Genomic DNA, 57,671 nt, shown 5'->3' on the forward strand with positions numbered 1-57,671 from the left:
ACTCAACTCAACTGCACGTTCTTTAAAGGTGCGATCATATTTTTTACGGATTTTAGTCATCGTTTCAAAATTAAGATATTTATTGTTCTTAACTTACACTGCCGACTAAGTTAGCAACTCCAAACACCTTAATCTCGATTTAGTATTTTTTTTACATAAAAAAATGATCTCATTAAAAACAATACAAAAATAACCGTAAGTTCGCAATTCTAATATTTTTCTTTAATTTATTAACACTAAAGAATAGTTAGATATGATTGTTAAAATCAAAATACATATATAATCTAAAAAATTACCCTTTATAGCTATTCAACCAGTAATAATCTGATCATAGTAATATAATCCTGAATGAAAATAAAAAAAAGAATTTATAGCATCCAAAAAAAAGCTTTAAAAAAGAGGAGGAAAAGAAAAGCATATACAATATCAAGAAATAAAAGAAAAAACTCTCCTTCTGGAAGAATAAGAAAATTTAAATATTCAAAACAAAACTATAGATCAATTGATTGGTCTCCCGTTGAAAGAAGAGTTAAATTAATAGTTCCACAAGATTTTTCTTTAATATCAAATCTAGATAGTGTACTTAAATTTTTTGAAAATTGTAAAAAATACAATTCTTCAATATGCAATGTTGTATTCTTTGATTTTCATGAAGTTCAAAATATTGGAAGTGGAGCAATTACAATATTATTATCAATCTGTGGATGGTTAAATGATCAAAAAATTTACATTGAAGGGAATTACCCTGAAGATCACACCGTTAGAACTAGATTTGAAAAATTAGGATTCTTAAAATATTTCCGGGCAAATTATCTATCTAAATTAAATAGTAAATCTAGATCTGAAATAGTTCAAAGAGGGATTAATACGACTAACCCGATTCTAACTGCTCGTAAAATAAGAGATGCAATGGAAACTGTCACAGGCCAACAAACTAAAAACACAAAAATTCAAGGAATGTTGATTGAATTAATGGCAAACACTGTAAATCATGCATATGAAAAGCACCAGAAGGGATGGTATTTATCATTGGATCATAACGAAATTGAAAACAAAGTACATTTCTGTTTTGTTGATAATGGTGGAGGTATATTAAATACTATCAAAATAAGATCTAAAGAAAGAATAATAAAATTCCTTGGTTTAACAGACGACGGAAATTTATTAAAAATGGCTTTTGATGGCAAATTCGGGTCAAGAACAAAATTAACGTACAGAGGAAGGGGCCTACCTTTAGTCAAAAATAATTTTGAAGATGGCTATATAAAAAATTTGATAGTAATTTCAAATGGTGTATATTACAATTTTGAAAAACAATCTTATCAAATTTTAGACACAGAATTTGAAGGAACTTTTTATTTTTGGGAATTAAATAATGATTGTAAATTAATTAAATATGGAAATTAGAATTTCTGTTGCAAAAGATTTTAGTGAAACCCCTGGTGCGAGATATAAATCTGATGGTTCATTTTCTGGACAAGAGTTTTATGAACAAATATTAAATAGCAAATTTGCTCAGGCTTTAGCTGAAAATGAAATATTAATCATTGATTTGGATGGAACTGAAGGTTATGCCACTTCTTTTTTGGATGAAGCTTTTAGAAGACTTGGTGAGGATTTTGGCCAAGAGATAGTTTGGAAAAACATTTCTATTATTTCTAATGATGAGCCAGATTGGATAGATGAAATTAGGTCGTACATATACCAAAGTTAAATCTCAAAATTTACATTTATGAATAAATTGAAATGGAACCATTTCAAATACCCTTTCTGTATAATTGGAGGGATTTTGCTTGGCTTTTTATTTTGTAACTATACATTTTTTGAATTTGATGAGAAAATAAATCTAATTGAATTATTTAATGTATTAATAACTGCTATTGTTGCATTGTTTTTAACAATGTATATTCAAGATAAACAAAGCAAAACTCAAAAAGAAAAAGAATTTGTTATTAACGAAATTAATGAATTACACTGTTTCGTAAAGGAAATAAAAGGATGCTCAAGGAAAAACATCTATCCTTTTGAAGATATCAAATCAACATTTAAGGATTTCAACGTTCAGCATAAATTTATTTCAGATATAATCTCCGTAAATGGTCAAAGTGAAATTCAAACTATTTCGGTTTTATTAAGAAGTCTGAGAAGAACCATTACTACAGAAAGCCCTATAGATGGTAACATAACTCTTAATAGTGTCTCTAAGAGAAACACTGTAGACAAAAAATTATATGAGCTAAAATTGTCTATCTTCAATCTTTTGAAAGTTGTAAACAACAATCACAAATAAAGCTAAAGGAAATAAGGCATTCCTCGTCCTCCTTCAGCAAAGAATGACGCCAATCCAAAGAGGCACTATATGATTCAGCCAGATATTAAAAAGGCATCATATAGAGCCTCTTTGCCCTTCGGGTGCTAACGCAGATTGTCACCATCCTTGCAGTTCAGTCCTCCTCCTCATAGGCGACTACCCTGTCTGTCACAGCGCATACTCTCCTGCTCTTTACATTTCGACAAGCTCCATTCCATTCACAATCAAGTATGCACTGCTTCATCCACCGTCGCCTCGAGTTTGGCTCGCCTGCAGATCGGTCGGGCTTCGGTTGCCATAGGCTGGCCAATAGTTTCACAGCCCCATATATGCCTAGACACCCTTGTGTAGGCGAGCTTTCGGCTGTCACCATTTTTGAAAACCCTTTCTCAAAACCCCAAATAATCAAAAATACCGCCAGCCACGCTCACCGACATATGCTGTCCCCCAGTACTACGTACCTCTTGGTCCACCACCCTTCCTCAACTCGCAGACGGCGAGCAAGTGCATTGCTATCGTGCGCAACCCGCTGCGCTCATTGCACAAAATAGCAACAACAAAGTTATTCTAAACTCGAACGGAAATTATCAACCCTTGCGGTACATGGCCAGTCCTCCTTCGTCATACTATCCATACACCTCAGTCCAAAAAGCAAGAGGTATATCGCCTCCGGCTTATACCACTTGCGAAAAATGGAGGGACTGCAAATAAGAAAGTTAAAAAAAGGACGTAAAATTAATTGGAGCGGGCTAAACAGCAAGATCTAGCCAAGGTTTTAAGGAAAATCTCCATCCGCCTACGGCAGGATAGTATTTTCCTCAAAAAACTTGCTTTATTAGCCCGCACCAATTCAAACAAAGACTTTCTTTTTTTTCCTTTTTTCTTTTGGAGGTAAGCTATAAAAAGATGTTTTCACGAAATGCTAAATAACCACTATCACCTAGCTTTTGTTTTAATCTATATGTGACCCTGAAATCAGTAGTAACTTGAAAAAACTGATATAATCTTTCAAATTCACGAATATACTTCTGAAGAAAACGATTAACATCTAGATTGATGCCAGAATCATAATACTTATAAATAGCCATTAAACATTCTTCGACGTTGTCCATCAAGCTCCAAACCTCATTAAATGTAGGAAACATAGCATCAGTCATCCTTTCCATATCAGCATCAGAATGAGCATAAAACTTATCACGTAAGATTTTTAATCTATTTACGACAGAATCTGGATTTTTATCTTCAATAATTTGCATAACTTCTCTAAAGCAGTCTAATGGAATATTATCCATAAATTCTTTATAAAGTAATTTGTTATAAAATTTACCAATTGAAAATTTATCCCCCTTCCCTTTTGAAAGAATTTTAGTTATTTCCAAAACAAAAAGAATCCAACTCTTTCTTGATAATTCATTATATCCAGGTGATTCCCCACGAACTAAATAATCCAAAATTTCTAAATTATAATTAGTCGTTTCTTCTAATTCAAATTTTTTTAAATAATTTTTGGGACTTCTGCAAAGATGTGTTTCTGCTAATGCAATTTTCGCTTTAATATACAAAATATAAATACTGCCTAATAATTCACGACAAGGGTCTTTTTCTTCCATAATATCTAAAAATACCAAAAGCTCGACATAATGCCGAGCTTTTAATTTGAATAAAGCCACCACAACTCTATTTTTTCCTTTTGGTCAGTGATCCAAGTACTAAAGATACGCAAAAACTAACGACCGCACCAAGGGTAGCCAGCAAAATTGTTTTCAACACATCACCCATTATCAATGCAGGATAAATACCCATCAATAAACCGCCAAAAGTACCATGACCAACTGCCGATCTATTCATCATTCACCCCCTCTGCTCCTTTATCGACCCTTTTATCATCAACAGTAATCTGACTGATAGCTGATATCACACCACCTGCAACAGTCAAATAACCACCAATACTAATAAGTGTAGCCGGCAATGAAATAGGAGCTGTGAGAATAGCCCCACCTATTGTAGCAACAATAATTCCTACACTCCTTAATACCTTGAAAAATTTCGGTGTAGGAGCCTGAGCTCGTTCCAGTACATTCATCATTTCCCCTTTTTTAGAACCTCCAATAAAACCTGTTCACCTTTATCAATCGAAGCATAAACCATATCCTTCAATTTATTAAAAGCAACTACTGACTGAACACCTCGCCCTATTCCACAAATTCGACTAACCGGAGCAATACACCCTCTCAATTCAGTCTTCGCATCATTAGCAGGATGAAACAAGATTTCATTACGATTAACCACTTCTTTCACCAACAAATGCCACTTAAACTTTTTGCTATATCGCTTGGACAGTACATAAGTCCCTTCTGGAATACAAGAATTATTGCGAACATTATCCAACCACGGCAACTCAATAGCATAACACACAAATTCACCTCCGATCCAAATCTCACCATGAGTACCCTGACTATGATAAGTCCGCAATAAATGCACAATCATTACACACCAGTATCAACTGCAACCAAATTCAATGCGTTGAATGCGCCGTTATTCAGCGAATAGAAAGAACCATTCACTTGCTGAAGGAACTCAATACCAAACACTAGAAATAATGGCTTAGTAGATCCGGGTACTCCTAGATCATTGCTCAGCATCGTTAAAGTTGTATTTGCGTTGTCATAGGGTAATTCAGCCGTACTAGATTGAGCCAAAACAAAAGTCTCATTCTCAAAATCAACTTCCACACCAGCAGAAATAAATCGAAAATGCGTCGTGCCCCCAGGTGCAACAATTTGGCTGTTCGGATTAAAGCTTGGCACATTCACATCCATTACTCCACCCAGCCGATCAATTTCAAATGAAGCCGGAGCATATACAGTGGCAGATAGTCTAGCGTTTCCATTGAAATCAAATCCCTGCAAAAGAATTAACTCCCCATCCAGCACATTTCGCTTACCACGATCGCTTACTTGATCCGCTTTGATGACCTTCATCATCAGTTTGACTAATCTCGAAATCATTCGAGAATCCTGTGTCTTGTTTAATACTGGACGGATTGCCGTACATAGTGCCTTACTTGCTTTACCAGACCTTCCAAACTCCGCCGCGTTCTCTCTAGTACGCTGAAATTTGGGATCGTTTAAAAAGCGGTCCTTATCAACCCCACCCTTTTGTCTGGCTAAATAGCCATCCTGACTTTTGTAAAAAGTAATATCCCCGATAGTACCTTTCAATTTAATAATACCTGATTGTCTTGCCATCTCACTTAATTTTTAATCTCACCTCCGCTGCAGCTATTAGTGACTATAGGGCAAAACTTGAAAAAACTTCCTTCAAATTAAAGGCACACCGTACCGAATGGCACTATTAGACAATCAATTACTTAAATAGAACATAAAGAATCAGTAAATTGCAACCAGAAATAGCCACCAATACAACTCACAAGTTGTTAACAACTTGGTAGAATTAAATATCAGTCAGCTACCCTTGATTTAAAGCCAACTAACAGCATATATAAAGTGTACATAAAGTATTAGTTTATGAAAAGAATTTGTATTTACCCGAAGGATATTTCCAGAATCACAGGTAAGAGCTACCGGCAAAGTCTACGCATTTATAACAAAATTAAAGAGATTCACAATAAGCAATCCCATCAATTAATTACAATTAAAGAGCTTTGTAACTACCTTAAATTAAATCCCGATGAAATCCCAAACAGTTTATAGCTTTAAATACTGGAAAATTATATAAAAAAGTATTTGATACAAAGTGATGCTCAAAAGAATATGAAAAAATGAACATAATTATTGGAAAAACTCATTACATTGGTCCTATTAATTAATATTGATTCAAATTTTAACTCATATATGGAAGATATTCTACAACAAATCGAAGAAAGACGAACAAGTTTTAAAACTGACAATTATTCAATGTCTATTGGAGAACTTGTAAATTTGTATGAAAACGATGAAATAATAATTAGGCCCGAATATCAAAGGTTATTTAGATGGACTCATACGCAAAAAGTTAAATTAATTGAATCCATCATTTTAGGAATTCCAATTCCTTCAATCTTTGTATATCAAAATGATGATGGAATTTGGGAATTAGTAGACGGTTTACAAAGAGTTTCATCTATACTACAGTTTTTTGGAGTATTAAAGGGCGAATCTCCTTTAATTTTAGAAGCAACCAAACATATACCTGCATTAGAAGGAATTAAATGGGAGAATGAAGTTAATCCAGAAAAGGAATTACCATCAGGCTTAAAGTTAGCACTAAAAAGAGCAAAAATCCAACTAACTATTATCTTAAATGAATCAGATAAAAGGGCAAAATTCGAAGTCTTTCAAAGACTCAACACGGGTGGATCTAATGCTTCTAATCAAGAAATTAGAAATAATATTATGATTATGATAAATCCAACTAAATTTGATTGGTTTAACTCTTTAACTTCTGACACTAATTTTTTAGAAACATTATCGTTATCAGATAGATTACTAGATGAACAATATCATATGGAACTTGGTCTAAGATTTATTGCGTTATCATTTTTTGATTTTAATATTAAAAAAGATGTATCTGATTATTTAGATGATATTAATGAACAAATACTAGAATTAGAGGATGCTAAGCTTACAGATATTCAATTAAACTTTACCAAAACTTTTGAAAAGCTTAATTCATTGCTAGGAGAAAAGTCATTTAAAAAATATAATGGCGCAGATTTTAAAGGAAAGTTTTTAGAGTCATCATTTGAAGCAATTTCTACAGGATTATCAAAAAATATCATAAAATATTCTGATTCTGCCAATGATCAAGACCTATTTGATAAAATTAAAAATCTATATCATCAAGAAATGTATAATAATACATCTGGATCAGGATCAAACGCTAAATCTAGAATTCCAAAATTAGTTCCATTTGCAATTGAATATTTCAGATAATGGGGAAAAGGTTATATAATTTCGCGGAATTGTCAAAATATCTAGATGAAGAAATTGCTTGGAGACGAAAAGAATTACATATTGTAAAAGCCTATATTCCCACTCATTCTAATTCAAAACAAAATGCCGCACTAAGATTTAATGTACCTATTCTTTATGCTCATTTTGAGGGTTTTGTTAAAAAATCAACTGAATTATATTTGGAATATGTTGCGGGTAAATATTTAAAACATTCCCAGTTACAATCACAATTTGTTTCTTTATCATTATCAAAAAAAATTGGACTACTTGAAGTGAAAAATATTGAAGATAAAACAAAGATTATTGAGTTCATTTTAAGCGAAGGTGAATCAAAGTCCAACATTTTAACAAAGAATGTAATACAAACAAAGTCTAATTTAAAATATAATGTATTTAAGGAGATCTTATTCACTATTGGTATAGAAGAAAAAAAATTTTCTCAGTTTGAATCATTAATAAATGATTTAGTTGAAGCTCGTAATTATATTGCACATGGAGATTATTTAAAAGTCGATTTAGCAACTTTTGAAACAATGTATGACGATATTCAACAAATAATGTTAGATCTCAAAACCGAAATTGAAAATGCAGCTTCACTGGAATCATTTAAAAAGACAATTACAACACCATAATTTAAACATCACATTGAAGCACATAATTTGGTATATCTAGGTAATCATTATATTATAGCTTCAAAAGATTCAATATCAGAAAAGACGTGATTGTAATATAGACATCTAAAAGTAAAGTTATATGTATTTTTTGTATATTAGAATAAGAAATCAGAAGTAGGAAAAACGAAATTGGCTTTAGCGAGACCTTTTAGAGACCCGCAAAAACTAAACGTTATAAAAGATACAAAATCAAGGAGTTATAAACAAGGTTCGAATCCCTCGCTCTCCGCTAAAACCTTCATCATTTGATGAAGGTTTTTTTATGCAATGACTTTTCATTTTAAATGCATAAAATAGCAATTTCAGATTAAAACAAAAAACCCATTTAGACATCATAATAACATCAAAATGGGTATTATTTATTTTAATTTCGTAATCAAATTTGCTTACAGAAGTGGCTATGCTTTCTTTGGAGGAAGATCAAAGGCAATAGCCTCATGTTCAAAATGACCATTGTGAGCACCATCGCAAAAAGGTTTATTTTTGGATAATCCACAACGACAAATCGAAAGTACTGTTCTTCCCTGCAAACCATAAGTGTCACCATTTCTATCAACGATTTCAAAATCGCCTTCAATTTTTACTGATCCGTTATTATTAATTGTAAGTTTCGTCTTCGACATATCTATTTTATTAATGTGTTTTCTATACAAAACTAGAGATAATGAACTAACTTTACGCAATCTCACTTCTATTTAGAAGCGTTCCGTTTAACGAAATTGAATTCTCTAAAAAACAACAAATACAAGCAAGCTAATAAAAACAGATTACTAGAATATCATCCCCCTTTTAGGTGAAAAAAATATTCCTAAAATATAATCTCTTAAAACTCCCAATCTCAAATAAAAATCTTGATCCTCGTAATGGATTGGCAGCAAATTTGTAAACTTTGTAAACAAAGCTTACTGAGGGTACAAAAAGAGCGCATAAAAAACAATAAACAGTAGGTAAAGAATTAAATAACGGTATAACTGATTTTTTAAAAGGGAAATAGGTCTATGAATTCTATTTGAGCATTGTTCGTAAAACTTTCGGGACTTGAACGTATATGATTCAACATTTGCTCGAGATGCTTTTGACTATAGTTTAGCTCCCTACCTAAACAAAGTTGAATATACAGCGAAGAAATAACAAATTATTTCCAAAACACTGCCCTAGGAATATACTATCTTTAACGAGTCAATGTCAAATGGTGTCTGCACTTTCACGGACAAGTACGGAGTTTCACGGACTAGTACGGACTTTGATATCATCATCGTAACAATTATTTGTTTATTGAAACATAGTTTCAAGTGGTGGTAGTAAAACTACTGAAAATTGTAATTGAATATTATTTATATACGCAATAAAAAAGAGGGCATAAATAATCATATTTAAACCCTCTCCTTGACGAAAACTATTAAAAGTTATATTTGATCACTAAATAATACCGTGTAATGATCCCCCCTTTGCTCCCATTGCGTCTACTCTTTTTTCAACAGCAGGATCTTTAATTAAGTCAGGAGCATGGTGCGGCTTACGTCTTGCATCGATAATAACCGGTCCATAACAACCCCAATGTTTATATTTTGTAAAGCTATTGACACCATAAATATCATATGCTGGATTCGATCTTGTAAAGGTTACCCATACAAAATTGTTTTCATTTGCAGCAGTAAAAGATGCGTCATCAGCTAAAACAACCATCTGTATCCCCGTAAAATCAACGTCTTTCATTCCATCACACCAATCCTTCAAAATCACTTCCTCTTGCTCATAAGATGTAAATGCAGCACCATCGACAACAAGGATACCCGGCATCGCCATCTTAACATGATTGAAAGGACGAGGAACCGATAATCCCAAAGGAATTTCATTACTCAATATTCTTTTCTTTGAACCTGCGGCTGCAAAAATAACTTTAGAGCCGGCATTAAGTCCATCACCAGAATAATCGAGAGTATCTATAGTCGTATTAGTATGAAAATGTAAATCTCTTGAAAGATCGATTCTTTCTAACATATGACGCAAAAAACCTGCAACATCATAAATATTAAGATCAGGATCATCTTCAATCGCTGCAATAAATAAGTACTTCGCTAAACTCAGTTGATTTTTACCCAATGCCTGGCTGGCTATCGTCAAGATCTCCTGCGGTCTATCCACTTTTTGATACGGCGTGTAGCTTTCTCTTCCTATAGCAAACAATAAAGGATGCACACCAGCGGCATCAACAGCATGAACAGCCTGCAGACCATTAATTTCCTTAGGAATTGCGGCACCTGTAATTTCGTGAATCAAATTACCAAAACTTGTATCTTCCTGTGGAGGGCGACCAACAACGGTAAAAGACCAAATCGGATCTTTTTTATGATACACATTATGAACTTTCATTAAAGGAAAAGGATGGGTTAAACTATAATAACCGATATGATCACCAAAAGGACCTTCAGGCTTATTTTCATTAGGATACACAGTTCCTGTTATCACAAAATCAGCATCTGCTGAAATACAAAATCCCTCATGATCATAAAAATAACGAAATCGACGATTTCCTAGAGCCCCGGCAAAAATCATTTCTGACAACCCTTCAGGTAAGGGCATTACTGCTGAGAGAGGATGTGAAGGTGGCCCTCCGATAAAAATACTAACTTTCAAAGGTTTCCCTAATTGATTTGCTTTTTGTTGATGAATACCAATACCTCTATGTAATTGATAATGAAGTCCTATTTCTTTATCTTGAATATAATCATTACCAGAGAGTTGTATACGATACATCCCTAGATTTGCCTGCATGATACCCGGCTTAGTAATATCCTCTGTATAAACTTGAGGCATGGTTACAAATGCACCACCGTCCATAGGCCAATTTACCACTTGAGGCAATTTGCTAATTTCAGTTTTACCATACAAAATAGGCGCATTAGATTTCTTTTTCCAAGGAAGAGCTCCTAATGCAACAGCCGAAGAGCTTAAATATTTAAACGGATTTTTTAAAACTGCGGTAGGGTCCATCTTGACATCAACCAGCTTTTTAATATGATCTAATGTATCCCTAAACATAAATTTAGAACGGTCTAAAGTCCCAAATAAATTAGAAACTGCAGGAAAATCTGTGCCTTTTATATTTTCAAAATACAAAGCCGGTCCCTCTACGTCGAAAACACGCATGTGAATGGCTGCCATTTCTAAATAAGGATCTACCTCTTCCTTAATTCGGATCAAATGTCCATGTTGCTCTAAATCGCTAACACACTCCGCTAAACTTCTATATCCCATATAGCTCCATTCTATTGTTCTATTACAAAATTAACAGAATAATTGGGAGGAAAAAGTTTTAAAAATACTTACCTTGATTTATTGATCAAGCAAAAAGCAACGATTAATTGTGGTGAAAGTGAAGTGCACTTTTCTAGACCAGCTGGTATTATCAACTTCAGCTTCATATTTCATCACTCTCCTAAATTCATCAAAATTCTCTTCATGAATTCGATAAAAACGAGTGTATACCAATTTTACCAACCATTTCTTGATCGAAAATGTTTTATACTCACGATCAGGATGGTAAACTTCCATGTATTGATTAAAAAGCTGTTTATAGTTTAAAGACTCCTCCCCGCCCAAATAAATTACCTCACCAATAAAATTATCTTCCCAGGGAATTGTCCTAATCCAACGATAAACATCCAATAGCGGGATAGGCTTAAATTTTAAATCGCCGATAAGCTTCCAGTAAGGAATAAATTTACTCTTGGCCAAGCGACCGAATATATCACTAATAATAGTCCCCTTCCCTACTGCACTACATTTAAGGACAACCGTATATTTAACTCGATGTTCCTCAAATAAACTCTGAATGGCGTCAATGTAGAACGAATCCATCAACTGTGCAACATAAACAATTCTATTGCACATGTTTTCCTTGCAAACTTGAATAAAATTTCGAAGTGAAATAAGCTCCATTTGCATATTTAATTGGTCATTCAAACCCGGAACCTGAGTAAAGTAAATCCCTAACTGCAAATTTCCTAGAGAGAAATTTTTACTCAAAGTATTTGTTTTAAATAAATCAATTTCAATTAAATCTGCGGTTACAGGTTCATTTAATCGTTTATTAAAAAGTTCCAAATTACGAACCAATCCAGTGACTCTAAATTCCTCAGAATTTAGATGACTGACAGCCCTTCTACCCAAATACGTGTTTAAACCAGTAATTAATACTTCCATGAATGAACCATTCAAATTTCTTTAATTAGAGATTAAACAAATAAAAAACACTAAGGTTTAATTACCACCATTTTTTTACACTTACAATTATTGTCCTTTTATTGTCAATATGTAAATAATGTCCATAAAACAAACAATAACCTTATATATTTGTACTTCCTATAAGCTTTTTCGAGGAAAATAATACAAAAAAATTATATCTGTATGGAAAAAAGGGCCGCGTTGATCTGGTTTAGAAATGATTTGAGGCTTCATGACAATGAAGTGTTTTTAGAAGCATCCTCAAAAAGTTCCTTTATCATCCCTATCTTTTGTTTTGATCCCAGATATTATGCTAAAAACCAATACGACTTCTTAAATACAAATGTTATAAGAGCTGCTTTCCAACTAGAAACAGTTAAAGCCCTCAAAGAAAAATTACAGTCCTTAGGAAGTGATTTGATTACTTTTGTCGGCTATCCTGAAGATATTATTCCTCGCATTGCACAAAAATATGAGGTCGATGAAGTCTATCATCATCGTGAAGTTGCTAACAGAGAAACTACAATATCCGAAAAAGTAGAAGAAGAACTCTGGAAAAGTAAAATTAATTTAAAGCATATCATCGGTCACACCCTCTATCATAAGGAAGATTTACCTTTTCCAATCCGTGATATACCAAATTCATTTGCAACATTCAAAAAGAAAATAGAACGGGAAAGTTTTGTAAGAAGATCAGCAGATTACCCTACTAATTTTGTAACAGCCCCTCATCTCGAAAAAACAGCTCTACCTACTTTGGAAGAGTTAGGTTATAGCAAAGAAGAAATAGAACTTGTTAAAAACAAATTCATCGAAGGTGGAGAAGATCTAGCACTTGAGATGATGCAGGCTGTACTGGATGATCCTAGAGGGTCAGAACATGACTATACATTACTATCTCCTTTTATAGCTCTTGGCTCATTATCGCCGATAAACCTATATCATGAAATTAAGAAAAGGGAAAACGGTAAGAAAAACAAACGTTTTGACAAAATCATAGATATGTTACTCTGGAGAGACTATTTCAGATTCATGTTAAAAAAATATCCAAATGTTTTCTTTAAGGAGAAAGGATTTAAAAAAGAACAAATAATGAGTAAAAATGATCAATTACTCTTTGATAAATGGAGATTTGGAGAAACAGAAAATGATTTTGTTAATCAAAGCATGATCTTACTCCAAAAAACTGGATACCTCCCTTACTTTGCTAGAATTATTGTATCGAGCTTTCTTGTGCAAGAATATAATATTAATTGGCTAAAAGGCGCATATTGGTTTGAACAAAATATATTCGATTACAGTCCCGCAACCAACTATGGCAATTGGTCGCATATAGCAGGGGTCGGCACAAGTGAAAAAGATAATACACCAATAGATTGGCAAAAGTTAATTAATACACATTATCCAAAAGGTATTCAAGAACCAGAGGATTATTGGGGTTAATAACAAAATGGCTTATTTGAATAATTAAATAACAAATCATCATATAGAGTCAAATTTTTATTCACAATAAAAACAAGATTAAAATTGAAATTCGTTACTAAAATAATCAATCACAGTACCTAAAACTCTATTTTTATTCCTAACTTTGACACATTCATATTTTTTCAAATAGATGGACAAACTTACATATTTGAGTAACGCTGATTCGAGCTATATCGACGGCTTATATCAAGCGTACAAACAAGATCCAGAATCCGTAGATTTTGGATGGCAAAAATTTTTTGAAGGTTTTGACTTTGGTCAAAATGCTGGCGAAAGTGTTGGTGTTTCTGGAGATGCAACACCAGATCATGTTTTAAAAGAGATTAATGTCTTGAACATGATTAATGGCTACAGAGACCGTGGTCATTTATTTACGCAAACAAATCCGGTACGTGAACGTCGCAAATATTATCCTGGAAAAGAATTAGAGACATTTGGTCTTTCTGAAGCTGACATGAGCACAATCTTTAATGCTGGTGTAGAAGTTGGCTTAGGTCCTGCCAAATTAAAAGATATTAGACAATTAATTGAAGATACTTATTGTCGCTCAATTGGTGCAGAATTCAAATACATCCGTAACCCGGAAAAAATTAAATGGCTACAAGATCGTATGGAGGCTGATCGTAACAAGCCTACCTATTCTTTAGACATCAAAAAAAGAATCTTAGACAAATTAAACCATGCAGTTGCTTTTGAAAGTTTCTTAGGAACAAAATTCTTAGGTCAAAAACGTTTCTCTTTAGAAGGTGCAGAAAGTTTAATTCCAGCTTTAGATGCTGTTATCGAAAAAGGTTCTGAATTAGGTATCCAAGAATTTGTAATCGGAATGGCTCACCGTGGCCGTTTAAATGTATTAACAAATATCATGGGTAAGCCTTACAAAACTGTTTTTTCAGAATTTGAAGGTAAAACTTATGCCGAAGACCCTGAAATTAACTTTGGTGGTGACGTAAAATATCACTTAGGCTATTCAACAGATGTTAAAACAGATGACGGTAAAACAATCCATTTGAGTTTAGCTCCAAACCCATCTCACTTAGAAACCGTAGATCCAATTGTTGAAGGTTTAGTTCGTTCAAAAATTGACATGAAATATGAAGGCGATTCTTCTAAAATCGCTCCTATTGCTATTCATGGTGATGCTGCTATCGCTGGTCAAGGTGTTGTATATGAAGTAACACAGATGTCCAAATTGGATGGTTATAAAACAGGTGGTACAATCCACATTGTCATTAACAACCAAATTGGTTTCACAACAAATTATAAAGACGCCCGTTCAGGTACATACTGTACAGATGTTGCAAAAATTACTTCTTCACCTGTGTTCCACGTGAATGGTGATGATGCTGAAGCTTTAGTATATGCCATTAAATTGGCAGTTGAATACCGTCAAAAATATAAAACTGACGTTTTCATTGATTTATTATGTTACAGAAGATTTGGTCATAATGAGGCTGATGAACCTAAGTTCACGCAACCATTACTCTACAAATTGATCGAAAAACATCCTAATCCAAAGGAAGTTTATGCTAAAAAATTAATCGAAGAAGGTAGTATAGATGAAGCTTATTCTAAAAAAATAGAAAAAGACTTCAAAGCAATTCTACAAGAGAAATTAGAAGAATCAAAAGAAGTTGTTAACTTAACAGAAGAAACTCCAATGTTCTCAGGCGCTTGGAAAGGTCTTCGTCCTGCTAAAAAAGGTGAGTCTTTTAAACCTGTTAAAACTAATGTATCGGATAAAACATTCTTACAGTTAGCAAAAGAAATTACAACACTTCCTAAAGATAAAAGCTTCTTCCGTAAAATCTCTCGCTTATTCGAAGATCGTGCAAAGATGATTGAAAAAGATTCTTACGATTGGGCAATGGGCGAATTAATGGCTTATGCTACATTATTAAATGAAGGAAGCCGCGTACGTATTTCTGGTCAAGATGTACAACGTGGTACATTCTCTCACAGACATGCTGTATTAACATTAGAAAATTCAGAAGAAACTTACACACCATTAGCAAATATCAATGGTGGAGATAAATTCTCAATCTACAACTCCCTACTTTCTGAGTATGCAGTATTAGGTTTCGAATATGGTTATGCTTCAGCTAACCCACATGCATTAACAATTTGGGAAGCACAATTTGGAGATTTCTACAATGGTGCACAGATTATTGTGGATCAGTATTTATCATCTGCAGAAACGAAATGGAAACGTTCTAATGGTTTAGTAATGTTATTACCTCACGGTATGGAAGGTCAAGGTCCTGAGCACTCTTCAGCTCGTATCGAAAGATTCTTAGAGCTTTGTGCGGACGAAAACTTGATCTTAGCAAACTGTACAACACCTGCAAACTACTTCCATTTATTACGCCGTCAACAAGTTCGTGAATTCCGCAAACCATTAGTAGCGTTTACTCCAAAATCGTTGTTGCGCCACCCTAAAGTTGTTTCTTCATTGAAAGATTTTACGACCAGCACTTTCCAAGAGGTAATTGACGATGCAAATGTAAATGCAAAAGATGTAAAACGTGTGTTGTTCTGCTCTGGTAAAGTATACTACGATTTATTAGAAAAACAAGAAGCTGATAAACGTAAAGATATTGCAATTGTGAGGTTAGAACAATTATTCCCTATTCCTGAGGAACAATTGAAAGCTATCCGTAAAAAATACAACAAAGCAAAAGAATTTATTTGGGTTCAAGAAGAAAACGAAAACATGGGAGCTTGGTCTTACTACTGTCGTAAACTAATGAATACTGAAATTGCATTCACTGGATTTGTTGCACGTAAGGAAAGCGGTAGTACTGCTACTGGCTATATGAAACAGCACGTAGCACAACAAGCTAGCATTTTAAATAAATCATTCGAATAAAAACAATTTTTATCCAATTGCGTCTTTTATCAAAAAGACGCAATTGTCTGTAAAGAACATTATATATGAGCTTAGAAATTAAAGTACCAACCGTAGGTGAATCCATTACTGAGGTAACCTTGTCACAATGGTTGAAACAAGATGGCGATTACGTCGAAATGGACGAAAACATCGCTGAATTGGAATCTGATAAAGCAACTTTTGAATTACCAGCAGAAAAAGCAGGTATTTTAAGAATCATTGCTCAAGAAGGTGATACTTTAGAAATTGGTGCTGTAGTATGTACTATCGAAGAAGGTGGTGCTCCTGCTGGTGATGCAAAACCTGCAGCTGCTGCTTCTGAAGAAAAAGCTAGCACTCCTGCTGCAACAGCTAATGTTGCTGATGAGAATCCTGATTCTTATGCTGCTGGAACTGCTTCCCCTGCTGCCGCTAAAATTTTAAGAGAAAAAGGAATTGATCCTGCTACTATTAAGGGTACAGGTAAAGAAGGCCGTATTACAAAAGAAGATGCTGAAAAAGCACAAGTAGCTCCTAAAGCAGCTGCTCCTGCTAAAGAAGCACCAAAGGCTGCTGCTCCAGTTGCTGTAGCTGGTTCACGTAACGAACGTCGTGAAAAAATGACTTCATTGCGTAAAACAATTGCGAAACGCTTAGTTTCTGTTAAAAATGAAACAGCAATGTTAACAACTTTCAATGAAGTTAACATGCAACCGATCATGGATCTACGTGCTAAATACAAAGATACCTTCAAAGAAAAGCATGGTGTAGGTCTAGGCTTCATGTCATTCTTCACTAAGGCTGTTACAACAGCATTAAAAGAATGGCCTGCAGTAAACGCTAGAATTGAAGAAAATGAATTAGTATATTCCGATTTTGCAGATATTTCAATCGCAGTTTCTGCTCCTAAAGGATTAGTAGTTCCTGTTCTTAGAAATGCAGAGTCAATGTCATTACATGAAATCGAAAAAGGAATTGGCGCATTAGCTGTAAAAGCACGTGACAACAAATTAACGATCGACGAAATGACTGGTGGTACATTTACAATTACGAACGGTGGCGTATTTGGTTCAATGATGTCAACTCCGATTATCAATGCTCCACAATCTGCTATCCTAGGTATGCACAACATCATCCAACGTCCAGTTGCAGAGAATGGTCAAGTCGTTATCCGTCCAATGATGTATATCGCACTTTCATATGATCACCGCGTGATTGATGGTCGTGAGTCTGTAAGCTTCTTAGTACGTGTAAAACAGTTATTAGAGGATCCTGCTCGTTTGTTATTAGAAGTTTAATAACAAATAAAAGCTATTAAATAGAAAATCCCGATGAGAATAATTCTCATCGGGATTTTTTTATTTAATAAAACTTAAACCCTTAACCTAATAGTGTTCTAATTTATTTACGCTCTTGCCTGCAAAGCCAAGGCGTACAATTTCATTTGTTTCACCATGGATAGCAATCCATTGGCACGAGTCGGCGAAAGATGTTCATTAAGACCGATCTGATTAATAAAATATAAATCAGCATCCACAATTTCTTTTGCTGTATGACCAGACAAAACCTTTACCATCAAACTCACCAAGCCTTTTGTAATGATTGCATCACTATCAGCAGTGAAATAAACTTTTCCATCTTTCACTTCAGGAAATAACCAAACTTTCGATTGGCATCCTTTAATGATGTAATCATCTTTTTTATGTTCTTCACTTATTAATGGAACTTCCTTTCCTAATTGAATGATATATTCATATTTCTCCATCCAATCTGTAAAAAAAGAAAAATCCTCAATTAACTCATCTTGTATTTCGTTAATAGTCATTACTATTTATATTTTTTAAACTAACATATTTGCAGCCCTCTTTAGACCAGCAACTAAAGTATCCACCTCTTGTTTCGTATTGTACAAGGCAAATGAAGCCCTTATTGTACCTGGAATACCGAATTTGTCCATAACCGGCTGCGCACAATGATGTCCTGTACGAACTGCAATTCCTAACTTATCTAAAATAACCCCAACATCATAAGGGTGAGTACCATCAATCAGAAAAGAGATTACCGAACTCTTATGAGCCGCTGTACCAATAAAACGGATTCCTGGTACAGTTTCCAATTGCTCTTGTGCGTAAGTCAATAATTCTTCCTCATAAGAAGCAATCTCATCAATACCGATAGCATTAATGTACTCAATAGCAGCATTTAAACAAATACCTGCTTCAATATTTGGTGTCCCCGCCTCAAACTTAAATGGTAATTCATTATACGTTGTCTTCTCAAAAGTCACTTCTTTAATCATATCTCCCCCACCCTGGTAAGGAGGGATAGCATTCAAAGCATCCTCTTTTCCATATAAAACTCCAATACCCGTAGGGCCATACATTTTATGTCCAGAAAAAGCAAGAAAATCGACATCTAGATCTTGTACATCAATTTTTATATGTTGAATAGCTTGAGCTGCATCTAATAAAACAGGAACATGATGTTCATGTGCTATAGCAATCATCTCTTTAATAGGATTGATCGTACCTAATGAATTTGAAACATAAGTAAAAGAAGCAATCTTAGTTTTTTCAGAGAACAACCCTTTATAAGCTTCGATATCCAGTTCCCCCTGCTCATTCATAGGAATAACCTTTAAAATAGCACCTTTCTCTTCACAGATCATCTGCCAAGGAACTATGTTCGAATGATGCTCCATTGCAGAAATAATGATCTCATCACCAGAACCAATATTCGCTTTACCAAAACAAGTCGCAATTATATTAATACTATGGGTAGTACCTGTAGTGATAATGACTTCATGCTCATGCTTAGCATTTATAAAAGACTGAATATTCCTTCTAGTCACTTCAAAAGCGTCCGTGGAAATTTGACTTAAATAATGAACTCCTCGGTGAACATTACTATTCATATCTGAATAATAATGAGTTATTGCGTCAATAACAGACTGCGGCTTTTGAGTCGTCGCTCCATTATCTAAATAAACTAAAGGCTTTCCATTGACTTCCCTTTTAAGTATTGGAAAGTCTGCTCTTATCTTACTTACATCGAAATCTTTCAATTTGTTTTGCTCCATGATATGAGCAAAGTTAACAGTATTTTAGCGAAAAAATGTCTTCGTTATCTACTTTTTAAATATAGCGGTACATTTGTCACAATTTTTTAATCCACCTCTATACTTGATTTTTATCACATAAACGTATAATCTTTTTTCTAATACAATTAATATTGAACCTATTTAATTATCTTTGTATTGATATGCAAGAATTACCTCTAAATTTACCCGAAGGCTCACGAAAAGAAGTTATGAGCTATTTGGAACCGTTCATGCTTAACGAGATGAGCGATTATTTAAAGCCTGTAGACGAAATGTGGCAACCTGCAGATTTTCTACCAGATGCTTCTAGAGATACATTTTTTGAAGAAATTAGAGATTTACAAGAGAGTGCAAGAGAACTTCCATATGATTTAGTTGCTGTATTAGTTGGTGATACGATTACAGAAGAAGCGTTACCTACATACGAATCGTGGTTAACCATGGTTGAGGATGTAGAGAAAAATGAACAAGGTGGCTGGATGAGATGGGTACGTGCTTGGACTGCTGAAGAAAATCGTCATGGTGATCTTCTGAACAAGTATCTATATTTATCAGGAAGAATTGATATGCGTCAATTCGAGATCTCAACACAATATTTAATAAAAGATGGTTTTGATATTGGTACCGGGGCAGACCCTTACCGTAACTTTATTTACACATCTTTCCAAGAATTAGCAACCAATGTTTCTCACCGCCGCGTCGCAGGTCTCTCCAAAAAAAGCGGTGATAAATTATTAGCAAAAATGTGCGGTGTTATTGCTTCAGATGAAGCACGTCATGCCAAAGCATATATGTCATTTATATCCCATGCATTAGTCGTTGACCCTAGTGAAGTAATGATTGCTTTTGAAGATATGATGCGTAAGAAAATTGTTATGCCTGCTCAATTCTTAAGAGAGTCTGGAGAACCACAAGGGGAAGCATTTGCGCACTTTTCTGATGCAGCACAACGTCTCAATATCTATACAGCAATTGATTATGTTGATATATTAAAAGAATTAAATGCTGATTGGAAAATTGATCAAGTGACCGGTTTAAATGAAAAAGGAGAAAAAGCGAGAGATTATCTAATGAGATTACCAGATCGCTTACTTAGATTAGCAGACAGAATGAAGGTTCCAGAAACGGAATATAAGTTTAAATGGATCTACGATCAGAAATAATAAAAAAGCTCGATAATAAATTATCGAGCTTTTTTATTATTTCACAAAATTATGGAGAAGTAGATTATTTCACTCCCCCCATTAATTTCTTCACCAATGGTGATAAAGCAATTAAAACCACCCCGGCTATTAATGAATAAACCCCCAGTTGCTTATAGCTATCCGTATATGTGATTAATTTATCCGCCAAAGAATCACCTTCTCGAGCTTCAGCCATACTAGCTCCTATTAAACCCGCTACATATTGACCATAAGCACTAGCTAAAAACCACATCCCCATCATAATGCCCTGCAGCTTCCCTGGCGACAGTTTAGTCATAATAGATAAACCAATAGGCGATAAACACAATTCACCAACAGTGATCACTAAAAGCGCTAACGTAAAGATATCTAAAGATGCGATTCCATCCTGTGCGAAAAATTTAGTTCCAAATAATACGTAATAACCTAAACCTAGAAAAATAAATCCTAAACCAAATTTAATAATGGTATTCGGTTCCATCTTTCTTTTCGACAGCCAAATCCATAATAGTCCAAAAATTGGAGCCAAAATAATAATGAAAAATGCTCCTCCCGAATTATTAACGCCATTAGGATCTAAATGAAATAATCCACCTAACATGGAGTCATTCAAATTCTTTGCTGCAAAAATGCTCAATGAACCACCACTCTGTTCGTAAATTCCCCAAAAAATGATAGAAAATAAGATAAAGACCAAAGCGGCAATCAATTTATTTCTTTCGACCCTATTCAATTTTGTCATTTCATAGAACAAGTATATTAATGTCAATGGACCGATTAGGTACATAAAAATATCCGTATACTCCGTTTTAGAAACCATCACCTGCACTAACGGTATTAATAATAAAGTCGCTAGATAAACAGCATATTCTGCCCACTTAGGTAATGCCTTAACTTTAACAATAGCATCTGGATGTCCTGGCTTTAAACCGATAGGTCCTAAGTGAAACTTGGTAAAATGAAAATTAATGAGACTGATCAGCATACCGATAGCAGCTAGACCAAAAGCAACATTCCAACGATGTGCCTCATCAATTACTGAAGCTAGCATATACCCCTTTCCAATTGCAACACAAATGTACCCACCTAGGAATGCACCTAAGTTAATCCCAGCATAGAATAATGAAAATCCCGCATCTCTTCGATTATCATCCGAGCGATATAATTCACCAACCATTGTTGAAATATTTGGCTTAAAAAAACCCGTCCCGATAATGATAAATGCTAATCCGAAGAAGAAAAATTGATGTGGATCTGTTGCTAATAATGCACTACCTACAATCATCAAAGTACCACCCCAAAAAAGAGATTTTCTAAATCCTAATATTTTATCAGCAAATAAACCACCGATAAAAGTAAAAGCATATACAAAAGCCTGAGTCGCTCCGTATTGCAAATTTGCTTCCTTTTCTGCAAAATTAAGCTGCGTGATCATAAAGAAAACCAGCATACCCCGCATACCGTAAAAGCAAAAGCGTTCCCACATTTCCGAGAAAAATAAACTCCAAATCTGTTTTGGATATTTTCCTTCAAAATGTTGAACCTGTTCTAATGTTTGTTGTCCTTGTTTTGACATTTCGATTATTATTAAAAAGAGCTTCCTTTTTAGGAAGCTCTATCAGATTTCATTATTTAACACCGTGCATCAATTTTTTAATAATGGGATTAAATACCATTACTAACAAACCTGCTGCTGCTGGAATAGCAGTAAACAAAAAGAAGAAGTGACTTAAGGAATATTCCTGCTGAATAGTCTCCACTTGTCCACCTAATACGGCAGCAACTTTTTGCGCAATCGCAATAGCTAAATACCAGATACCAAACATAAAAGCCAGCATACGGCCCGGTACAAGTTTCGAAACATAAGAAAGACCTACCGGAGAGATAAATAACTCACCCAAAGTGTGGAATAAATAAGTAAGAATTAGAAAAATCATGGAGATTTTAACACCTTCACCAATTCCCCATGAGCCTAAACCAATGACCAAAAATCCAATCGCTACTAAAATTAAACCGTAACCATATTTCATCGCGGCAGAAGGATTATACTTAGACTCCCATAGTTTAGAAACCGTTGAAGCTAAAGCAATAATAAAAAAGGAATTTAATGTTGAGAACCAAGAAACAGTAATCTCCGAAGCTTCTTTAGAAAACTCATTTTTCAACATCCAGATTGCTGCACCCCAAATAAGTACAAAACAAATAATCAAAATGATATTAGATAAAGCAATTTTATTCCATGTCGCTTTTGCTAACTTGATTAATACCCAAGATATAAGTCCCAAAGGAACAATCGTTAATAACGCATTTACAATATTAAAAGTAGTCAAAGCAGCACCAGTTAAACTTCTATCGATATAATCCCGAGCAACTATAACCAATGAAGTAGCTCCCTGCTCAAAACTCATAAAGAAGAATATTAAAAAGAATGCTAGAAATACCACAGCTATCATTCTATCCCTTACAACTTTATCATATCGTCCTATACGAGATGCAATTAAATAGATGAAAAGAACTAAAGCAATAAAGATCATCAGGTATTGACCTCTCAGGAAAGGTAAGTCCAATGCACTAAACATATCTATAATACCATTTTTAGACAATGGATCATTAAAAGCATATAAAAATCCTATGATCGAGATAATAGCTATTAAGATGTAATCAAGAGAAGTAAAAGGATTTCTTTTGTCAGCATCTTCTAACAATTTATCTTCAGCACTTAAGTCTTTCGCTTTACCTAATATCCCTAGATTACCCATCAAAGGTTTAGCAAACACAAATTGTAATGTCCCTAAAAGCATAAAAATTCCGGCTAAACCAAAACCCCAGTGCCATCCTTGTGTTTCAGCAATATAACCACAAAGCATCATACCAAAAAATGCCCCTGCATTGACCCCCATATAAAAGATCGTATAAGCGCCATCTTTCTTTTCAGGTAGATCCTTATACATTTCACCTAATATAGATGGCATATTAGGCTTAAAGAAACCTGTACCGATCACCAAACAGGCTAAACCAATAAAAAACATCATCTGTGTATCAAATGCCATTGAAGCATGACCGATTGTCATGATAATAGATCCAATAATTACAGCTTTACGTGATCCAATATATTTGTCGGCAATAATACCACCCAAAATTGGAGTTAAATACAGCATCATCGCATATGTACCGTATAATGCACCGGCTTGTTCTGCACTCCATGCCCAGCCTCCTTTTAGAACTGCAGCAGTCAAAAACTGGATCAACAATACCCGCATACCGTAGAACGAAAATCGTTCCCACATTTCGGTAAAGAATAGGACAAATAATCCCGATCGTTGTCCTAAAACATTTGATTTATAAAAATCAGAAGTCGTCCCTCCTGAAAATGAAGCCTTAGATGCTTGACTCATATCAATAATTTAAATCTATTTATGCGTATTAAAAAAATGTATTAACAGTCTACAAAGAAACAAAAAACAATCGCATTTTTTACTGAATAATTGTATTATCTCTATTATAAGGCATCATTTAAAAACAAAAAGAGACGTCTCTACTGAAACGCCTCTTCTAAATATTATATAATGAGCACAGATTAATTGATACCGTGCATCATTTTCTTTAACACTGGGTTTAGAATTAATAAAATTAAAGCTGTAGCTGCTGGAACAATGGCAAAAATCATAAAGAAGTATGACATAGAATGTTCAGCAGTAATTTTATCAATATATGAACCTAAGTAACCACCTATAAAATTAGCGATTGCAGATGCACAGAACCAAAATCCAAACAATAGACCTAATAATTTCTTAGGAGATAGCTTACTTACATAAGATAGACCAACTGGCGATAAGCATAATTCTCCTGTAGAGTGAAAGAAATAAGCAATAATCAACCAGATCATACTCACAGTTGCAGTCTTAGCTCCCTGAGGTATTTCACTCGCTCCGTAAGCTAAAGCGGCAAAACCGACACCTACCAAAGCAAGTCCTAACGCAAATTTCACTGGACCTGATGGATTCCATACCTTTTCCCAAAACTTACTAAATGAATTTGCTAATGAAATGATAAAAAAAGCATTCAAGATTTGGAACCATGAAGCAGCTACTTCTGTTTCTGTAGCGCCAAATTCTCTAAAAACTTTCCATAAACCTAAACACCAGATAACTGCAAATGAAATTCCTGTAAATATAATAGTTAATGGGTATTGCTTATAGATACGTTTTGCTAATGCAAACAAGACAACACTAACAATAACCATCGGTGCAATGGTTAAAATGGTATCTATCCATTTAAAAGTAGTAGCTGTGTTTCCCGAAAGAACACGTTGTGTATAATCCTTAGCAAAAATAGACATTGATCCACCCGCTTGTTCAAATGCTAAAAAGAAAACGATACTCGCAATCATTAATATAGCAATTACGATCAATCGGTCTCTTACAACATGAGCAGGAATCACTTCTTCAGGTTCTTCTTCGTGATTTTTTATCTTTTGGTCATGAAAAGCTTTGGTAGCTTTTGGAGACTCACCAATGACACCAAAAATCTTCTGGGCAAAGTAGAATTGCAACATTCCAAAAAACATAAAAACACCAGCTAAACCAAATCCGTAGTGCCAGCCAACCTTCTCTCCAATATAACCACAGAGTAACATACCAAGAAAAGATCCCGCATTAATACCCATATAGAATATCGTGTATCCCGCATCTTTCTTAGCACTAGCATCTGGATAAAGATTTCCAACCATGGAGGAAATATTTGGTTTGAACATACCATTACCAAGAATCATTAAACCAAGGCCAACGTAAAAGAAATTTTGGTTTATCCCTTCAAAAGCCATAGATAAATGGCCCATGGTCATAATCAATGCACCAATTAAAATTGCTTTTTTAAATCCAGTCAACTTATCAGCTATCATTCCACCAATTAATGGTGTCAAATAAACCAAACCAGTATAAAGTCCATAAAGCTTCATGGCTTCCTCATTACTCCATCCCCATCCTTCATCAGCAAGAGAACTGATTAAGAATAATGTCAGTAAAGCACGCATGCCATAATAACTAAAACGTTCCCACATTTCGGTAAAAAATAGGACAAATAATCCCGCAGGATGTCCAATTACCATCTTATCGTCCACACCTTGTTTTTTCAAATGGATAACAAGAGCTTCATCTCTTTCTTGATACATATAATATATTAATAGGGTTATCTAAGTTTAAAATTTTAGCAAATTAACAAAAAGTTATGGATTAATGAATACCGTGCATCATTTTCTTAATCCCCGAACTACACAAAACCAATATTAAGGCAAATATAAAAGAAACAACGGTAAACATACCAAAGAAATAAGACATAGAGTGTGTTGCCGTAATATCATCTATGTAAGAACCTATAAAACCTCCTATAAAATTGGCAATCGCATTTCCGCAATACCAGATACCAAATAGAAGACCAATGACTTTCTGAGGCGATAATTTACTTACATAAGAAAGACCAACTGGTGATAAACAGAGCTCTCCAACTGTCTGAAGAAAATAAGCCAATACCAACCAGATCATACTCACTGAAGCTGTTTTAGCCCCTTGAGGGATAGCTAAACTGCCATAGGCCAACGCTGCAAAACTTAAACCAACAATTGCTAAACCTAAAGCAAGCTTTATAGGCCCCGAAGGATTCCAAACTCTTTCCCAGATACGACTAAAAGAGGTCGCTAAAGTGATGATAAAAAACGAGTTTAGCATTGGAAACCAAGAGACAGTAACTTCAGAACTCAACGAATTGAATTCCCTAAATAATTTCCAACCGCAAAGTATCCAGATAATTAAAAATGAAAGTGCCGAACATATGACAATAAGTGGATACTTGGACCAGATCTTTTTTGCTAAAGCAAATAAAACGGCGGAAACGACGAGTATTGGAAATACCGTCAAAGCCGCATCGACCCATTTAAAAATAACCGCAGTATTTCCCTCGAGAACACGTTGAGTGTAATTCTTTGCAAAAATTGTCATTGATCCTCCAGCTTGCTCGAAAGCTAAATGAAAAATAATACTCGCAAACATAAAAATACCGATAACAATTAATCGGTCACGGGTTACATGTGCAGGTGTTTTTAACTCATTAGGATCATCTATTTCTTTTACCTGATCAACTTGTTGCAATTGGGGCGAATCGCCTATAATTCCAAATATCTTTTGAGCAAAATAAAATTGCAACATACCCAAGAACATGAAAACACCTGCTAAGCCAAAACCAAAGTGCCAACCAACTTTCTCCCCGATATAACCGCATAACATCATACCCAAAAATGCACCACCGTTGATACCCATATAAAAAATAGTGTAACCGGCATCTTTCTTACTACTAGAACCGGGATATAATTTTCCAACCATCGAAGCAATATTGGGTTTAAACATTCCATTACCTAAAATCATAAGTACTAATCCTAGAAAGAAAAAATTAGAATTTATTCCTTCCAACGCCATGGAAGCGTGACCTATGGTCATCGTTAAGGCACCAATTAAAATTGCATTTTTATATCCAAGCAGGCGATCAGCAATTACTCCTCCGATGAGCGGAGTTAAAAACACAAAACCAGTATAAAGACCATACAGCTTCATCGCTTCAGCATTCGTCCATCCCCATCCCCCACTTGAAATTTCACTAATTAAGAAAATTGTCAGCAAAGCGCGCATACCGTAATAACTGAAACGTTCCCACATTTCAGTAAAAAATAAAACAAATAAACCCGCTGGATGACCTTTTACTAAAATGTCTTCTACTTGCAGCTGATGCAAATGCGTGGCAAGAGCATCATCTTTTACCTGACTCATATTTTTGGTTTGTTTTAATATTTGTTTTTCTTTAAATAAGGAGTTGCAAAATACTAATTTAATTCAGTTGCCGTATAAACAATCGAATTTTTCATAAAACTGTTTTTGCCTTATCTTAAGCATTTAAAAGTCATACTTCAACATGCTAGCGACATGAGACAGGTACTAAATGGTCTTAAAGTAATACAATGACACGCAGTTTCTTCACAGCTTAGAAAAATAATCATTCCCACAGATAAGTCTAATAGAGATTTAAATTCAACAAAAAAACCTTTATTTATGCATTTGCATAAATAAAGGGTTTCAGCTATCTAAAAGTTTTGTACGCTATTATACTTAAGTATTAAATTGTTGGACGTAAACGCTCCAATAATTTTTTTGAAGCAAAAATACCTGCTTCTTCACTGATATTGCTTCCTTCGTATTCGATACCGATATAACCTTTAAATTTAGCATCTTTTACTATTTTAAGCATGCGTGCGTAATCAATTTGAGTTTCATTACCATTTGCATCAAAATCATGTGTTTTAGCACTCACCCCTTTGGCATACGGCATTAAATCCTGAACACCTTGATAACGATCATACTCATAAAAATTACCCAAATCAGGTAAACTTCCACAATTCTTTTTACCTACAGTTTTTAAAGTATCTGCTAACCAATCGCCATGTGATGAAATACCACCATGATTTTCAACGATAACACTTATTTTTGATTTTTTACGATAATCAGCCAAAGTAGATAAACTTTCTACTACAGCTTTTTTAACTTCTTCTGGAGTACCTTTACCAGCGGCATTTACACGTACTGCGTGACATCCCAAAAAGTTTGCCGCATCAATCCATTTATAGTGATTCTCAACAGCTTGCTTACGTTTAGTAGCATCTTCATCCCCTAAATTACCCTCGCCATCGATCATAATCAAAACGTTACGAACACCATTGTCTTTAGCGCGATTATTAAGATCTTTCAAATACGTCATATCTTGTGCTTTATCCTTAAAAAAAGCATTCACGTATTCAACTCCATAAATTCCGAATTTTTTTGCCGCTAATTCAGGAAAATCGATATTTTTAAGATCTCCCTTAAATAATGTTTTGTGCAATGACCACTCAGCTAATGAAATATCGAACCAGTTTTTAGGTGCTGCCAGCAAATCTAAGCTCGGCATTAAGGCCACTCCGGCAGCCGTTAAACCCAAATTTTTGAGAAAATCTCTTCTTGAATTCATAATTATAGTATTTAGTTTAAGTTCTTTATTTTTAAATATTACCCCAACCAGCTGTTAAAACATCAACCAGGTGAATAGTTTTTATTGGTAATCGATATTGATCGATATATGCTTGTAACTGAAGTAAGCATGAGGCATCTGTCGAAATAATGTAATCAGCATGCATATCCATGGCATTTTTTACTTTTTGCTCTGCCATAGCAGAAGAGATTCCTTCAAATTTTACTGAAAATGTCCCACCAAAACCACAGCAAACTTCACTATCCTTTACTTCTACCATTTCTAGACCAAGAACTTTACTTAATAAATGCCGCGGTTCATCTTTGATTTTACACTCTCGTAATGCTGAACATGCATCATGATAAACAGCAATCCCCTCTAACTCAGCACCAAAATAATCCTTCTTAACGACATTTACTAAAAAATCAGAAATTTCAAATATATTTTTCTGTATCGAACGACAGTGTGACTGCTCAATAGAGCCCGTGAATAAATCATTATAACTATGCTTCACCATTCCGGTACATGATGCAGATGGCGCAACTATATAATGATCTGCACTAAAATCTTTTAAAAATTTTTGCCCAACAACTGTTGCCTCATCCCAAAAACCGGCATTATAAGCAGGTTGACCACAACATGTTTGTTCTGCGTTATAAGTAACTTCACATCCTGCTTTCTCTAACAGTCGAATAGTATTAAAAGCCGTTTCCGGATACAACTGATCTATAAAGCAAGGAACAAAAAGTTCAACTTTCATATGTTAATATTCTAAAATTTAAATTTAGGATTTATTGAACCGCAACAGACGAGCGAGCAGTAACAATCCAATTACAAAAAATAAAGATAAGGATAATGCCGAATATCTAATATTATGTGTCATTTGTTCAATCAGCGCAAACGAAAACAAACCCACCACAATTGCTAATTTCTCTGTAACATCATAAAAAGAGAAAAAAGCCGTTGTATCCTGTATACCTTCAGGAATTAATTTAGAAAATGTCGATCTTGAAAGCGATTGAATTCCTCCCATTACCAATCCAACCAAAGCTGCCAATATATAAAATTGAATTTCGGTTGTTAAAAAATAAGCAGAAATGCAGATACTGATCCAAATAACCACAACTAACATCAACACTCGAACATTTCCAATACGAGCTGAAATAGACGACATAATAAATGCACCTGCAATTGCAACAAGTTGAATCAATAAAATAGTACCAATTAATTTAGTCGCGCCCAAATGCAATACCTTCTCTCCAAATGCCGATGCGACAATCATTAATGTCTGTACCCCTATACTGTAAAAGAAAAATGCGGGAAGAAATTTTTTGATCTCCTCTATCTGCTGAATATGCCCCCAAACTGAAGAAATTTCTGCTTTTACCTTGTTAATTAATGACAAACCCTCACCTTTTCGGGTAGCCGGAATGTTAGGAAGATATTTGAAAGGAATAAGAGAAAATCCCAACCACCAAATTCCAACCATTAAAAAGGAAACCCTTGCCGGTAAAGAAGGATCAGTAATTCCAAACCAATCAGGTTTCAATACAATGATAAAACATAAAATCTGTAAGGTAACACAGCCCACATAACCATAGGAAAAACCTTGTGCACTCACCTTATCTTGCTGTTCCACAGAAGCGATAAGAGGAAGATAAGAATTGTTAAATAGAACACCGCCTATATACCCCATCGCCGCAATCACAAAACAAATAATACCAACTTCCAAAGTTTCCAGCTTAAAGAAAAAGAGTCCCATACATGCGACTGCTCCAGCAGTAGTAAAAAACTTCATAATTTGTTTCTTCTTGCCATTTGCATCTGCGTACGAAGAAATAAAAGGTAAAGTCAATGCCATGACCAAATAAGCAAATGCTAAAGCAAAATTTGATAATGCCGTATTAACAAATTCAAACCCAAAGAACTTAACCACATCACCATGTTCTTTTGTATTGGTGATTGTTGTATAGTAAACAGGAAAAATCGTTGATGTAATAACCAGATTGTAGGCCGAATTAGCCCAATCAAACATGGCCCAAGAACGAATTAATTTTTTATTATCTTTTTTAATAACAGACATACTGAAGGTTTAGTCGATAAAAATAATAATTAAGCAGTATAAACTGAAATATTAATAATTCTGCCTGATATAAGTCATGATATTAACCATTTCCTTTCTAATAATCGCGCTTCTTTCATCAATAAAATTATTATTTAAAAAAGAAAAAGCAAGTTTTTTTCCAGACCGGGTTATTAAGTATCCACTTTGACAGTAAACTGATGTAATGGTTCCTGTTTTAGCAAACACAAATGGAACACCACGGTCAGTACTGTATGAACGTTTTAATGTACCATCAACGCCACCTGTAGAAAAAAGTTTAAATCGTTGAGATTCATCTGGAAGCTTATTTTTTATAGCCACTAAAACATCAATCATGTTTTGTGGCGTTATCTTATTATAAGAAGAGAGCCCAGATCCATCATGTAATACAATTTCATCCGAGTAATATTTAAAATAATGATCCTTCATCCAGTTGCGGACTAAATAAGTATCAAACATCTTAAATTTCTGTAGTGATATCATCATGAGAATTTGCTCAGCTAGGTAATTGTCACTAGGTAACATCATTTCACGTAAAACATACCGGGTAGCATTAGAGTAAAGAGTTTTTACCTCAGTTGGTTTACTATATTCAATGATCTGAATAGATTTATTTAAAGTGTCTGATAATAATCTAATGGCTAAAGTATCCGAATATTTAAAAGGAATTTCGTTAACATAGTTGGAAGGTACCTTTTCCCGAGATTGTAAGAATTGATTTTCAACAAATGATCTACTTAATGTAAACTTACCTTTATCTAAAGAAGGATCAATCGTTAACTTCTCCTGAAACAAGTATGGAACAAGCTTCAGACCATTGTTCGAATTCTCCCTAAAAGTAACGACATTTCCATAAATTGGAAATGTTGCAATTTCGGGTTGATAATAAGAATCAAAATCATCCATTGTCCAACCTGCAGCAAAAAAACGATTCTGCATAGGAGTTGGAATAAAGAACAGCTTTTTTTCTGTCTTCTTTAAAAAGTTGTAGACAACATGTGAATCCATTTTACTGTGTAAAAAAGTCGGATCACCTGTTCCCCAAAATAAGAGCGAATCACCTTTTTCAACATACTGTAACCCAGGAATTGAATCACCAAGCATTTCTAGAGCTGTATAAAGTGTAAAAACCTTAGTATTAGAAGCCGGTGTAAAATGCTTGTGACCATTAATATCAACAACATAACGATTACTGTCTAAATCGTATAAGGAAAATCCAAAAAAATGATCGTTAAGTATTTGAGATTGCTGCAATTTAGCGTAAACATCACTAAACACCTGGGCATTAACATTATAAATATTAATAACTAAAATTAAAACAATAAATATTCTCTTAAAAAATTCCATCCCTGTAAAACTACGAAAATTGAGACATAATACTGGTTTTACTTATTTCCCTCATGGTCATAAATGAGCATGAAGGAAACAGCCAAACAATTATTATTTAACCTAAGTAAACATTCGCTTTCAATATGAAAACAAGCAGAAAGCTATTACACTAAAAAACATTGCTTAATTAATGATCAGCTACTTCAAACATTTCGTATGAGTATTAATGAAAACTTACAGACAATCAATAAATATAAAGTAAAAGGTCCTTATATTTGTTCTTAATGAATGTAAGCAATTTATTAGAAAAAGCCTTAAAATTTGAGTTCTTAACCAAAGAAGAAGGCATATATTTATATCATAATGCAGCCACAGCTGATCTAAGCTATGTTGCAAATGAATTACGTAAAATACAAGTACCTCATGGAAAGGTAACTTGGCAAATCGATCGTAATGTAAATACCACAAATGTTTGTATTGCAAACTGCAAATTCTGTAATTTCTTTCGCAGACCTGGCCATGAAGATAGTTACATCACAGATCTTGAAACATACAAACAGAAGATTGAGGAAACCTTTATGTACGGGGGAGATCAATTATTGTTACAGGGGGGACATCACCCGGATCTTGGTTTAGAATTTTATGCGACTATTTTTAAACAATTAAAGGAGCTCTATCCAACATTAAAACTCCATGCTTTAGGTCCTCCAGAAATTGCCCATGTTGCTAAACTAGAGAATCTATCTCATATTGAAGTATTAAAAGCCCTAAAGGAATCCGGATTAGATTCATTACCAGGAGCTGGTGCAGAAATCTTAAATGATCGTGTACGACGCCTTATATCAAAAGGGAAATGTGGCGGTAAAGAATGGTTAGATGTAATGCGTGCAGCACATCAAATTGATCTCCCAACCTCAGCAACAATGATGTTTGGTCATATCGAAACAATTGAAGAACGTTTCGAGCATCTTGTCTGGATTAGACAAGTTCAAACTGAAAAGCCTGAAAACCACTTCGGTTTTGTAGCATTTATTCCTTGGCCATTTCAAGATGATGGTACTTTACTAAAAAGGCTCAGAGGCATTACAAATGACGTAACCGGGGAAGAATATATCCGTATGATTGCTTTAAGCAGAATCATGCTTCCAAATATTAAAAACATTCAAGCTTCTTGGTTGACCGTAGGTAAACGAACTGCTCAATTATGCCTACACGCCGGTGCTAATGATTTTGGTTCCATCATGATCGAGGAAAATGTAGTATCCGCTGCTGGAGCTCCGCATAGATTTACAGCAAAATCTATTCAACAAGCGATCAAAGAAGCTGGATTTGAACCCCAACTGAGAACGCAGCGTTATGAGTTCCGCGAGCTTCCTGAACATATGGTAGAACAAGTCATCAATTACTAAAATCAGTGAAGGATATTATTCGTAACATAGAAGCAATTATATATGCTTCGGAAGACGGCATTACGTCGCAAGATATCAAACATGTATTGCAAGAAGCTTTAGCGATCGAAATTTCAAAAGATGAATTGCAAAATTTAATAGATAAGATCATCATTAAGCATCAAAGTGAAGATGAAGTGTTGGAATTAAAAGTGATTAATAACAGCTACCAATTTTTGACAAAATCAACTTACCATGAAACGATCAATCAATTACAGTTGCATCGGGACAAGAAAAAGTTAAGTCAGGCGGCATTGGAAACTTTAGCAATCATTGCATATAGACAACCTATTACAAAGCTAGAAATCGAACAGATAAGAGGGGTGAGCTGTGACTACTCCGTTCAACGACTTTTAGAAAAAAAACTAATTCAGATTGCTGGGAAGTCAGATTCAATAGGAAAACCTCTGCTGTACAGCACAAGTGCTCAATTTATGAACCACTTCGGCATTAATGGTGTAAGAGACCTACCACAACTTAAAGATATCGTTTCTGTAGACAATGAAATTGGTGAGGTCGTCGAATAACGACATTAGTAATTTTGCTCCGCATTTACAAATCACCGAATAACACTAATAATCAATCTTTTAGATTGATTATTTTTTTTCAAAAAAAGTTTAAAGTTCGAATTTTGTTATATAATTTTACATTATTAAATAAGCAAAAAAAAATATAATTTTATGAACACGGCAATGATGAAAAGTGAATCTATGAATGTAGAAGATGATAAATTTGGTTCATTTAATGGACCTGATGATGATTCTGATGATATCTTAGAAGATGACTTTAATTTAGAAGACATTGACTCTATTGGAGAATTTGACGATTTCGGAGACGAAGACGAATTTTAATCCAAATCAATCACAAAGATCTATAGAAAACAACTTACGTTGTCAGTCAAAAAGTAAGAAGGCTTGCAGATTAATATCTGCAAGCCTTTATTTTATTCATTCCCAAAATTGAATAAAACCTATTTCTTATGCAATTGCTCGTAAAGATCAATAACTTTCTTTTGCAACTCGATAACTTCAGTTTCACGGGATTGCAATTTTTTAGTTAATTCTGCCAATTCATTGATAGCTTCTTTATCCTCTTCCATATCGGAAGTTGATAAAAGCTGAACTACTGACAAATTAAATAATTTCGAAATTTGATTTAAGCGAGAAAGGTTAACATCTGTAATTCCTGTTTCAATTTTTGAAAAAGCTGGAATTGAGATATCTAATCTCTTTGCAACATCCTCTTGGCTCCACCCTTTTTGGTGTCTCAGTAGTCTAATTTTTTTTCCTAGTGCATTCATTTGGTAGATTTTTTTATTTACAAAACAAATATAAAATAAAAAATCTTTTATTCAAAGTGTTAAGGCAATTTTATTAATAATTCTTAAAAAAATGATCCGCCAGCTCGGTCAAATTAACCCCACTGTAATTGCCAGAACTCATCAGCAATAAATTATTGCCTTTTGATTTAAAATTCTCAAGGAAATCGTAGAGATCACCTAAATTCGTCACAATGTCCACGTCTGATCGATTGAACGCGTTTCGGATGTCTTCCAACAGATGTGTAGTACACTTATTTACCTCCTTAATTGATTCCATATTTATAAAAACAACCGGAAGATCCGCTTCATTCATCGTATCTTTATATTGACTGACAAATTTCTCATCCAAACTGTCATAAGCGTTTAATTCAATTATTGCAACCAACTTTTGACTTGGAAATTGCTCTTTAATAGCATGAATACTTGCTTTCAGTTTCTTAGGAGTATGAGCAAAATCCTGATAAACAACAGATCCCTCGAAACTTGCTACAAATTCCAGATAACGAATTGAACTCTTAAAAGTTTTTATGGCGTCAAAGAAATCCTCCTTCTTAATACCAAGCCACTCACAAACCGTATATGCCCCAGCAATGTTTGAAAGGTTATGCTTCCCAAATACCTGCAAAGGAATATCACCTTTTACAGACTTAATATATGTGGTACCTTTATTAATAGCATATTCAGGAATCTGATATCCATGCCGATTAATTTTACAAGATTTAGTATCTGTTATAATCTTTTGCAGATATTTATCTTCTTTGTTATAAATCAGAGTTCCCTTAGACTCTATCGTATTAATAAAGTCTTCAAACTGTTTTAAATAGTTATCGAAAGTTATTGTCGTACTATATTCATTCCAATTTATACCGCTAATCAAGGCAATATTTGGTTTATAAAACATAAACTTTGACTTATTGCTCAAGCTAGAAGCTACATTTTCATCACCCTCGATTAATATAATTTTGTTTGTTTTTGTAATTTCGATCAAATTATCAAAACCTTCAAGTTGCGCTCCAACTAAATAATCAAAAGGTCTTTCAAGAGTTTTTAAAACATGCATGATCATACTCATGATCGTAGTCTTACCATAACTACCTGCTATGATCACCCTCGTTTTATCTTGAGAAAGTTCTTGAATAAATTCGGGAAATGAATAAATCTTTAACCCTAACTCCTGCGCTTTTATAAGCTCAGGGTTATTGATAAGTGCATGAGCTCCTAAAATTACAGCATCAATATCATCGGTAATTTTTTCGTCAAACCACCCTAGTTGCTCAGGCAATAAACCTGCATCAATGAGATGACTACGGGAAGGTTCCACAATCTGATCATCAGACCCAGAGACCTGATGCCCCTGCCTTTCCAAAGAAATAGCAAGGTTATGCATGATACTTCCTCCTATCGCAATAAAATGTATGCGCATATTATTATTTTACTTTCACGAACTTAGCCGAGCACCAGTTGTCCATTACTTTATTGGAAACAAACTCAAAACCTACAGCTTCTGCACTCGTTCTCAAAATTGATAAATCTTCCCCATCAAAAAAACCACTAATATACAACTCTCCATTTAATCGAAGAGACTTGCTATACTGCGGAAATTGTTCCAACAATATATTACGGTTTATATTAGCTAAAATGATGTCAAATTCCCGACCTATTATTGTTTCATATGAACCTAATTTTGATTCTATATTACTAACGTTATTCAGTAACTTATTTTCCTCAACACTAGCGATACAAACATCATCAAAATCTACAGCAAATACATGTCTTGCTTCTTTTTGTGATGCTAAAATAGCCAATATACCTGTACCGCAACCCATATCCAAAACTTCTTTATTCTGAAAGTTATTTTCAAGGATATAACGAAGTATCATAGTTGTGGTCTGGTGATGCCCTGTACCAAACGACATCTTAGGATCTATTATTATTTCATAACGAATTTCCGGTTTAGCCGGATGAAAATTAGCTCTGACATAACAATCATTATCAATTAAAATCGGGCTAAAGTTACTTTCCCATAACTTATTCCAATTTTGATCTTGTATATCCACCACTTCATAACGAACCTCGAAACCGTCTTCTTGTTGAAGAATAACTGTTTCCAATGCCTGAAGATCAAGGTTTGCAGTTGGAATAAAAGCTGCAAACCCTGTCTCAGTATCTTCAAAAGTATCAAAACCTATATCAGCTAGCTCGGCAATAAACAAATCCTGTTGCCACTCTTCCCCTACTATTCGCGTAAATATTACCTCACTATATTTCATAATAGATTTTTACTTATTAAAAACTTTAACGATATCTAAGAAGTCTCTTGATTTTAAAGAAGCTCCACCGATCAATCCACCATCAATATCAGGTTGTGCAAACAATTCACCTGCATTTTTAGGGTTACAGCTTCCTCCATATAAAATACTAGTCTCATCCGCAACAGATTGATCATAATGATCCGCTACAGTAGCACGAATAAAAGCATGAACTTCTTGAGCTTGCTCTGGAGAAGCTGTTAAACCAGTACCGATAGCCCAAACTGGCTCATAAGCCAACACAACTTTCGCAAACTCCTCTTTGGATAGATGAAATACCCCTTCTGCCAATTGTGTTTTTATAATATCAAAAAACTTTCCAGACTCTCTTTCCTCTTTAGTTTCACCAATACAGAAAATTGGTAACAAACCATGCTTTAACGCAGCATCAACCTTCTCACTTAATAAGGCATTTGTTTCTCCAAAATAAGCTCTACGCTCCGAATGTCCCAATATAACATAATCAGCACCTACAGATTTAACTTGACTTGCAGAAATTTCTCCTGTATAAGCTCCAGATTCAGCCTGGTGGATATTTTGTGCACCTACAGCAACATGAGAAGCCGTCTTTGCCAATTGCGCAATACTATGTAAATGAATAAATGGGCTACAAACAACGACTTGTTGGTCACCAACAATTTCATCTTTAGCCATATTCACAACTTCAGAGAACAAGCTAACTCCATCCTGATAATCCAAATTCATTTTCCAGTTTCCTGCTACAATTTTCTTACGCATAATACTTTAGTTTTTAAATGTTGATTGATTAATTTCTATAATTCTTTCAATTAGTCTCTTGTCTAATCTTTTATTTTTTGATAAAAATACAACTTCTAAATCAGAAATAAACTTTTGAAGTTGATAAGCTTCCTTTATGTCCCCGTATAGCCAAGTAAATGACGGAACAAATTTAGGATAAAAATCCGTCAATGCTAACATACATCCTGTACCAATAACAGTTCCGGTGTTAAAAGCTGACTGTATTCCAGATCGACTGAAGTCTCCCATATATAAACCACACTTCATCAATCCTGTATCACGCAATCCTTTCGATAAATAATCATAAAGCTCAACAGGAGATAAATTATTCTTCAAGTTTGAATTTGTTGTGCCCGCACCAAGGTTACACCAATCACCAATCACCGAACAACCCAAATATCCGTAATGCCCTTTTGCACTAAAATCCCCGATACTTGAGTTCGCGATCTCCCCTCCTACTACTGCGCATTCACCAATTGAAACATTTCCGTAAATCGTTGTCCCCATCTTAACAACAGCATGCTTTCCAATATACAATGGTCCTCTTAAATTAGCCCCTTCCATAACGACAGCACCCTCTTCTATATAAATTGGACCTGTCTTTGTATTCAGAGTCACACATTCCATCTCAACGAAATTACCGATATACAATTGATCACCAATCACCGTATTGCTCTCAGAATAAAGTGCACCTGAAAAATGTTTTGTCAAGATCTCAAAATCACGTATAATCTCCGTACCAACATGTAAATACAGATCTTCTATAAATCGGACACGAATGAGGGTCTCATCAAAAGGTATATGGGCCACCCTCACTTTAGAAGGCTCGTCAAAATCAGCCCTTAATGCAAGTAGATCATTACCAGACTTAAGATACTGGCCCTTCGACAACGAAATTAATTTTTCGAGAAAGGATTCATTGGGAATAACATTTACAGACACAAAGTAGAGTTCCTCTGCTTCATAAGATGATAATGCAATCTGTTCATCGATAGATAAAGAATTGTCTAAGCAATCATATAAAACAACAGCATCTAAAGCATGTTTCCACTTTTCAAACAAGGGAAGTATTCCAATACGTAACGAAGCGGTAGGTTTAACTTCTGTAAAGGGCCACAAAGAATCAGAGTTAAATAGATCCCCTAATCCATTAAAACATTGTAAGTACCTTGACTCTGTTGACTGATCAAATAAGATAACTATCACCCTATAAAAATAACAAAAAAAACTCGATAATGGATATTATCGAGTTTTAATATTGTGCTACCCTTAGGATAACAAAAATTACTTTTTGTTATAACGGCTACGGAATTTATCAATACGACCAGCCGTATCAACCAATTTCATTTTACCAGTATAGAAAGGGTGAGAAGTATGAGAAATCTCCAATTTTACAACTGGATATTCATTACCATCTTCCCAAGTGATTGTCTCTTTTGTATCAACACATGATTTTGTGATGAAAGAATAGTCATTTGACATATCTTTAAACACAACTAATCTGTAATTTGAAGGATGCAAATCTTTTTTCATTTTTATCTTATGATTACGTATATTCAATAATTGAGGTGCAAAGATAATTTATTAAAACCTTATTTGCAAGAATATTCCGTAACAAATATTCCAAATAAGGTATTTATTTTTTACCCTTTACTCCTACTGCAAATATAGTCAATTTTAGCATAAAAAAAGATAATATTTATTCCTTATTTAAGGAATATTGTTTAATTTAAACATAAATTAGAAACTACTTAATTTAACAAGACCACATTATGAGCAAATTAGATGAAAAAATCTCAGCATATATTGCAGAGGCAAAAAAATTAAAACTATCCTTAGAAGACTCTCTTATCGAATCTGTTACAAAAGGGTTAGGTCCTTCTATTTACAAAGCAGATGCTGAAACAATCGCATCTTCTGATCCTGAAGAAATTAAAAGATTAAAAAACAATTTTTTAATCAAAAAATTAGGCCTTACAGATGATGCAAAATTAGATGCGGCTATTGAAGAAGTTTTTACTCAAATTGGCAAATCAAACCGCAACAAATACCGTGCATTAGTATATGCACTGCTTGTTAAGAAATTCAAGAAAGAAAGTTTATACAAATAATTTGAATAAGAGTCATCCAACTCTTATTCAAAAATCAATTCACCAAAGAATTCAGGTAAATGAAAATTAGGAGTTGGATGATCTATTTTATTCCAAGATAAAAAGTGAGGTCGAGGTAAATGATCTCCACATTTATAAAAATTAGCAAAAATCTTATTTTCCTTTAAAAAGGAATTTGTAATTTGATTATGTGTAAAAGCTGTAAATGGAATGTACTGAATCAAGCTCCATTTAGAGCCTGTTTGAGTACGCTCAATAGTACTAAATACATCAACTTGATCAATTTGCTCTTCTGTTAATCGCGAGCGCTCAGTCTTCACATTAGTGCCATACCCAATCAACCCTGCTCCAATAGGATTAAACTCAAAATTGTAATAGTGCTCTTTGTTATCAAATGAAATGAAGAATTCAACACAGCTATCTTCCCAGATATTATCATTGTGTACATGATATTGTGCCTTAATAACTTCTTCCTCGATCTCATATTGAATAATTATCGCCTTTTGATCATACGCTACCCTAAACTTAGCTTGAGGAATATATGGGTAATCTTCATTCCAGTTCGCGACATTTATATGATTCCAAGATGTAGAACGTAATAATTCATTTAAAGATTGGTACCCCTTTAAATCACTATTTTCCTGATTAATTGATGATATAATGATTGAATTTGTCATATACAATAATACTAAATTAAAGCAAAAAGAGAGCATTGAAATATCAATGCTCTCTACTATTTGATTACTAATCTTGCAAAACTGAACTAATGGCAGTTTTTAACTCCTCTTCTTGTCTTTCCATCTCTTCAACCAATTTCAATTGCGTTTTGGTTCTAACGAGATTATGATCATCATACTTTGTTTTAAAATAATGATCTCCTTCAAGATAATCTGTTAAAAATCGTACACCTTGCATATATGGCAGTAAAAATACGCCTTCTAACAAAGAATGCACCTCAATATCAGTTAAAAACTCTTTAGCTTCATTTAAATATCCTTCTGCGTATGCTGCATAAAGAGGAATATTTAAAACAATCTTAGACAGGTCTTTCTCATCTTCCTCCACTGGATTAATAATCGTACGAATTGCATCTCCAAAATCATATGCTACATATCCAGGCATGACCGTATCTAAATCAATCACACACTGCGCCTGATCATTTTGATCCAATAATACATTATTAAATTTTGTATCATTATGAGTAATGCGTAAAGGAAGATCTCCTTTAGAAGCTAGATCAAGAATTGTTCGCATACGGTCCTCTCTAGAGAAGATAAATTCTAAAATATCTTTTACGCCCTCAACACGTCCTTGTGAATCAGCCGCAATTGCCTTCCTTAAATTATCCAACCTAAACTGGATGTTATGGAAATTTGGCAATACTTCAACAATTTGAGTAGCATCTAAATCTGCCAACTGTAATTGAAATTGACCAAAAGCTTTCCCTCCCTCTGAAGCTTGCGTTGTCGTCTCCACAACATCGTAGCTTTTGGTACCATCAATAAGAATAAACATCCGCCAATAATCTCCATCTTCATCAAGATGATATAAATCATTTGATTTAGTCGGAATTATAGTGAGTACCCTTGACTCTTGAATTTCAATTGGTAAATGCGCAATTTTAGTTTTTAAATGATCGGTGACATGTTTAATGTTTAACATGAGACCATCAACATTTTGAAAAATATGATGATTTATCCTTTGTAATAAAAAGGTTTTACCAATGGTATTTCTTGTTGTTACACGATATGTATCGTTGATATGTCCTGAACCAAAAGCTTCCACACTTATGATATCTTCACTTAAAGAAAACGCTGCTGCTGCTTTCAGACCATTCATTTGATTCGAATTTGACATTAAAAATTATACTAACTATAAATAATTAAGTTTTTAACTGGACTGCAATATCCCAAATAGTTGTGAAAAGTGCTAATAAAATATCAACACAAACGTTTGTTCTTTTTTTTCATTTTAGACAAACGTTTGCACATTAAGTTTGTATTTCCAATTTTATATATTTGTTTGATAGCGAATTAAGTTATATCACACTAAACTCACAATATAACTTAAAAGGGATATTTAATATCCTGATTATAAAAGAACAAAAATTATGGACAGAAGAAATTTCATAAAATCTACAGCACTTACAACTGCTGGACTGGGTATCCTTTCTAGTACAGATTTATTTGCAAAAGATGGTAAAGTTAGGTTAGCATTTATTGGAGTAGGACTTAGAGGCCGTAACCATATTGCTATCGCATTAAACCGCGACGATGTTGAAGTTGTTGCAATTTGTGATACACAAGAAGAATCTTTATCACAATGTCGTAAGCAATTTGATAAAAAAGGAATTAAACTTCCGAAAGAATACACTGGCGGTATCGATGCTTACAAGAAAATGTTAAGTAAAGAAAAGTTAGATGCTGTAATCATTGCAACTCCTTGGGAATTTCACAAAGATCAAGCAATTGACTCCATGAAGGCAGGCCTATATGTAGGTTGCGAAGTTATTGCAGGACTAACAGTACAAGATCACTGGGATGTAGTAAAAGCATCTGAACAAACAGGGAAACCTTACATGACTTTAGAAAATGTGGCATATCGTCGTGATGTATTGGCTGTTCTTAACATGCACCGCCAAGGATTATTTGGAGTATTACTTCATTTAGAAGGTGGTTACCAACATGATTTACGTGAAGTTCTTTTTAATGATGGAAAAAGCTACTACGGTAAAGGTGTAGAATTTGGCCCTAAAGCAATTTCTGAGGCACAATGGCGCACAAAATATAACGTAGAACAAGATGGTGATTTATATCCGACGCACGGTTTAGGTCCAATTCTTCCTTTCGTTAATATTAATGCTGGAAATCGTTTTACACACCTGACGTCTTACTCGAGTAAAGCGAGAGGCTTGGCTGCATATGTTGAAAAACAATCTCCAGGTCATCCAAATGCAAAATTGAATTATAAAAATGGTGATATCACCCAAACAATGATTCAGTGTCAAAATGGAGAGACTATCATGTTAACACATGATACGCACTTGCCAAGACCATACTCAATCGGTTTCCGTGTTCAAGGTACAGAGGGAATCTGGATGGACGTTGCACAAGGTATCCATATTGAAGGGAAATCAAAACCTCATACTTGGGACCCTGCAAAGGAATGGGTAGATAAATACGATCACCCAATTTGGAAAAAGTATGAAACATTAGCAACAGGCTCAGGTCACGGTGGAATGGACTGGTTTGTCTTCAACTCTTTTATCCAAGCTACCAAACAAGGAAAACAAACTCCTTTCGATGTTTACGACTCTGTTACAATGAGTGCAGTATTCCCATTATCAACAGAATCAATTAAACAAGGTAATAAAACTGTTGAATTTCCTGATTTTACTTCCGGAAAATGGAAAACAAAGAAAAACACATTCATGCTAGATGATAGTGGATTGTAAAATAATAAAAAGGCTTCTAAATAGAAGCCTTTTTATGTTATAGACGAAGGCTAATGCCCTGACAAAAGAGATCTCTCAATCTTTTTTACATATAAATTTCTAAAAATTTACTACATTTAGCCTAAGTATAAAAAAAACATGCTCACAGAAGTCCTTATTATATTAGCTCTAATTATTCTAAATGGAGTATTATCTGCATCAGAAATTGCAATCGTCTCCAGTAGAAAAGCCCGACTGCAAGCAGCATCTGACAAAAATAACCCTGCAGCTAAAATAGCCTTAGCTTTAAAAGAATCTCCAAACAATTTTTTATCCACTGTTCAAATAGGAATTACTTTAATAGGGATTCTAACAGGTTTTTTTAGCGGCGGAAGTATTGCAGTCTACCTGAAGCAGATATTTGTTCAAATCTCATTTTTAGCACCATACAGTGAACAGTTGTCTGTAGTAATCGTTGTTTTTATCATCACTTTTTTTTCTTTGGTACTTGGAGAACTAGTGCCAAAAAGAATCGGTATGGCTATTCCAGAAAAGTATGCCATGGTCATCGCTTACCCAATGAATCTACTGAGTAAAATAGTTCGTCCCTTTGTCTGGCTACTCAGTATTTCAACAGATTGTATTGTCAAACTATTTAATATCAAAAGCACACACAATTCAGTAACAGAAGAAGAAATAAAAGCATTGGTCGATGAAGGAGTGGATAGTGGAGCTATTGAGGGGATAGAACACGATATTGTAGACCGATTATTAAGCTTAGGCGATAAAAAAGCAATAAATCTAATGACCCATAGAAGTAATATTGCTTTTTTAGACCTAGAAGATAGTTTCGAAGAACATCGACATATCATTATGAACACGGAGCATACCATGTACCCAATTTGCGAAGGTAATCTTGATAACATAAAAGGAGTCGTACATGTAAAAAAATTACTTTCACAATATTTAAAAGAAAAACCGATAGATTTAAACAGTTTGATAGAACCTATTAAATTTGTTAACGAGCATAGCTCCGCTTACAGTATTTTAACAAGCCTGAGAGCATCGCATATACACCAGGCTATCGTAATTGATGAATATGGCTCTACACAAGGCGTTATTACCCTTCGGGATATTCTATCTGACCTGGTAGGTAATTTACCTGAAGATCAATCAATCGACAGACCTCGAATCCGTAAACGTGAGGACGGATCCTATATTGCAGATGGGCAATACCAACTGGATAAGTTTATGGAAGAGTTTGAAATTGGTCTCTCTGAAGAAGACGAAGATGAAATAAATAATATTACCACTTTAGGTGGACTTGTATTTTTGCTCCTTGACCACGTTCCTGAAGAAGGAGAACAGGTCCAGTACAAAAATATAAAATTTGAAGTCTTGGATATGGATGGTAATCGAATTGATAAAATTTCATTCAGAAAAAAAGGAGATGATTAATCATCTCCTTTTTTATTTGTGAGCATCAATAAGCTTATGTAGATCTGTTTTAGTAATCATTCCACTTTGCCTCCATACTTGAGTACCATTTTTAAATAATACAAAAGTAGGAACTCCACTTACTTTATAAATGGATGCTATCTTAGGATTTTTATCCACATCAATTTTTATAATTGACAAACTTTCATCATAAAACTCTTTTACATCTTGTAATATGGGTGCCATGGTCTGACACGGTCCACACCAAGTTGCAAAGAAGTCTACCAGTACAACATTATTTGATTTAATAATCTCATCGAATGTAGCCATTATTTCTCCTCTTTTAATTGTTTCAATGCCTGATATCCACCTCTAATATTTATTACATGCTCAAAGCCCTTCTTCTTCAAAATAGACATAGCAATCATACTACGATATCCAGAAAGACATTGGACATAATAATTCTTATTGTCTGGTAAATCTAGATTAAAGTTACCTAAATCTTTTAATGGAAAATTCATAGCATTGTCAATATGCCCTGTGGCAAACTCTTTTTCCGACCGGACATCTATTATTTGACCTTCGTTTGATAAATCTAAATAAGTCGAAGCATCGACCTCTGGTATAGAATCTAAAAGGTACTGCTTTTTATAACTACGCACACCTCCCTCAAGATACCCTAATATATGCGTATAGCCTAATTCTTCCAATGTTAAGCATACCTGTGCTACTGTTTCCTGATCTGAAAGGAGTATAATCGGTTGGTCTTTGTTGGCTAATATTTTTGGAACCCAAGCTTTAAATGGGCCGTTCCAACCGATAAACACCGACTTAGGAATATAACCTGCTGCAAAATCTTTTACCGACCTGGTATCTAACACCAATGCTCCTGTTGCTTCCAATGACATAAATTGCGTTAAATTCAAAGCTGAAACAGGAGGGATAAGCGAAATAGAAGGAGATCTCTTTTCACTTTCCGATATTGCTTTTCCAAAACCGATCTGTGTAAATGTTAAAATAAAAAATACTGTTGCACACGCGCCAACTATATAAGTTAAATATTCTTTTTTCATCTGTATTAATTTTTAAAAGAAGATAAAGCAATTAAAACCGATACTTTCAACTTCTTTTGTGAATTGATGTGCGATGCTGATCGCTTCCACCAGAAAATAATGATGTATGTTTATAAATTTCAAAGAGGAACATCCCCCCTTAAGCATCCTCTGTATTTATTGTCTCAAGATTATGTAATTTCAATTTTTAAAAGGAATAGTAATTTTTTCAAGTTCTTCAATAGTACCATTGAAGATATTTAGATCCACATTCCCGTTAATCCCTCTAACAGTCCCCTTCTCGGAAAACTGCCAAAAATTCCAATGATCTTTAAGATCTTCGACCCAAAAATTATAATTGGCAATCCATAAAATATAATTACTAAATTCTTTTTGAAGAAAATCTGTATAATATTTATCTCCTGAATACAAAATAGGCTTTACCCTATAATGTGATTCAACTTCGTCCAGCCACCGTTTTAAACCAACTTTCAGACTGTCCATGGATTGATGTTTAGGCAATTCCTCAATATCTAGTACAGGCGGTAGATCTCCTGATTCAAGTTTAACAGTCTTAATAAAATTTTTAGCCTGCTTAACGGAATTTTCATTTGGTCTAAAATAGTGATAAGCCCCTCTTAAATTCGCTCTAGTAGCAACTGCTTTCCAATTATCATCAAATCGATCATCCACCTTACTTTCACCCATCGTTGCCCTTACAAAAATAAAATCTATTGGAAATTGATCATTGATTGTATTAACTTCTATCCAGTTAATATCACCTTGATATTGCGATATATCTAAACCAAAAATCTTATCTGAATGGCTCGACATAATCTCCACATTTCGAATATCATATTTAGCCTCTTTATGAGCAGTTCCTCGAGCTTTCCCCAAAGTACTGAGGTAATATCTAATTCCCGCACGATAATGCCATGCAAACGCTAAAAGAACAAGAAGAATAAAAGCTCCAGAAAATGCGATATACTTCCATCTTTTACCATTGTCATCTGTGATCTCGCCTGATTTCTTGCGCTGAACTTTCTTTTTCTTCATTTGGCAATGAATTTAATCTATCTTTTACAAAGAATCAAAATTAAAATAAACATTTTGTATTTTTGTCTATGATTGTTTACAACCCAAAAGATTGGCTTACTTCAACTCTCAAACTCCATAAAACGGATACTTTCCGTAAATTATTTCCATATCTTATCTTAGCATCTTTATATTCTTGGGGCATTGCGTACCTAGAACTGGAATATTTAAAACTAGCTGAAAAAAGTTGGATTAAAAATATCACAATAGTTCATAGCTTACTTGGATTCGTACTCTCCCTTTTGCTTGTATTTAGAACTAATACTGCGTACGACCGTTGGTGGGAAGCTAGAAAACAATGGGGTTCACTAACAAACATCAGTAGAAGTTTATCCTATAAAATGAATGCATTTCTGGAAAGCGATGATAAGGTAAACCGCAGTTTTTATAGGAAAGCAATTCCGCTTTATGCAGAAACACTCTATACCTTTCTTCGTTCGGACTACACCAAATTTATGCTTGATGAAGTGTCACATCCGGAATTAGAAAATCTGGATGATCAAAAACATGGTCCCAATCAGGTAGCATCATTAATTTTTAAAAAAACAAATTCCCTCTATAAGGAAGGAAAAATAACAGGAGATCAATTTCGAATTATAAACAATGAACTTGAATCTTTCACCAATGTATGTGGAGCATGTGAACGGATTAAAAACACACCAATACCGCTATCCTATAATGCATTCATAAAAAAGTTCATCATCCTTTATACAGCAACACTACCCATCGGATACGTCTTTTCAATTGGTTATTTTGTGATTGCAGCAGTACCATTTATATTTTATGTATTAGCATCATTAGAATTAATTGGCGAATCCATTGAAGAACCTTTCGGAACAGATAGTGATGATTTACCGATTGATAAAATCGCACAGAACATCAAAAAACACTGTTATGAAATCTTACTTCCATAGCCTTTAAAAGTAATTTAAGCCTTTTTTTTAACTAAAATATAGCTTAAAAAATTAATCTCCCTCATTTTCAATGGAGTAAAAAATAAGTTTTGGCGACTAAATGAATTTTTCTACTTTTGTGGCGGAGAGCTGGCAGAGTGGTCGAATGCGGCAGTCTTGAAAACTGTTGACTGTCATAGGTCCGGGGGTTCGAATCCCTCGCTCTCCGCCAACAAAAAATAAAGCCCAACTGCAAAGTTGGGCTTTTGTTGTTTTATGAAGTTTATAAAGCTTTATAAAAAACAAAGGAAATGAGTAAAACAATTGGTTATATTTTGTGATGGAGCCTCCCTTTTGAGTCTCTCCCAATAAAAAAGCCCAACTGCAAAGTTGGGCTTTTGTTGTTTTTTAAGTATTATTTATCCATACTGATTCGTTCTGTTTTTTCTACTTTTTCATCCTCTTTTGGAAAGCCGGAGCGCATGATCTCATCCCACAAAGCTGAACTTACACCGAATCCATGTTCTGGATCAGAATAATGATGCAACATATGGTGTTGTTTAATTCGTTTAAAAATTCCACTCTTAAAGTTAGCATGATGCATTGCGTAGTGGCATTCGTCATAAATTAAATAACCAATCATAAAACCCGAAAAGAAAGACGCCAATATAATATCCGAACTAAAAAAGAAAGTAAACAAATAATAAACCAATGCTGCCAAAGGTATACTCGCAGATAATGGCATAACCAATCTTAATCTATCCTTTGGATAATCATGATGTACACCGTGAAAAATAAATGCTATTCTCTTACCCCACTTAGTTGTTGGATGATAATGAAAAACCCAACGGTGTAATGCATATTCGAATAAAGTCCAGAAAGCAAGTCCAAAGACAAAATACTGGATATAACTAAGAATACTCATATCTCCAGGACCTAAAGCAGTCCATGAAAAGTAACCAATTATTGGTAAGTAAAATATTAAAGGAACACTCCAATGGACTTTTGTCAATGATTCTAAAAAATCACTTTTAAACATCCTTGAAGATTCAGTGGAATTTGAAACAAAATTACGCTTTGCCATACAATTAATTTATTAATAAAATTGCTACAGATTATCTTTTGCAAAAATAATAATTATAAAAAAATATATAAAACACCATTCATCAAGTTAAAGTCACATTACTGACTTTTTAAACATAAAAGTTAAACCTATAAAAATATCTATAAAAGAAATCTAATTTAAAAATCATTATTTCATCAATTCTTTCAATTCATCTTCACTAAAAGAGTTTGCACCTTTGATATATTTATATATAATTTCTTTTACATCCCGATGCTGAAGAGTATATAGGTGGTCAATTATATAAGATTTATCCTTTTTGATATCATTGCTGTAATTTAAAATAGAAGGTGCATGAGTTTGAACACTCCACCTGATAAAACGAAGTTCAACATTACTGGGTTCTTCCTTAATTAAAGTCTCTAATAAATTTTTACCTTTATTAAATTGACCAAGTTTCCGGAATGGATTACCCATATGTTTAGCAAAAACCATTTCATAAACAGCTAAATAACCTCTATCAGTCGTTTCTTTCGCTTTAGCCCGTAGTAAATTCAGATTATTTTCACAAATACTTTCATCTTTCACTGCTAAAGAATACTCTTTACGAATTTTAAGAAGATTCAATTCTTGTGCTGAAGCATGAGAACCGATCATTAATAAAAATAAAAGAATCTTAATTGTCATAAATAAAAGGTTTTAAAATTAAATGTGTCAGTTTATTCTTGCTCTCTTAAAATTACTCAAAAAAAGTGCTAAATCTTAAAAAATTATCAGATATAATTATCAATGGTTAATAGGTTGAAAATACAACGTCAGTAAACGACTACAAATAAAACTAATGAAACCAAAATTGATTAGGAAAACCAATCTAATTACGAGTTTTGCATCATGAAATTACAATTAATACAAACTCCCTCTTGGTTTAAAGTAACTGGTTCGATAATATTAGGAATACTGCTGGGTTGCTTTATTGGGGAGATTCTTTTTTCTTTTTATCAATTGTTGACGTAAAAAGCAAAAAAAAGAGTTTCATAACGAATAAAAATTTTCTAACAAAGCTTTCATTACTAATTGTTTTTGAGTATATTTAGATTACCGATTATAAATAAAAAAACAGCTGAAGTATGGAAGCAACTTTAGAATATGAAATTTGGGACAGCATTGTTAACAGTGCAAAAACAAGGTTTGATTACAAACATATTTTATCTTTATTCAAAGAAACTGATAGTGAGATCATCGATAAATTTCTATTTCATGTTTTAGTTGCATTCGCATGTGGCGAAGATCATGCAACGATTTCAACAAACCTTTTTAATGAATTACAACAAATTGGTTTTGATTGTAACGAACAACAAATTGACGGGTTTATTGCTGACAAACACGAAACTTTCAGTATTGAAATATATGCCACCTATATTGCTTTTTCACTTTTAGAAGATGGTGAAGATCCTGCAATAATTTCCGCAACAATTCAAGATCTACTGAAGAAGCCAGAGTAAGAAATAATATTTTTTTTCGATTATACGTATAAGTCCTTTGCAAATTTCACCTATTCACTATCTTCGCAAAAAAAAGATGGTAGAAAGGGACAATTCACTGGATATTATACGTAGTGTAGGTTTATTGTGCATTATTCTCGCACATGTAAACCCACCCTTTACAATTTTTCAAATCAGAAACTTTGATGTTCCTTTAATGGTATTTATCTCAGGATATTTATTTGGGAACAAAAATCAAACCTTTAAATCCATAACCGATTTTACAACCTATCTATGGAAACGCTTTTTCCGTCTTGTTGTACCCGTATGGATTTTCTTATCGATATTTTACATCATTCAGTACTTTTTCCCCTTATCCTTTAAAATCAATTACACACAGTTTCCAGATATTATGATTTCAAGCTATCTGCTATTAGATGGCTTTGGCTATGTTTGGATTATACGCATCTTTTTAATGATTGCCATCCTAGGGCCATTGTTCAGTAAAGTCATTAAAAATAAATGGCAATTACTGATTTATTATGCCATTTATGAAATGGTCGTTCAGTTTTCAACTGATTTATTTCAACCAGGCGTACAAAAATACTTCAATCAATTTGGCACCTATAGCTTAGGTTTTCTCATTTTCTTCATGCTAGGAGCACAATACCGAAATTATGATGTAAGAACTAAAACACTATTATTTATCATAAGTGCTTTGATAAGTATTGGAGGCTTGATATATTTTAAATTCCACCTGGGAATACCATTTGATATTGGAGCATTGAAATATCCACCACATTCGTTTTATATTTTTTATGCAGTAAGTATTTTCTCACTTATATTTTGTATAAAACCAACTATTCAAAAATTAAACAAACCTATTTTAAATTTCATAGGCTCTTCAACAATTTGGATTTATCTATGGCATATATTAATTCTATTCTTGATCAATTTAGAAAACTGGTATTTAAATTGGATAGCTATTCTCACACTATCCATTATAGCAACATTTCTACAACAACAACTCATTAACAAAACAATAAATCACTTTAAAATTCCCGCTAAGCAAGCAAAACAAATACAAATTATTTTTTGTTCCTAGTTTTTTAAGTTACAAATGACAAAACTTAACCAGGATAATATCATATTTTAATGTCAAAAATGTACCTTAGCACTATGAGTAATTACGCAGTTATTTTTGATATGGATGGTGTTATTTGTCACACCAATCCCTATCACGCTAAAGCTTTTGAAGCATTTTTCAAAAAATACAATATTGAAAGTAGTGAAGAAGAATTTCAGGAGCATATGTATGGTAAACACAATAGCTATATCATGCAACATTTTTTCAAGAGAACAATAGCTCCTGATGAATTGATCAAGTTAGAGTTTGAGAAAGAAGAACTCTTTAGAATTATTTATAAAGATCAGATCACACCAATAGCAGGTTACTTAGAATTTTTAGAAGACCTCAAGAGAAATGATTTAAAAACTGGAGTGGCCACTTCTGCACCTAAAGAAAATATGGATTTAATCTTAGATGCACTTCATATCCGATCCAAAATGGGTTCGATCTTATGTAGTGAAAATGTTAGTCATCATAAACCACATCCAGAAGTTTACCTAACGTCCGCTAATAATTTAGAGGTAGAGCCTATAAATTGCGTCGTTTTTGAAGATTCTTTTTCAGGAATTACAGCTGGTCTGAATGCGGGAATGACAGTAGTTGGCGTATTATCTACGCACACCAAAGATCAACTTCCAACCTGTCATGCATACATCAATGACTACACGGAGATATCAACTGACAAGATTTTAGAATTACTAAAAAGGGCTTGATAAAATTATCAAGCCCTTTTTTCTAATCTCTTTTAAGACCGAATTTTTCGATCTTACTATATAAATGACTTCGCTGAATATCTAAATCATCAGCAGTTTTAGAAACATTCCACGTGTTTTTCTCTAATTTATATTTGATAAACTCCTTCTCTGCAAAATCCTTAAAATCTTGAAAAGAAGCAAAGTTATCTAGATCAACCTTTCCACCATTTTGCGTCGTATGGCTAGATCCATTATCCGTATGTGCATGAGAAGAAATAGCATTCACCGTGTTTGAAGGATTTGCAAATGCAATAACATCCCTATCCGTAATAGATTTATCACTTAAAATAATTAAGCGTTCAATCATGTTACGTAATTCGCGAATATTACCCGTCCAAGGAAGATTACTCAACTCTTTTAATGCAGCAGGTGTAATTTCTTTTATTGGAACCCCATATTCATTACAAATTTCTTCACAAAAATTCTTCGATAATAAAGGAATATCATCCACACGTTCAGTCAATGAAGGTACGTGAATAAGAATTACAGAAAGGCGATGATATAAATCCATTCTAAAATTCCCTTCATCAATCTCTTTAAAGAGATTCTTATTCGTCGCTGCAACAACACGAACATTCACATCAATTTCCTTATCACCACCTACACGGGTTATCTTATGCTCTTGTAAAGCCCTTAACACCTTAGCTTGGGCAGAAAGGCTCATATCGCCTATTTCATCCAGAAAAAGCGTACCATTGGTAGCTAATTCAAATTTACCAAGACGTTGTTTAATAGCGGAAGTAAAAGATCCCTTTTCGTGACCAAATAATTCAGACTCAATTAATTCCGATGGTATTGCTGCGCAGTTAACTTCAATTAAAGGACCTTCTGCACGATTAGATTTCTCATGCAACCAACGTGCAACAAGTTCTTTTCCGGCACCATTTGCACCTGTAATAAGTACGCGAGCCTCCGTAGGTGCAACCCGATCAATTGTTTCTTTAATACGACTAATCGCTTCAGATTTACCTAAGATTTCTTTGGTTTTATAGCTCGTTACCTTTTTCTTTAAAACTTTAGTTTCAGTAACTAATGAGACCTTCTCTAAGCCATTCCTTACCGTGATAAGTAAACGATTTAAATCAAGTGGCTTTTCTAAGAAATCAAAGGCACCTTTTTTAGCGGCTTCGACAGCAGTTTCTATCGTACCATGACCCGAAATCATAATAAAAGGAAGATCTGGATTTGTTTTTTGGGCAGTTGCCAAAACCTCCATACCATCCATCTTATTCATTTTAATATCACAAAGAACAAGATCAATTTTTTCCTTCTTAATGATCTCTAAGGCCTCAATACCATTATCTACATCTAGTATATTATAATCTTCATACTCTAAGATGTCTCTTAGTGAATTTCTGATTGCCCGTTCGTCATCAATAATTAATATTGTACTCATAAAAGTATTATTACTCTTCCTTAAAGGTTATCTAAATTATTGGTAATATAGTAAAAAAGAAGCAAACCTTATAAGCCGGGTTCTGTAAACCGAAAAAATCGGAGTTTCTACCATTTATCTAGGCTAGTCATCACTAACTAGCTCCATCAACCTACCCATTACGAATCTTAGCCTAAACTAAAAGAAGACGAGCAGCCTTCGAATTTCGCAACCTATTTGGTCTTTCAACACACGAGGTTTACCGCAATGTATGTCGCCATACAAGACCGTGAGCTCTTACCTCACGTTTTCACCCTTACTCCGAAAAGCGGTATATTTTCTGTGGCACTTTCTGTCTGCTGTAACAGCATCCTTCCCGTTAGGAAGCGTGTTGCTCTGCGTTGCCCGGACTTTCCTCTCCTCCTCAAGGGAGCAGCGGTAGAACCAGTTTGCTTCTTCTGCAAAGGTAGGATTTAGATTGATAATTATTCCCTATAAATAAAGAAAAGAATGAAATTTTGAATTTAAAGTGCTTGTGCTATAGCATAACCAGATGCCCAAGCCCACTGAAAATTATAGCCTCCCAACCAACCGGTGACATCAACAGCCTCTCCTCCAAAAAACAGTCCCCTTACCCGCTTACTTTCTAGAGTCTTAGCATGCAGCTCTGCAGTAGAAACACCACCACGCATTACCTCTGCTTTATCGTACCCTTTATCTCCAGCAGCCTTGACTTTAAATTTATGAATAGTATCAATAATCAATTTTGCATCCGCTTTACTTAAAGATGCTATTTTAGTTTCTAAAGGAAGAAATTTACCCAGTGCCTCCACCATACGTTTAGTAAAGTAATCGTTCAAGATACTCGAAACCAAACGTTTTCCACCTTCATTACGTTCATCTTTGATTATTTTATCCAATTGAAACCGAGGTAAAAGATCAATATAGAACTCTTCTCCAGCACGCCAATAAGATGAAATCTGTAGAATCGCAGGACCACTTAAGCCCCAATGCGTAAAAAGGATGTTCTCTTCAAAACTAATCTTATGATTATAAACTCTAGAAAAAACTGAATTACCAGCTAAAGAAGCATACCATTCAGCATCCTTTCCTGTAATAGTTAGAGGTACTAAAGCAGGTGCGGTAGGGACAATTGCCATGTCAAATTTCTTAGCCGTACGAATAGCAAAATCAGAGGCTCCCAACTTCGCGACAGGTAAACCTCCGCTGGCCATAACAACTTTCTTTGTCGTTAACTGCTGAATGCCCTTTTCACTTTCCACTGTTAAGACAAAGTCATCCTCAAGCTTTTCTATAGCTTTAACAACCGTGTTTAATCTTATATCCTGATCCGTTGCAAATAAGATCTTAGTAAAAACGGCTACAACATCTTTAGCCTTATTCGAAGAAGGAAATAATTGTCCCAACGTTTTCTCCTCACCAAATATACCATGCGACTCAAAAAAACTCAATGTATCATCTACCGTCCATTGACTAAATGCAGATCTTAAAAAGTCTGCATTCTCGGACACAAAATTATCGATGTCAGTACCCAAATTGGTATAATTACACCTTCCTCCGCCCGAAATTAGAATCTTAGCTCCAACTTTATCATTTCGTTCAATCACTAAAGTTCGCTTACCTAATAATCCAGCTTGAGCAGCACACATGAGCCCACACGCCCCTCCCCCAACTATAATGGCATCATATTGCTTCATATTTATATATTAATAGCCTATTAGTTCATTATCTAATGAAATGACACGGCGTTCCGCCTGACTTTGTATCCCCAGTTCGATAATACGAATGACATCACGTCCTTGTTCTGCTGTAACAATTAGAGGAGTTTTCCCAAGAATAGCATCTGCTATATTTTGGTAATAATCAGGATAGCTGCCTAATTTCGAAGTAACGGTCTCTTCGATATCTTCGCCATTCCAAAGTAAATTTAATTTACCATAAATAGCTGGATCTTCTTTGCCCCAGTTTGGATCTTCATCAGGAAATGCACCAGCACGTAATAATTCCTCTTGAGGATCAACACCATTTTTAAGGAAGTTTCCGTTTAATGCAAATACAGTGTATCGCGGAGTCGGCTCTTTAGCAAGCATCCCTCCTTTCAAAGAAACACGCATTTCCGGGTAGTAAAGTAGTAATTCAAAATTATCAATTGCCCCCGCTCCAGGTCTTTGAATAGTCAAATCTGCAAATACAGCATTTGGTCTACCGAAGAGTTGTAGCGTCTGGTCAATTAAATGCGCTCCAAGATCATAAAAGATTCCTGAACCAGGCAGATTATCTTCTCGCCACGCACCCGGTCTAAGATGGTTACGGAAACGATCGTAACGAACTTCAAAATTCTTGATCTGCCCCAATCGTTCATCCTTAATCACCTCTTTGATCGTTCTAAAATCTGAGTTGAATCTTAAATTATGATATACAGATAGAATTTTACCACTTTCTTTTGCCAATGCGATCAATTCATCAGCCTGTTCAGATGTATTGGTAAACGGTTTTTCGACTACCACATGTTTCCCTGCTAGCAATGCCTGCTTAGCAAAAGGATAGTGCATATCATTAGAGGTAGCAATAACCACCAAATCAATGGAATCGTCATTTAATATTTCGTCAGCATGATCTACAGCCAACGCTGTAGGATACTTTTCACTTACAATTATTTTTTGCTCCGCTTTGCGAGCAGTTATTTTTACTAATTCTAGGTCAGCAATAGATCGCATCACAGGAGCATGAAATACTTGTCCTGAAATACCAAAACCAATTAAACCAACACGGATTTTTTGAGCCATCATGAGATAAATTACATACGTTCAGGAACTTCAATTCCTAATAAACTCATTCCTTTTGCAATAACTTTTGCTGCAGAAGCCGAAAGGTGCAAACGGAAATTCTTCACTTCTTCAATTTCTGCCTTTAAAATAGTCTCTTCATGATAAAACTTATTGTACAATTTAGCTACATCATAAATATAATTAGACATCTGCGCTGGACTGAATTCTTGAGCTGAGATTGCTATAATACTTGGAAAATTACCCAAAGTCATAATTAAATCACGCTCATAAGCCGATATGGATACTGGCACCGATACTTTCGACTGTTCATCAAAATTTACTTTAGAAAGAACAGACTTAATACGAGCGTAAGTGTATTGGATAAAAGGACCTGTATTTCCTTGAAAATCAACAGACTCTTTCGGATCGAACAATAAACGTTTTTTGGGATCAACTTTCAATAAGAAATATTTCAAAGCCCCCATACCGATGGTATTATAAAGTGCATTTTTATTTTCTTCAGACAAGCCCTCCGTTTTACCCAGTTCCTCTGTGCGCTCTTTCGCTGTTTCGATCATCTCACTCATCAAATCATCAGCATCTACAACTGTACCTTCACGCGATTTCATCTTTCCAGAAGGTAAATCGACCATCCCGTAAGATAAATGGAATAAGCCATCTGCCCAAGATTTACCAAGTTTTTTTAAGATCAAAAACAATACTTTAAAATGGTAATCTTGTTCGTTACCGACCACATAAATAGAATCATTCATCTTGAACTCATCGTATTTCAATTGAGCTGTACCTAAATCTTGAGTAATATATACAGAAGTACCATCGCCTCGCAGGACAAGCTTTTCATCCAATCCGTCGGCAGTTAAGTCAATCCAAACAGAGTTATCTTCTTTCTTAAAGAAAACACCACTATCTAAACCCT

General features: G+C 34.3%; 54 protein-coding genes, 1 tRNA gene and 1 other RNA gene (1 of these 56 only partly in view). 20 read left to right on the plus strand and 36 right to left on the minus strand.

Annotated features, from left to right (window positions below):
- The first annotated feature begins 348 nt into the window (after nucleotides 1-348).
- The 3 genes from JAZ75_RS01590 to JAZ75_RS01600 are packed head-to-tail and all read left to right on the plus strand — an operon-like array spanning nucleotide 349 to nucleotide 2,290.
- Nucleotides 349-1,407 carry a hypothetical protein gene (locus tag JAZ75_RS01590; RefSeq protein WP_208699913.1) on the plus strand — a complete coding sequence of 353 codons (1,059 nt, stop codon included), beginning with the start codon at nucleotides 349-351 and terminating at the stop codon, nucleotides 1,405-1,407.
- Complete coding sequence (locus JAZ75_RS01595) at nucleotides 1,397-1,714, plus strand: STAS-like domain-containing protein (protein ID WP_208699915.1); 318 nt, start codon at nucleotides 1,397-1,399, stop codon at nucleotides 1,712-1,714. Before JAZ75_RS01590 ends, JAZ75_RS01595 begins: the two co-directional genes overlap by 11 nt.
- An 18-nt stretch (nucleotides 1,715-1,732) precedes the next feature.
- On the plus strand, nucleotides 1,733-2,290 hold the full coding sequence (locus tag JAZ75_RS01600) for a hypothetical protein (protein WP_208699917.1): 558 nt from the start codon (nucleotides 1,733-1,735) through the stop codon (nucleotides 2,288-2,290).
- Between the two features lie 917 nt (nucleotides 2,291-3,207).
- On the opposite strand, the gene JAZ75_RS01605 is transcribed toward JAZ75_RS01600, so the two are convergent.
- From JAZ75_RS01605 to JAZ75_RS01625, 5 genes are all read right to left on the minus strand, one after another.
- Nucleotides 3,208-3,921, minus strand: a complete 714-nt coding sequence (locus tag JAZ75_RS01605) for a hypothetical protein (protein WP_208699919.1) — start codon at nucleotides 3,919-3,921, stop codon at nucleotides 3,208-3,210.
- A 67-nt stretch (nucleotides 3,922-3,988) separates the two neighbouring features.
- On the minus strand, nucleotides 3,989-4,162 hold the full coding sequence (locus tag JAZ75_RS01610) for a hypothetical protein (protein ID WP_208699921.1): 174 nt from the start codon (nucleotides 4,160-4,162) through the stop codon (nucleotides 3,989-3,991).
- Nucleotides 4,152-4,397, minus strand: a complete 246-nt coding sequence (locus tag JAZ75_RS01615) for a hypothetical protein (RefSeq protein WP_208699923.1) — start codon at nucleotides 4,395-4,397, stop codon at nucleotides 4,152-4,154. The genes JAZ75_RS01610 and JAZ75_RS01615 overlap by 11 nt, the downstream gene beginning before the upstream one ends.
- Complete coding sequence (locus JAZ75_RS01620) at nucleotides 4,394-4,798, minus strand: DUF5675 family protein (RefSeq protein ID WP_208699925.1); 405 nt, start codon at nucleotides 4,796-4,798, stop codon at nucleotides 4,394-4,396. The genes JAZ75_RS01615 and JAZ75_RS01620 overlap by 4 nt, the downstream gene beginning before the upstream one ends.
- Complete coding sequence (locus tag JAZ75_RS01625) at nucleotides 4,798-5,559, minus strand: hypothetical protein (RefSeq protein WP_208699927.1); 762 nt, start codon at nucleotides 5,557-5,559, stop codon at nucleotides 4,798-4,800. Before JAZ75_RS01625 ends, JAZ75_RS01620 begins: the two co-directional genes overlap by 1 nt.
- A 606-nt stretch (nucleotides 5,560-6,165) precedes the next feature.
- On the opposite strand from JAZ75_RS01625, the gene JAZ75_RS01630 reads away from it, so the two are divergent.
- The gene (locus tag JAZ75_RS01630) at nucleotides 6,166-7,245 is read left to right on the plus strand and encodes a DUF262 domain-containing protein (protein WP_208699929.1); all 1,080 of its coding nucleotides are present in this window, start codon (nucleotides 6,166-6,168) and stop codon (nucleotides 7,243-7,245) included.
- A gap of 29 nt (nucleotides 7,246-7,274) precedes the next feature.
- Nucleotides 7,275-7,898, plus strand: coding sequence for an MAE_28990/MAE_18760 family HEPN-like nuclease (locus JAZ75_RS01635; protein WP_208699931.1), 624 nt, complete (start codon nucleotides 7,275-7,277; stop codon nucleotides 7,896-7,898).
- Nucleotides 7,899-8,338: 440 nt separating this feature from the next.
- Here JAZ75_RS01635 and JAZ75_RS01640 read toward each other — a convergent pair whose 3' ends face one another.
- The 3 genes from JAZ75_RS01640 to JAZ75_RS01650 all read right to left on the minus strand — a co-directional run bounded on the left by JAZ75_RS01640 (nucleotide 8,339) and on the right by JAZ75_RS01650 (nucleotide 12,146).
- Nucleotides 8,339-8,563, minus strand: a complete 225-nt coding sequence (locus tag JAZ75_RS01640) for a CDGSH iron-sulfur domain-containing protein (protein WP_021189749.1) — start codon at nucleotides 8,561-8,563, stop codon at nucleotides 8,339-8,341.
- 796 nt (nucleotides 8,564-9,359) lie between these two features.
- Nucleotides 9,360-11,198, minus strand: coding sequence for a UbiD family decarboxylase (locus tag JAZ75_RS01645; protein ID WP_132844040.1), 1,839 nt, complete (start codon nucleotides 11,196-11,198; stop codon nucleotides 9,360-9,362).
- 78 nt (nucleotides 11,199-11,276) lie between these two features.
- A complete protein-coding gene (locus tag JAZ75_RS01650) occupies nucleotides 11,277-12,146 on the minus strand; it encodes a hypothetical protein (RefSeq protein WP_021189748.1) in 870 nt (289 codons plus the stop codon).
- A gap of 204 nt (nucleotides 12,147-12,350) precedes the next feature.
- Between JAZ75_RS01650 and JAZ75_RS01655 the strand changes: the two genes are divergently transcribed.
- The 3 genes from JAZ75_RS01655 to odhB all read left to right on the plus strand — a co-directional run bounded on the left by JAZ75_RS01655 (nucleotide 12,351) and on the right by odhB (nucleotide 17,819).
- Nucleotides 12,351-13,610, plus strand: a complete 1,260-nt coding sequence (locus JAZ75_RS01655; RefSeq protein ID WP_021189747.1) for a deoxyribodipyrimidine photo-lyase — start codon at nucleotides 12,351-12,353, stop codon at nucleotides 13,608-13,610.
- A 172-nt stretch (nucleotides 13,611-13,782) separates the two neighbouring features.
- On the plus strand, nucleotides 13,783-16,521 hold the full coding sequence (locus JAZ75_RS01660; RefSeq protein WP_132844043.1) for a 2-oxoglutarate dehydrogenase E1 component: 2,739 nt from the start codon (nucleotides 13,783-13,785) through the stop codon (nucleotides 16,519-16,521).
- Between the two features lie 65 nt (nucleotides 16,522-16,586).
- Nucleotides 16,587-17,819 carry a 2-oxoglutarate dehydrogenase complex dihydrolipoyllysine-residue succinyltransferase gene (gene odhB, locus JAZ75_RS01665; protein ID WP_021189746.1) on the plus strand — a complete coding sequence of 411 codons (1,233 nt, stop codon included), beginning with the start codon at nucleotides 16,587-16,589 and terminating at the stop codon, nucleotides 17,817-17,819.
- A 107-nt stretch (nucleotides 17,820-17,926) separates the two neighbouring features.
- Here odhB and JAZ75_RS01670 read toward each other — a convergent pair whose 3' ends face one another.
- Both JAZ75_RS01670 and JAZ75_RS01675 read right to left on the minus strand, forming a co-directional pair.
- Complete coding sequence (locus JAZ75_RS01670) at nucleotides 17,927-18,346, minus strand: SufE family protein (RefSeq protein ID WP_132844044.1); 420 nt, start codon at nucleotides 18,344-18,346, stop codon at nucleotides 17,927-17,929.
- A gap of 15 nt (nucleotides 18,347-18,361) precedes the next feature.
- Nucleotides 18,362-19,600, minus strand: coding sequence for a cysteine desulfurase (locus JAZ75_RS01675; protein WP_207898676.1), 1,239 nt, complete (start codon nucleotides 19,598-19,600; stop codon nucleotides 18,362-18,364).
- Between the two features lie 182 nt (nucleotides 19,601-19,782).
- Between JAZ75_RS01675 and JAZ75_RS01680 the strand changes: the two genes are divergently transcribed.
- The gene (locus tag JAZ75_RS01680; RefSeq protein ID WP_132771999.1) at nucleotides 19,783-20,784 is read left to right on the plus strand and encodes an acyl-ACP desaturase; all 1,002 of its coding nucleotides are present in this window, start codon (nucleotides 19,783-19,785) and stop codon (nucleotides 20,782-20,784) included.
- Between the two features lie 64 nt (nucleotides 20,785-20,848).
- Here the strand turns inward: JAZ75_RS01680 and JAZ75_RS01685 are convergent, their stop codons facing one another.
- From JAZ75_RS01685 to JAZ75_RS01720, 8 genes are all read right to left on the minus strand, one after another.
- A complete protein-coding gene (locus JAZ75_RS01685; protein ID WP_132844046.1) occupies nucleotides 20,849-22,381 on the minus strand; it encodes a peptide MFS transporter in 1,533 nt (510 codons plus the stop codon).
- 52 nt (nucleotides 22,382-22,433) lie between these two features.
- Nucleotides 22,434-24,200, minus strand: coding sequence for a peptide MFS transporter (locus tag JAZ75_RS01690; protein ID WP_021189744.1), 1,767 nt, complete (start codon nucleotides 24,198-24,200; stop codon nucleotides 22,434-22,436).
- 182 nt (nucleotides 24,201-24,382) lie between these two features.
- Nucleotides 24,383-25,975: a peptide MFS transporter gene (locus JAZ75_RS01695; protein WP_021189743.1), complete on the minus strand. Its 1,593-nt coding sequence runs from the start codon at nucleotides 25,973-25,975 to the stop codon at nucleotides 24,383-24,385.
- 61 nt (nucleotides 25,976-26,036) lie between these two features.
- Entirely contained in the window at nucleotides 26,037-27,620 is a 1,584-nt protein-coding gene (locus JAZ75_RS01700) for a peptide MFS transporter (protein WP_208699933.1), read from the minus strand.
- A 343-nt stretch (nucleotides 27,621-27,963) separates the two neighbouring features.
- Nucleotides 27,964-28,851 (minus strand): sugar phosphate isomerase/epimerase family protein, encoded by an 888-nt coding sequence (locus tag JAZ75_RS01705; RefSeq protein WP_208699935.1) that lies wholly within the window; start codon nucleotides 28,849-28,851, stop codon nucleotides 27,964-27,966.
- A gap of 31 nt (nucleotides 28,852-28,882) precedes the next feature.
- Nucleotides 28,883-29,611 carry a (Fe-S)-binding protein gene (locus tag JAZ75_RS01710; RefSeq protein ID WP_208699937.1) on the minus strand — a complete coding sequence of 243 codons (729 nt, stop codon included), beginning with the start codon at nucleotides 29,609-29,611 and terminating at the stop codon, nucleotides 28,883-28,885.
- A 24-nt stretch (nucleotides 29,612-29,635) separates the two neighbouring features.
- The gene (locus JAZ75_RS01715) at nucleotides 29,636-30,934 is read right to left on the minus strand and encodes an MFS transporter (protein WP_021189739.1); all 1,299 of its coding nucleotides are present in this window, start codon (nucleotides 30,932-30,934) and stop codon (nucleotides 29,636-29,638) included.
- A gap of 51 nt (nucleotides 30,935-30,985) precedes the next feature.
- Complete coding sequence (locus JAZ75_RS01720; protein ID WP_132844051.1) at nucleotides 30,986-32,302, minus strand: D-alanyl-D-alanine carboxypeptidase; 1,317 nt, start codon at nucleotides 32,300-32,302, stop codon at nucleotides 30,986-30,988.
- A gap of 266 nt (nucleotides 32,303-32,568) precedes the next feature.
- Between JAZ75_RS01720 and JAZ75_RS01725 the strand changes: the two genes are divergently transcribed.
- The 3 genes from JAZ75_RS01725 to JAZ75_RS01735 all read left to right on the plus strand — a co-directional run bounded on the left by JAZ75_RS01725 (nucleotide 32,569) and on the right by JAZ75_RS01735 (nucleotide 34,583).
- Entirely contained in the window at nucleotides 32,569-33,693 is a 1,125-nt protein-coding gene (locus tag JAZ75_RS01725) for a CofH family radical SAM protein (RefSeq protein ID WP_021189736.1), read from the plus strand.
- Nucleotides 33,694-33,698: 5 nt separating this feature from the next.
- A complete protein-coding gene (gene scpB / locus JAZ75_RS01730; protein WP_132772008.1) occupies nucleotides 33,699-34,259 on the plus strand; it encodes an SMC-Scp complex subunit ScpB in 561 nt (186 codons plus the stop codon).
- Between the two features lie 153 nt (nucleotides 34,260-34,412).
- The gene (locus tag JAZ75_RS01735; RefSeq protein WP_165902458.1) at nucleotides 34,413-34,583 is read left to right on the plus strand and encodes a hypothetical protein; all 171 of its coding nucleotides are present in this window, start codon (nucleotides 34,413-34,415) and stop codon (nucleotides 34,581-34,583) included.
- A gap of 119 nt (nucleotides 34,584-34,702) precedes the next feature.
- Here the strand turns inward: JAZ75_RS01735 and JAZ75_RS01740 are convergent, their stop codons facing one another.
- The 6 genes from JAZ75_RS01740 to JAZ75_RS01765 form a co-directional block, all read right to left on the minus strand.
- Nucleotides 34,703-35,032 carry a helix-turn-helix domain-containing protein gene (locus JAZ75_RS01740; RefSeq protein WP_021189733.1) on the minus strand — a complete coding sequence of 110 codons (330 nt, stop codon included), beginning with the start codon at nucleotides 35,030-35,032 and terminating at the stop codon, nucleotides 34,703-34,705.
- Between the two features lie 73 nt (nucleotides 35,033-35,105).
- Complete coding sequence (locus JAZ75_RS01745; protein WP_132772009.1) at nucleotides 35,106-36,476, minus strand: Mur ligase family protein; 1,371 nt, start codon at nucleotides 36,474-36,476, stop codon at nucleotides 35,106-35,108.
- 4 nt (nucleotides 36,477-36,480) lie between these two features.
- Nucleotides 36,481-37,323 (minus strand): 50S ribosomal protein L11 methyltransferase, encoded by an 843-nt coding sequence (gene prmA, locus JAZ75_RS01750; protein ID WP_021189730.1) that lies wholly within the window; start codon nucleotides 37,321-37,323, stop codon nucleotides 36,481-36,483.
- Nucleotides 37,324-37,332: 9 nt separating this feature from the next.
- A complete protein-coding gene (tpiA, locus tag JAZ75_RS01755; RefSeq protein ID WP_021189729.1) occupies nucleotides 37,333-38,100 on the minus strand; it encodes a triose-phosphate isomerase in 768 nt (255 codons plus the stop codon).
- A 6-nt stretch (nucleotides 38,101-38,106) separates the two neighbouring features.
- Nucleotides 38,107-39,327: a putative sugar nucleotidyl transferase gene (locus JAZ75_RS01760; protein WP_021189728.1), complete on the minus strand. Its 1,221-nt coding sequence runs from the start codon at nucleotides 39,325-39,327 to the stop codon at nucleotides 38,107-38,109.
- 78 nt (nucleotides 39,328-39,405) lie between these two features.
- Complete coding sequence (locus tag JAZ75_RS01765; RefSeq protein ID WP_021189727.1) at nucleotides 39,406-39,654, minus strand: type B 50S ribosomal protein L31; 249 nt, start codon at nucleotides 39,652-39,654, stop codon at nucleotides 39,406-39,408.
- 239 nt (nucleotides 39,655-39,893) lie between these two features.
- Between JAZ75_RS01765 and JAZ75_RS01770 the strand changes: the two genes are divergently transcribed.
- On the plus strand, nucleotides 39,894-40,232 hold the full coding sequence (locus JAZ75_RS01770; RefSeq protein ID WP_021189726.1) for a DUF2853 family protein: 339 nt from the start codon (nucleotides 39,894-39,896) through the stop codon (nucleotides 40,230-40,232).
- 23 nt (nucleotides 40,233-40,255) lie between these two features.
- On the opposite strand, the gene JAZ75_RS01775 is transcribed toward JAZ75_RS01770, so the two are convergent.
- Entirely contained in the window at nucleotides 40,256-40,909 is a 654-nt protein-coding gene (locus tag JAZ75_RS01775) for a carbohydrate-binding family 9-like protein (RefSeq protein WP_021189725.1), read from the minus strand.
- A gap of 67 nt (nucleotides 40,910-40,976) precedes the next feature.
- The gene (locus tag JAZ75_RS01780; protein ID WP_021189724.1) at nucleotides 40,977-42,089 is read right to left on the minus strand and encodes a phosphotransferase enzyme family protein; all 1,113 of its coding nucleotides are present in this window, start codon (nucleotides 42,087-42,089) and stop codon (nucleotides 40,977-40,979) included.
- 253 nt (nucleotides 42,090-42,342) lie between these two features.
- Between JAZ75_RS01780 and JAZ75_RS01785 the strand changes: the two genes are divergently transcribed.
- Both JAZ75_RS01785 and JAZ75_RS01790 read left to right on the plus strand, forming a co-directional pair.
- Nucleotides 42,343-43,686 (plus strand): Gfo/Idh/MocA family protein, encoded by a 1,344-nt coding sequence (locus JAZ75_RS01785; RefSeq protein ID WP_021189723.1) that lies wholly within the window; start codon nucleotides 42,343-42,345, stop codon nucleotides 43,684-43,686.
- Nucleotides 43,687-43,824: 138 nt separating this feature from the next.
- Nucleotides 43,825-45,123 (plus strand): hemolysin family protein, encoded by a 1,299-nt coding sequence (locus JAZ75_RS01790; protein WP_132772015.1) that lies wholly within the window; start codon nucleotides 43,825-43,827, stop codon nucleotides 45,121-45,123.
- 12 nt (nucleotides 45,124-45,135) lie between these two features.
- Here the strand turns inward: JAZ75_RS01790 and trxA are convergent, their stop codons facing one another.
- The 3 genes from trxA to JAZ75_RS01805 form a co-directional block, all read right to left on the minus strand.
- Complete coding sequence (gene trxA, locus JAZ75_RS01795) at nucleotides 45,136-45,432, minus strand: thioredoxin (RefSeq protein WP_132772016.1); 297 nt, start codon at nucleotides 45,430-45,432, stop codon at nucleotides 45,136-45,138.
- Nucleotides 45,432-46,175, minus strand: coding sequence for a rhodanese-like domain-containing protein (locus JAZ75_RS01800; protein ID WP_021191937.1), 744 nt, complete (start codon nucleotides 46,173-46,175; stop codon nucleotides 45,432-45,434). Before JAZ75_RS01800 ends, trxA begins: the two co-directional genes overlap by 1 nt.
- A 180-nt stretch (nucleotides 46,176-46,355) precedes the next feature.
- Complete coding sequence (locus JAZ75_RS01805; RefSeq protein WP_021191938.1) at nucleotides 46,356-47,210, minus strand: glycoside hydrolase family 25 protein; 855 nt, start codon at nucleotides 47,208-47,210, stop codon at nucleotides 46,356-46,358.
- Between the two features lie 68 nt (nucleotides 47,211-47,278).
- Between JAZ75_RS01805 and JAZ75_RS01810 the strand changes: the two genes are divergently transcribed.
- Both JAZ75_RS01810 and JAZ75_RS01815 read left to right on the plus strand, forming a co-directional pair.
- Entirely contained in the window at nucleotides 47,279-48,163 is an 885-nt protein-coding gene (locus JAZ75_RS01810; RefSeq protein ID WP_132772019.1) for a bestrophin family protein, read from the plus strand.
- A gap of 123 nt (nucleotides 48,164-48,286) precedes the next feature.
- Nucleotides 48,287-48,374 (plus strand) — tRNA-Ser (locus tag JAZ75_RS01815).
- A 183-nt stretch (nucleotides 48,375-48,557) separates the two neighbouring features.
- Here the strand turns inward: JAZ75_RS01815 and JAZ75_RS01820 are convergent.
- Both JAZ75_RS01820 and JAZ75_RS01825 read right to left on the minus strand, forming a co-directional pair.
- On the minus strand, nucleotides 48,558-49,226 hold the full coding sequence (locus JAZ75_RS01820) for a sterol desaturase family protein (protein ID WP_021188273.1): 669 nt from the start codon (nucleotides 49,224-49,226) through the stop codon (nucleotides 48,558-48,560).
- A gap of 168 nt (nucleotides 49,227-49,394) precedes the next feature.
- Nucleotides 49,395-49,892 carry a hypothetical protein gene (locus tag JAZ75_RS01825; RefSeq protein ID WP_021188274.1) on the minus strand — a complete coding sequence of 166 codons (498 nt, stop codon included), beginning with the start codon at nucleotides 49,890-49,892 and terminating at the stop codon, nucleotides 49,395-49,397.
- Nucleotides 49,893-50,332: 440 nt separating this feature from the next.
- Between JAZ75_RS01825 and JAZ75_RS01830 the strand changes: the two genes are divergently transcribed.
- From JAZ75_RS01830 to JAZ75_RS01840, 3 genes are all read left to right on the plus strand, one after another.
- Entirely contained in the window at nucleotides 50,333-50,707 is a 375-nt protein-coding gene (locus JAZ75_RS01830; protein ID WP_132772021.1) for a hypothetical protein, read from the plus strand.
- A gap of 76 nt (nucleotides 50,708-50,783) precedes the next feature.
- Complete coding sequence (locus JAZ75_RS01835) at nucleotides 50,784-51,791, plus strand: acyltransferase family protein (protein ID WP_208699939.1); 1,008 nt, start codon at nucleotides 50,784-50,786, stop codon at nucleotides 51,789-51,791.
- 74 nt (nucleotides 51,792-51,865) lie between these two features.
- Nucleotides 51,866-52,528: an HAD family hydrolase gene (locus tag JAZ75_RS01840; RefSeq protein WP_208699941.1), complete on the plus strand. Its 663-nt coding sequence runs from the start codon at nucleotides 51,866-51,868 to the stop codon at nucleotides 52,526-52,528.
- 22 nt (nucleotides 52,529-52,550) lie between these two features.
- Here JAZ75_RS01840 and JAZ75_RS01845 read toward each other — a convergent pair whose 3' ends face one another.
- The 5 genes from JAZ75_RS01845 to argS form a co-directional block, all read right to left on the minus strand.
- Complete coding sequence (locus JAZ75_RS01845; RefSeq protein WP_132772023.1) at nucleotides 52,551-53,966, minus strand: sigma-54-dependent transcriptional regulator; 1,416 nt, start codon at nucleotides 53,964-53,966, stop codon at nucleotides 52,551-52,553.
- 55 nt (nucleotides 53,967-54,021) lie between these two features.
- An RNA gene (gene rnpB / locus JAZ75_RS01850) (RNase P RNA component class A) lies at nucleotides 54,022-54,400 on the minus strand.
- A 69-nt stretch (nucleotides 54,401-54,469) separates the two neighbouring features.
- Nucleotides 54,470-55,663 carry an NAD(P)/FAD-dependent oxidoreductase gene (locus tag JAZ75_RS01855; protein ID WP_208699943.1) on the minus strand — a complete coding sequence of 398 codons (1,194 nt, stop codon included), beginning with the start codon at nucleotides 55,661-55,663 and terminating at the stop codon, nucleotides 54,470-54,472.
- Nucleotides 55,664-55,672: 9 nt separating this feature from the next.
- Nucleotides 55,673-56,755 carry an oxidoreductase gene (locus tag JAZ75_RS01860; RefSeq protein WP_232789333.1) on the minus strand — a complete coding sequence of 361 codons (1,083 nt, stop codon included), beginning with the start codon at nucleotides 56,753-56,755 and terminating at the stop codon, nucleotides 55,673-55,675.
- An 8-nt stretch (nucleotides 56,756-56,763) separates the two neighbouring features.
- Nucleotides 56,764-57,671, minus strand: partial view of an arginine--tRNA ligase gene (argS, locus tag JAZ75_RS01865; protein ID WP_208699945.1) — the 3' portion only. 877 nt of this gene lie beyond the right edge of the window; 908 of the gene's 1,785 nt are visible here — the last part of the coding sequence; its start codon lies beyond the right edge, outside the window; its stop codon occupies nucleotides 56,764-56,766.

This window comes from Sphingobacterium sp. UDSM-2020, from assembly GCF_016132525.1.
GTDB classification, from domain to species: Bacteria; Bacteroidota; Bacteroidia; order Sphingobacteriales; family Sphingobacteriaceae; genus Sphingobacterium; species Sphingobacterium anhuiense.

Coding starts and splice junctions, on each gene's coding strand:
- JAZ75_RS01590 (WP_208699913.1), top strand. CDS start 349: ATGAAAATAAAAAAAAGAATTTATAGCATCCAAAAAAAAGCTTTAAAA.
- JAZ75_RS01595 (WP_208699915.1), top strand. CDS start 1,397: ATGGAAATTAGAATTTCTGTTGCAAAAGATTTTAGTGAAACCCCTGGT.
- JAZ75_RS01600 (WP_208699917.1), top strand. CDS start 1,733: ATGAATAAATTGAAATGGAACCATTTCAAATACCCTTTCTGTATAATT.
- JAZ75_RS01605 (WP_208699919.1), bottom strand. CDS start 3,921: ATGGAAGAAAAAGACCCTTGTCGTGAATTATTAGGCAGTATTTATATT.
- JAZ75_RS01610 (WP_208699921.1), bottom strand. CDS start 4,162: ATGATGAATAGATCGGCAGTTGGTCATGGTACTTTTGGCGGTTTATTG.
- JAZ75_RS01615 (WP_208699923.1), bottom strand. CDS start 4,397: ATGATGAATGTACTGGAACGAGCTCAGGCTCCTACACCGAAATTTTTC.
- JAZ75_RS01620 (WP_208699925.1), bottom strand. CDS start 4,798: ATGATTGTGCATTTATTGCGGACTTATCATAGTCAGGGTACTCATGGT.
- JAZ75_RS01625 (WP_208699927.1), bottom strand. CDS start 5,559: ATGGCAAGACAATCAGGTATTATTAAATTGAAAGGTACTATCGGGGAT.
- JAZ75_RS01630 (WP_208699929.1), top strand. CDS start 6,166: ATGGAAGATATTCTACAACAAATCGAAGAAAGACGAACAAGTTTTAAA.
- JAZ75_RS01640 (WP_021189749.1), bottom strand. CDS start 8,563: ATGTCGAAGACGAAACTTACAATTAATAATAACGGATCAGTAAAAATT.
- JAZ75_RS01645 (WP_132844040.1), bottom strand. CDS start 11,198: ATGGGATATAGAAGTTTAGCGGAGTGTGTTAGCGATTTAGAGCAACAT.
- JAZ75_RS01650 (WP_021189748.1), bottom strand. CDS start 12,146: ATGGAAGTATTAATTACTGGTTTAAACACGTATTTGGGTAGAAGGGCT.
- JAZ75_RS01655 (WP_021189747.1), top strand. CDS start 12,351: ATGGAAAAAAGGGCCGCGTTGATCTGGTTTAGAAATGATTTGAGGCTT.
- JAZ75_RS01660 (WP_132844043.1), top strand. CDS start 13,783: ATGGACAAACTTACATATTTGAGTAACGCTGATTCGAGCTATATCGAC.
- odhB (WP_021189746.1), top strand. CDS start 16,587: ATGAGCTTAGAAATTAAAGTACCAACCGTAGGTGAATCCATTACTGAG.
- JAZ75_RS01670 (WP_132844044.1), bottom strand. CDS start 18,346: ATGACTATTAACGAAATACAAGATGAGTTAATTGAGGATTTTTCTTTT.
- JAZ75_RS01675 (WP_207898676.1), bottom strand. CDS start 19,600: ATGGAGCAAAACAAATTGAAAGATTTCGATGTAAGTAAGATAAGAGCA.
- JAZ75_RS01680 (WP_132771999.1), top strand. CDS start 19,783: ATGCAAGAATTACCTCTAAATTTACCCGAAGGCTCACGAAAAGAAGTT.
- JAZ75_RS01685 (WP_132844046.1), bottom strand. CDS start 22,381: ATGTCAAAACAAGGACAACAAACATTAGAACAGGTTCAACATTTTGAA.
- JAZ75_RS01690 (WP_021189744.1), bottom strand. CDS start 24,200: ATGAGTCAAGCATCTAAGGCTTCATTTTCAGGAGGGACGACTTCTGAT.
- JAZ75_RS01695 (WP_021189743.1), bottom strand. CDS start 25,975: ATGTATCAAGAAAGAGATGAAGCTCTTGTTATCCATTTGAAAAAACAA.
- JAZ75_RS01700 (WP_208699933.1), bottom strand. CDS start 27,620: ATGAGTCAGGTAAAAGATGATGCTCTTGCCACGCATTTGCATCAGCTG.
- JAZ75_RS01705 (WP_208699935.1), bottom strand. CDS start 28,851: ATGAATTCAAGAAGAGATTTTCTCAAAAATTTGGGTTTAACGGCTGCC.
- JAZ75_RS01710 (WP_208699937.1), bottom strand. CDS start 29,611: ATGAAAGTTGAACTTTTTGTTCCTTGCTTTATAGATCAGTTGTATCCG.
- JAZ75_RS01715 (WP_021189739.1), bottom strand. CDS start 30,934: ATGTCTGTTATTAAAAAAGATAATAAAAAATTAATTCGTTCTTGGGCC.
- JAZ75_RS01720 (WP_132844051.1), bottom strand. CDS start 32,302: ATGGAATTTTTTAAGAGAATATTTATTGTTTTAATTTTAGTTATTAAT.
- JAZ75_RS01725 (WP_021189736.1), top strand. CDS start 32,569: ATGAATGTAAGCAATTTATTAGAAAAAGCCTTAAAATTTGAGTTCTTA.
- JAZ75_RS01735 (WP_165902458.1), top strand. CDS start 34,413: ATGAACACGGCAATGATGAAAAGTGAATCTATGAATGTAGAAGATGAT.
- JAZ75_RS01740 (WP_021189733.1), bottom strand. CDS start 35,032: ATGAATGCACTAGGAAAAAAAATTAGACTACTGAGACACCAAAAAGGG.
- JAZ75_RS01745 (WP_132772009.1), bottom strand. CDS start 36,476: ATGCGCATACATTTTATTGCGATAGGAGGAAGTATCATGCATAACCTT.
- prmA (WP_021189730.1), bottom strand. CDS start 37,323: ATGAAATATAGTGAGGTAATATTTACGCGAATAGTAGGGGAAGAGTGG.
- tpiA (WP_021189729.1), bottom strand. CDS start 38,100: ATGCGTAAGAAAATTGTAGCAGGAAACTGGAAAATGAATTTGGATTAT.
- JAZ75_RS01765 (WP_021189727.1), bottom strand. CDS start 39,654: ATGAAAAAAGATTTGCATCCTTCAAATTACAGATTAGTTGTGTTTAAA.
- JAZ75_RS01770 (WP_021189726.1), top strand. CDS start 39,894: ATGAGCAAATTAGATGAAAAAATCTCAGCATATATTGCAGAGGCAAAA.
- JAZ75_RS01775 (WP_021189725.1), bottom strand. CDS start 40,909: ATGACAAATTCAATCATTATATCATCAATTAATCAGGAAAATAGTGAT.
- JAZ75_RS01780 (WP_021189724.1), bottom strand. CDS start 42,089: ATGTCAAATTCGAATCAAATGAATGGTCTGAAAGCAGCAGCAGCGTTT.
- JAZ75_RS01785 (WP_021189723.1), top strand. CDS start 42,343: ATGGACAGAAGAAATTTCATAAAATCTACAGCACTTACAACTGCTGGA.
- JAZ75_RS01790 (WP_132772015.1), top strand. CDS start 43,825: ATGCTCACAGAAGTCCTTATTATATTAGCTCTAATTATTCTAAATGGA.
- trxA (WP_132772016.1), bottom strand. CDS start 45,432: ATGGCTACATTCGATGAGATTATTAAATCAAATAATGTTGTACTGGTA.
- JAZ75_RS01800 (WP_021191937.1), bottom strand. CDS start 46,175: ATGAAAAAAGAATATTTAACTTATATAGTTGGCGCGTGTGCAACAGTA.
- JAZ75_RS01805 (WP_021191938.1), bottom strand. CDS start 47,210: ATGAAGAAAAAGAAAGTTCAGCGCAAGAAATCAGGCGAGATCACAGAT.
- JAZ75_RS01810 (WP_132772019.1), top strand. CDS start 47,279: ATGATTGTTTACAACCCAAAAGATTGGCTTACTTCAACTCTCAAACTC.
- JAZ75_RS01820 (WP_021188273.1), bottom strand. CDS start 49,226: ATGGCAAAGCGTAATTTTGTTTCAAATTCCACTGAATCTTCAAGGATG.
- JAZ75_RS01825 (WP_021188274.1), bottom strand. CDS start 49,892: ATGACAATTAAGATTCTTTTATTTTTATTAATGATCGGTTCTCATGCT.
- JAZ75_RS01830 (WP_132772021.1), top strand. CDS start 50,333: ATGGAAGCAACTTTAGAATATGAAATTTGGGACAGCATTGTTAACAGT.
- JAZ75_RS01835 (WP_208699939.1), top strand. CDS start 50,784: ATGGTAGAAAGGGACAATTCACTGGATATTATACGTAGTGTAGGTTTA.
- JAZ75_RS01840 (WP_208699941.1), top strand. CDS start 51,866: ATGAGTAATTACGCAGTTATTTTTGATATGGATGGTGTTATTTGTCAC.
- JAZ75_RS01845 (WP_132772023.1), bottom strand. CDS start 53,966: ATGAGTACAATATTAATTATTGATGACGAACGGGCAATCAGAAATTCA.
- JAZ75_RS01855 (WP_208699943.1), bottom strand. CDS start 55,663: ATGAAGCAATATGATGCCATTATAGTTGGGGGAGGGGCGTGTGGGCTC.
- JAZ75_RS01860 (WP_232789333.1), bottom strand. CDS start 56,755: ATGATGGCTCAAAAAATCCGTGTTGGTTTAATTGGTTTTGGTATTTCA.